Annotated in this window: 53 protein-coding genes (2 of these 53 cut by a window edge); 21 read left to right on the top strand and 32 right to left on the bottom strand. The window is 69.4% G+C overall.

The genetic code is table 11. The features are described 5' to 3' along the window. Nucleotides 1-778: the 3' portion of a LysR family transcriptional regulator gene (locus ACH413_RS19270; protein ID WP_360034262.1), read on the top strand. It extends 122 nt beyond the left edge of the window; the window shows 778 of its 900 coding nt (coding positions 123-900); the start codon falls outside the window, past its left edge; the stop codon is at nucleotides 776-778. 49 nt (nucleotides 779-827) lie between these two features. Here ACH413_RS19270 and ACH413_RS19265 read toward each other — a convergent pair whose 3' ends face one another. Continuing rightward, nucleotides 828-1562: a carbonic anhydrase family protein gene (locus ACH413_RS19265; protein WP_360034265.1), complete on the bottom strand. Its 735-nt coding sequence runs from the start codon at nucleotides 1560-1562 to the stop codon at nucleotides 828-830. A 325-nt stretch (nucleotides 1563-1887) separates the two neighbouring features. On the opposite strand from ACH413_RS19265, the gene ACH413_RS19260 reads away from it, so the two are divergent. Next, nucleotides 1888-2238, top strand: coding sequence for an MmcQ/YjbR family DNA-binding protein (locus ACH413_RS19260; RefSeq protein WP_360034267.1), 351 nt, complete (start codon nucleotides 1888-1890; stop codon nucleotides 2236-2238). On the opposite strand, the gene ACH413_RS19255 is transcribed toward ACH413_RS19260, so the two are convergent. After that, nucleotides 2235-3395 carry a hypothetical protein gene (locus ACH413_RS19255; RefSeq protein WP_360034270.1) on the bottom strand — a complete coding sequence of 387 codons (1161 nt, stop codon included), beginning with the start codon at nucleotides 3393-3395 and terminating at the stop codon, nucleotides 2235-2237. The genes ACH413_RS19260 and ACH413_RS19255 overlap by 4 nt on opposite strands. A 10-nt stretch (nucleotides 3396-3405) precedes the next feature. Beyond that, on the bottom strand, nucleotides 3406-4275 hold the full coding sequence (locus ACH413_RS19250) for an MBL fold metallo-hydrolase (RefSeq protein WP_360034273.1): 870 nt from the start codon (nucleotides 4273-4275) through the stop codon (nucleotides 3406-3408). A gap of 82 nt (nucleotides 4276-4357) precedes the next feature. Here ACH413_RS19250 and ACH413_RS19245 point away from each other — a divergent pair, with 82 nt between their 5' ends. Then, nucleotides 4358-5182, top strand: coding sequence for a LysR family transcriptional regulator (locus tag ACH413_RS19245; RefSeq protein WP_360034276.1), 825 nt, complete (start codon nucleotides 4358-4360; stop codon nucleotides 5180-5182). On the opposite strand, the gene ACH413_RS19240 is transcribed toward ACH413_RS19245, so the two are convergent. Both ACH413_RS19240 and ACH413_RS19235 read right to left on the bottom strand, forming a co-directional pair. Beyond that, a complete protein-coding gene (locus tag ACH413_RS19240) occupies nucleotides 5167-6864 on the bottom strand; it encodes a hypothetical protein (RefSeq protein ID WP_360034279.1) in 1698 nt (565 codons plus the stop codon). The two genes, ACH413_RS19245 and ACH413_RS19240, sit on opposite strands and share 16 nt — an antisense overlap. Nucleotides 6865-6934: 70 nt before the next feature. Continuing rightward, nucleotides 6935-7465 (bottom strand): class I SAM-dependent methyltransferase, encoded by a 531-nt coding sequence (locus tag ACH413_RS19235; RefSeq protein WP_360035120.1) that lies wholly within the window; start codon nucleotides 7463-7465, stop codon nucleotides 6935-6937. Nucleotides 7466-7503: 38 nt separating this feature from the next. Here ACH413_RS19235 and ACH413_RS19230 point away from each other — a divergent pair, with 38 nt between their 5' ends. Further along, nucleotides 7504-8709, top strand: coding sequence for an SGNH/GDSL hydrolase family protein (locus ACH413_RS19230; protein WP_396425021.1), 1206 nt, complete (start codon nucleotides 7504-7506; stop codon nucleotides 8707-8709). 6 nt (nucleotides 8710-8715) lie between these two features. On the opposite strand, the gene ACH413_RS19225 is transcribed toward ACH413_RS19230, so the two are convergent. Continuing rightward, a complete protein-coding gene (locus tag ACH413_RS19225; protein WP_360034282.1) occupies nucleotides 8716-10848 on the bottom strand; it encodes a TOMM precursor leader peptide-binding protein in 2133 nt (710 codons plus the stop codon). Continuing rightward, complete coding sequence (locus ACH413_RS19220) at nucleotides 10845-11033, bottom strand: hypothetical protein (protein ID WP_360034285.1); 189 nt, start codon at nucleotides 11031-11033, stop codon at nucleotides 10845-10847. The genes ACH413_RS19225 and ACH413_RS19220 overlap by 4 nt, the downstream gene beginning before the upstream one ends. 112 nt (nucleotides 11034-11145) lie before the next feature. Between ACH413_RS19220 and ACH413_RS19215 the strand changes: the two genes are divergently transcribed. Continuing rightward, nucleotides 11146-11715 (top strand): DUF4232 domain-containing protein, encoded by a 570-nt coding sequence (locus ACH413_RS19215; protein WP_360034288.1) that lies wholly within the window; start codon nucleotides 11146-11148, stop codon nucleotides 11713-11715. A gap of 157 nt (nucleotides 11716-11872) precedes the next feature. Here ACH413_RS19215 and ACH413_RS19210 read toward each other — a convergent pair whose 3' ends face one another. From ACH413_RS19210 to ACH413_RS19160, 11 genes are all read right to left on the bottom strand, one after another. Beyond that, nucleotides 11873-12802, bottom strand: coding sequence for a hypothetical protein (locus tag ACH413_RS19210; protein ID WP_360034291.1), 930 nt, complete (start codon nucleotides 12800-12802; stop codon nucleotides 11873-11875). Next, nucleotides 12799-14835 (bottom strand): PQQ-dependent sugar dehydrogenase, encoded by a 2037-nt coding sequence (locus ACH413_RS19205; RefSeq protein WP_360034294.1) that lies wholly within the window; start codon nucleotides 14833-14835, stop codon nucleotides 12799-12801. Before ACH413_RS19205 ends, ACH413_RS19210 begins: the two co-directional genes overlap by 4 nt. 126 nt (nucleotides 14836-14961) lie before the next feature. Further along, nucleotides 14962-17868 carry a PQQ-dependent sugar dehydrogenase gene (locus ACH413_RS19200; RefSeq protein ID WP_360034297.1) on the bottom strand — a complete coding sequence of 969 codons (2907 nt, stop codon included), beginning with the start codon at nucleotides 17866-17868 and terminating at the stop codon, nucleotides 14962-14964. A gap of 69 nt (nucleotides 17869-17937) precedes the next feature. Continuing rightward, on the bottom strand, nucleotides 17938-18729 hold the full coding sequence (locus ACH413_RS19195) for an ABC transporter ATP-binding protein (protein WP_360034300.1): 792 nt from the start codon (nucleotides 18727-18729) through the stop codon (nucleotides 17938-17940). After that, complete coding sequence (locus tag ACH413_RS19190) at nucleotides 18726-19733, bottom strand: ABC transporter substrate-binding protein (RefSeq protein WP_360034303.1); 1008 nt, start codon at nucleotides 19731-19733, stop codon at nucleotides 18726-18728. The genes ACH413_RS19195 and ACH413_RS19190 overlap by 4 nt, the downstream gene beginning before the upstream one ends. Continuing rightward, nucleotides 19730-20551: an ABC transporter permease gene (locus tag ACH413_RS19185; RefSeq protein ID WP_360034306.1), complete on the bottom strand. Its 822-nt coding sequence runs from the start codon at nucleotides 20549-20551 to the stop codon at nucleotides 19730-19732. Before ACH413_RS19185 ends, ACH413_RS19190 begins: the two co-directional genes overlap by 4 nt. A gap of 123 nt (nucleotides 20552-20674) precedes the next feature. Then, on the bottom strand, nucleotides 20675-21352 hold the full coding sequence (locus ACH413_RS19180) for a phytanoyl-CoA dioxygenase family protein (protein WP_360034309.1): 678 nt from the start codon (nucleotides 21350-21352) through the stop codon (nucleotides 20675-20677). A 2-nt stretch (nucleotides 21353-21354) separates the two neighbouring features. After that, on the bottom strand, nucleotides 21355-22338 hold the full coding sequence (locus ACH413_RS19175; protein ID WP_360034312.1) for an ABC transporter ATP-binding protein: 984 nt from the start codon (nucleotides 22336-22338) through the stop codon (nucleotides 21355-21357). Further along, complete coding sequence (locus tag ACH413_RS19170; RefSeq protein WP_360034315.1) at nucleotides 22338-23159, bottom strand: carbohydrate ABC transporter permease; 822 nt, start codon at nucleotides 23157-23159, stop codon at nucleotides 22338-22340. The genes ACH413_RS19175 and ACH413_RS19170 overlap by 1 nt, the downstream gene beginning before the upstream one ends. Continuing rightward, a complete protein-coding gene (locus tag ACH413_RS19165) occupies nucleotides 23156-24022 on the bottom strand; it encodes a sugar ABC transporter permease (RefSeq protein ID WP_360034318.1) in 867 nt (288 codons plus the stop codon). The genes ACH413_RS19170 and ACH413_RS19165 overlap by 4 nt, the downstream gene beginning before the upstream one ends. Continuing rightward, on the bottom strand, nucleotides 24015-25394 hold the full coding sequence (locus ACH413_RS19160; protein WP_360034320.1) for an extracellular solute-binding protein: 1380 nt from the start codon (nucleotides 25392-25394) through the stop codon (nucleotides 24015-24017). Before ACH413_RS19160 ends, ACH413_RS19165 begins: the two co-directional genes overlap by 8 nt. Before the next feature lie 108 nt (nucleotides 25395-25502). On the opposite strand from ACH413_RS19160, the gene ACH413_RS19155 reads away from it, so the two are divergent. Genes ACH413_RS19155 through bla form a run of 5 tightly spaced genes read left to right on the top strand, consistent with a single transcriptional unit; the run spans nucleotide 25503 to nucleotide 35609 of the window. Further along, nucleotides 25503-26606, top strand: coding sequence for a prolyl oligopeptidase family serine peptidase (locus ACH413_RS19155; protein ID WP_360034322.1), 1104 nt, complete (start codon nucleotides 25503-25505; stop codon nucleotides 26604-26606). 21 nt (nucleotides 26607-26627) lie between these two features. After that, nucleotides 26628-30092 (top strand): BTAD domain-containing putative transcriptional regulator, encoded by a 3465-nt coding sequence (locus ACH413_RS19150; RefSeq protein ID WP_360034324.1) that lies wholly within the window; start codon nucleotides 26628-26630, stop codon nucleotides 30090-30092. A gap of 10 nt (nucleotides 30093-30102) precedes the next feature. Next, on the top strand, nucleotides 30103-30750 hold the full coding sequence (locus ACH413_RS19145; protein WP_360034326.1) for a GntR family transcriptional regulator: 648 nt from the start codon (nucleotides 30103-30105) through the stop codon (nucleotides 30748-30750). A 31-nt stretch (nucleotides 30751-30781) separates the two neighbouring features. Beyond that, entirely contained in the window at nucleotides 30782-34705 is a 3924-nt protein-coding gene (locus ACH413_RS19140) for an amino acid adenylation domain-containing protein (RefSeq protein WP_360034328.1), read from the top strand. A gap of 4 nt (nucleotides 34706-34709) precedes the next feature. Continuing rightward, nucleotides 34710-35609, top strand: coding sequence for a class A beta-lactamase (gene bla / locus ACH413_RS19135; RefSeq protein WP_360034330.1), 900 nt, complete (start codon nucleotides 34710-34712; stop codon nucleotides 35607-35609). Here the strand turns inward: bla and ACH413_RS19130 are convergent. Together ACH413_RS19130 and ACH413_RS19125 are read right to left on the bottom strand one after the other, a co-directional pair. After that, nucleotides 35602-36003 carry an ATP-binding protein gene (locus ACH413_RS19130; protein WP_360034332.1) on the bottom strand — a complete coding sequence of 134 codons (402 nt, stop codon included), beginning with the start codon at nucleotides 36001-36003 and terminating at the stop codon, nucleotides 35602-35604. The genes bla and ACH413_RS19130 overlap by 8 nt on opposite strands. Before the next feature lie 82 nt (nucleotides 36004-36085). Continuing rightward, nucleotides 36086-36481 carry an ATP-binding protein gene (locus tag ACH413_RS19125; RefSeq protein WP_360034334.1) on the bottom strand — a complete coding sequence of 132 codons (396 nt, stop codon included), beginning with the start codon at nucleotides 36479-36481 and terminating at the stop codon, nucleotides 36086-36088. 121 nt (nucleotides 36482-36602) lie between these two features. Between ACH413_RS19125 and ACH413_RS19120 the strand changes: the two genes are divergently transcribed. Both ACH413_RS19120 and ACH413_RS19115 read left to right on the top strand, forming a co-directional pair. Next, entirely contained in the window at nucleotides 36603-37760 is a 1158-nt protein-coding gene (locus ACH413_RS19120) for an MFS transporter (protein WP_360034335.1), read from the top strand. Between the two features lie 25 nt (nucleotides 37761-37785). Beyond that, complete coding sequence (locus tag ACH413_RS19115) at nucleotides 37786-38337, top strand: copper resistance CopC family protein (protein WP_360034337.1); 552 nt, start codon at nucleotides 37786-37788, stop codon at nucleotides 38335-38337. On the opposite strand, the gene ACH413_RS19110 is transcribed toward ACH413_RS19115, so the two are convergent. Both ACH413_RS19110 and ACH413_RS19105 read right to left on the bottom strand, forming a co-directional pair. Beyond that, nucleotides 38287-39474, bottom strand: coding sequence for a sigma-70 family RNA polymerase sigma factor (locus tag ACH413_RS19110; RefSeq protein ID WP_360034339.1), 1188 nt, complete (start codon nucleotides 39472-39474; stop codon nucleotides 38287-38289). The two genes, ACH413_RS19115 and ACH413_RS19110, sit on opposite strands and share 51 nt — an antisense overlap. Beyond that, on the bottom strand, nucleotides 39474-39821 hold the full coding sequence (locus ACH413_RS19105; RefSeq protein ID WP_360034341.1) for a YciI family protein: 348 nt from the start codon (nucleotides 39819-39821) through the stop codon (nucleotides 39474-39476). The genes ACH413_RS19110 and ACH413_RS19105 overlap by 1 nt, the downstream gene beginning before the upstream one ends. Before the next feature lie 60 nt (nucleotides 39822-39881). On the opposite strand from ACH413_RS19105, the gene ACH413_RS19100 reads away from it, so the two are divergent. Beyond that, entirely contained in the window at nucleotides 39882-42110 is a 2229-nt protein-coding gene (locus ACH413_RS19100; protein WP_360034343.1) for a PEP/pyruvate-binding domain-containing protein, read from the top strand. A 46-nt stretch (nucleotides 42111-42156) separates the two neighbouring features. On the opposite strand, the gene ACH413_RS19095 is transcribed toward ACH413_RS19100, so the two are convergent. The 3 genes from ACH413_RS19095 to ACH413_RS19085 form a co-directional block, all read right to left on the bottom strand. Next, the gene (locus ACH413_RS19095; RefSeq protein ID WP_360034345.1) at nucleotides 42157-42447 is read right to left on the bottom strand and encodes an HPF/RaiA family ribosome-associated protein; all 291 of its coding nucleotides are present in this window, start codon (nucleotides 42445-42447) and stop codon (nucleotides 42157-42159) included. Between the two features lie 155 nt (nucleotides 42448-42602). Beyond that, nucleotides 42603-43076 carry a redoxin domain-containing protein gene (locus ACH413_RS19090; RefSeq protein ID WP_360034347.1) on the bottom strand — a complete coding sequence of 158 codons (474 nt, stop codon included), beginning with the start codon at nucleotides 43074-43076 and terminating at the stop codon, nucleotides 42603-42605. A gap of 8 nt (nucleotides 43077-43084) precedes the next feature. Then, a complete protein-coding gene (locus tag ACH413_RS19085) occupies nucleotides 43085-43876 on the bottom strand; it encodes a cytochrome c biogenesis protein CcdA (RefSeq protein WP_360034350.1) in 792 nt (263 codons plus the stop codon). A 23-nt stretch (nucleotides 43877-43899) separates the two neighbouring features. Here ACH413_RS19085 and ACH413_RS19080 point away from each other — a divergent pair, with 23 nt between their 5' ends. After that, complete coding sequence (locus ACH413_RS19080) at nucleotides 43900-44535, top strand: DedA family protein (protein WP_360034353.1); 636 nt, start codon at nucleotides 43900-43902, stop codon at nucleotides 44533-44535. On the opposite strand, the gene ACH413_RS19075 is transcribed toward ACH413_RS19080, so the two are convergent. Further along, complete coding sequence (locus ACH413_RS19075) at nucleotides 44522-45649, bottom strand: LuxR C-terminal-related transcriptional regulator (RefSeq protein ID WP_360034355.1); 1128 nt, start codon at nucleotides 45647-45649, stop codon at nucleotides 44522-44524. The two genes, ACH413_RS19080 and ACH413_RS19075, sit on opposite strands and share 14 nt — an antisense overlap. Next, nucleotides 45646-47670, bottom strand: coding sequence for a LuxR C-terminal-related transcriptional regulator (locus ACH413_RS19070; protein WP_360034358.1), 2025 nt, complete (start codon nucleotides 47668-47670; stop codon nucleotides 45646-45648). The genes ACH413_RS19075 and ACH413_RS19070 overlap by 4 nt, the downstream gene beginning before the upstream one ends. Before the next feature lie 447 nt (nucleotides 47671-48117). Between ACH413_RS19070 and ACH413_RS19065 the strand changes: the two genes are divergently transcribed. Beyond that, complete coding sequence (locus ACH413_RS19065; protein ID WP_360034360.1) at nucleotides 48118-48636, top strand: lytic polysaccharide monooxygenase auxiliary activity family 9 protein; 519 nt, start codon at nucleotides 48118-48120, stop codon at nucleotides 48634-48636. Here the strand turns inward: ACH413_RS19065 and ACH413_RS19060 are convergent, their stop codons facing one another. The 5 genes from ACH413_RS19060 to ACH413_RS19040 are packed head-to-tail and all read right to left on the bottom strand — an operon-like array spanning nucleotide 48637 to nucleotide 53193. Then, on the bottom strand, nucleotides 48637-49044 hold the full coding sequence (locus ACH413_RS19060) for a DUF1992 domain-containing protein (protein WP_360034362.1): 408 nt from the start codon (nucleotides 49042-49044) through the stop codon (nucleotides 48637-48639). Next, entirely contained in the window at nucleotides 49041-49958 is a 918-nt protein-coding gene (gene pip / locus ACH413_RS19055; RefSeq protein ID WP_360034365.1) for a prolyl aminopeptidase, read from the bottom strand. Before pip ends, ACH413_RS19060 begins: the two co-directional genes overlap by 4 nt. Before the next feature lie 18 nt (nucleotides 49959-49976). Next, entirely contained in the window at nucleotides 49977-50984 is a 1008-nt protein-coding gene (locus tag ACH413_RS19050) for a hypothetical protein (protein ID WP_360034368.1), read from the bottom strand. 12 nt (nucleotides 50985-50996) lie between these two features. Continuing rightward, on the bottom strand, nucleotides 50997-52196 hold the full coding sequence (locus tag ACH413_RS19045) for an MFS transporter (protein WP_360034373.1): 1200 nt from the start codon (nucleotides 52194-52196) through the stop codon (nucleotides 50997-50999). A gap of 4 nt (nucleotides 52197-52200) precedes the next feature. Next, nucleotides 52201-53193, bottom strand: coding sequence for an ABC transporter substrate-binding protein (locus ACH413_RS19040; RefSeq protein WP_360034376.1), 993 nt, complete (start codon nucleotides 53191-53193; stop codon nucleotides 52201-52203). A gap of 78 nt (nucleotides 53194-53271) precedes the next feature. On the opposite strand from ACH413_RS19040, the gene ACH413_RS19035 reads away from it, so the two are divergent. The 6 genes from ACH413_RS19035 to ACH413_RS19010 all read left to right on the top strand — a co-directional run. Beyond that, nucleotides 53272-53619 carry a hypothetical protein gene (locus ACH413_RS19035; RefSeq protein ID WP_360034379.1) on the top strand — a complete coding sequence of 116 codons (348 nt, stop codon included), beginning with the start codon at nucleotides 53272-53274 and terminating at the stop codon, nucleotides 53617-53619. Nucleotides 53620-53673: 54 nt separating this feature from the next. After that, the gene (locus ACH413_RS19030) at nucleotides 53674-54741 is read left to right on the top strand and encodes a PLP-dependent cysteine synthase family protein (RefSeq protein WP_360034382.1); all 1068 of its coding nucleotides are present in this window, start codon (nucleotides 53674-53676) and stop codon (nucleotides 54739-54741) included. Then, nucleotides 54738-55922, top strand: a complete 1185-nt coding sequence (locus ACH413_RS19025) for an MFS transporter (protein WP_360034385.1) — start codon at nucleotides 54738-54740, stop codon at nucleotides 55920-55922. Before ACH413_RS19030 ends, ACH413_RS19025 begins: the two co-directional genes overlap by 4 nt. Nucleotides 55923-55953: 31 nt before the next feature. After that, entirely contained in the window at nucleotides 55954-56271 is a 318-nt protein-coding gene (locus ACH413_RS19020) for a hypothetical protein (RefSeq protein ID WP_319981111.1), read from the top strand. 49 nt (nucleotides 56272-56320) lie between these two features. Next, a complete protein-coding gene (locus ACH413_RS19015) occupies nucleotides 56321-56473 on the top strand; it encodes a hypothetical protein (RefSeq protein WP_360034388.1) in 153 nt (50 codons plus the stop codon). A gap of 64 nt (nucleotides 56474-56537) precedes the next feature. Further along, nucleotides 56538-57038, top strand: the 5' portion of a protein-coding gene (locus tag ACH413_RS19010) for a C40 family peptidase (protein ID WP_360034390.1). 468 nt of this gene lie beyond the right edge of the window; only the first 501 of its 969 coding nucleotides appear in the window; it begins with the start codon at nucleotides 56538-56540; its stop codon lies off the right edge, out of view.

Genomic DNA, 57038 nt, shown 5'->3' with positions numbered 1-57038 from the left:
CGAACGCGGCGTCGGCGCCACCCTGTTCGAGCGGCGGACCGACGGGGTCCGGCTCACCCGGCCAGGACTGACGCTGCTGCGCCACGCCCGGACGATCCTGGAGTCGGTCGACGCGGCCCAGCGCGACCTGACCGACGAGGCACCCACCACGGAACTGGTGCGGCTCGGACTGGTCCTGAGTGCCGGACCGGTGATCCTGCCCTCCGCACTCCCCCTGCTCGCCAGGACCGCGCCCTGGGTCCAGGTGTCCACCCGCGAGGGCACCACGCCCGCCCTGGCCAGGGCGTTGCGCACCGGTTCGATCGACGTCGCCGTGCTCACCTCTCGCCCGCCGCACCGGCCACCGGACGGCGAGTCACCACGCCTGCACATCACAGCCGTCCAGGACACCGAGCTCCTCGTGGCGGCGTCGGCCACCGGCACGTTCGCGGGCCGCACGTCCGTGCACGTCGACGAACTGGTCGACGCACCCTGGATCGCCAGCCCCTCGTCGAGCGCGGAGCCGCTGCTCGGCGTCTGGCCCGGCCTGCCGGGGCGGGCGCGCGTCGTCCACAGTGGACGGGACTGGTTGACGAAGCTGCACCTGGTCGCCGGAGGTGCCGGAGTCACCACGATTCCGGAGGGCCTGACGACGGTCCTCCCGCCCGGCGTGATCTTCCTGCGGGTCCAGGGCGCGCCACCCGAGATCCGCCGGGTCCTCGTGGCCCGGCTCCCCGGCACCGCCACGCCGGCGATCACCGCCGTCACCGAGGCGATCATCTCGGCGACCCGCCGGTAGACACGACGAAGGCCGGCCCCAGCGGGACCGGCCTTCTCTCGGAACGGACTCAGATGCGCGGGACGTCCACGAACGTCCGGCCGTTGAGCGGCTGCGTCGCACGGGCGTTGCCCGCGGTGAACAGACCCTTGAAGCGCGCGATGGTCGCGGCCGTCACGTGCTGCTCACCGGTCAGGTACCACTCGACGCCCTCGGTGAACGGCGCCGTGGTGAGCGAGCCGGTGTAGTGCAGCGTGTGGTGACCCGAGGGCAGCAACCGGTTGAGGTTGATCGGCTCGATGTCGACCGGCGCACCGCACTCGGGCGAGAGCCTGGCCAGCACGTCGTCCACGACGGAGTGCGAACCGACGACCAGCGGCACACCGACGACCAGCAGCTTGCCGGCGGCACTGCGGTGCACGAGGTGCATCTCGAGCGGGGTGTGGCGGCCACCGAACGCGTGCTCCGACGGCGTGTGGAAGTGGAACTGGACCAGGTCGTATCTGGTGCCGGCGACGGTGACGTGGCCTGCTCCCGGCTCGACCTCCGCCTCCTCTGTCTCTTCGTGATTGCGGGTCGTGCAGCCGTTGGCCTGGTCCGTGTCCTTGCGGATGTACTTCAGCTCGAGCGCTGAATGCCCGTACGAGACGTCGAGCTTGGCCGCGTTCGGATCGAACCGGATCGCGTTGGGCGTGACGTTGACGGGGCTTTGCGTCGGTGTCGCCGACTCGGCCGCGCCACTCGCGAAGAAGGTCGCGGTGAGCACGAGCGGAAGAAGAGCCGGAAGGGACCGCTTGAAGTTCATAACGTTACTTTTCACCCGATCGGGTGAAATGCGGAAGTGGAGTGTGTTCGCGCTCTCATCGGCCGGAAATATTCCCGCGAGCCAAACGGGACAACACTGAAGTGCTTCAGCTTCCGGAAGTGTGTCGATGCAGGTCACGGCACCCGCAAATACCTTGCAACAAGGCCTTCCGACGTGAGTTCGTTGTGCCTGCAAATTCGAATTGAGACAGCCGCAACAATTGAAGAACGCAACCGTTCTTGATCACTATTGTCCGATTGGCACTGGTTTGCCGAATTTGCCTGAAGTGACTCCGTTCACGGAGCGTGTCCGGCAGAATGGACCGATGGTCACCGTCGCCGACATTCGCGCCGTGGCACTGACGCTGCCGCACACCACCGAACACCTCATCCGCGACCGCGTGAAGTTCCGCGTGGGCCAGATCGTCTACGCGGCGCTCTCGCGCGACGAGACGGTGCTGGGCTTCGGCTATCCCCGCGAGGAACGGGAGGCGCTCGTCGCGAGCGACCCCGTGAAGTTCGCGTTCCCGAGCGAGTCGGACTTGCGCTTCCAGTGGGTGCACGCCTCGATGGCCGAGCTGGACGTCGAGGAGATGACGGAGCTCGTCATCGGCGCCTGGACGATGTGCGTGCCGAAGAAGGTCATCCGCGCGCGCCTCGGCGAGGACTTCATTTAGTCAACACTGAAGCTATCGAGTACACCGTCGTTGAGGGAGACGAACGTGCCGTCGCGGTGCGCGGTGGGCCGGAACCCCGGCACCAGGCCGATTCGCGCGCCGCGGTCGGGGTCCCAGACCTCCAGCCCGTCCGCGCCGGCGACGTACAGCAGCCCTTCGTGACCCCACATCGTGCCGACGGGTCCCGCGAACGGCTCCATCCGGCGGCCACTGGGCACGGCGTACAGCTCGACGCCGTCGATCATCTCCTCGTCGTCCTCGCCGATCCGCTGGACGGCGACGACGTGCGGGGTGACCCAGGTGATGGGCTGGTTCCACGCGTAGTACCGGTCAGCCAGGTCCTGGTAGGGCGGGTCGCCCCCGTCCCGCAGCCACGCGTCGACGTCGAAGACCCGCGGAATGCCGACCGGGTGCCACACCCAGCCGTCGGCGACGAGCCAGCGGCCGGACGGGCTCGGGACCAGCCGGCCCTGGAAGTAGTCCAGGTCCGGTTCCCGCTCGGTCAGCAGTTCCCCGGAGGGCAGGGCGAAGACGTCGAGCCGGTTCCAGGCCGTCGCCGCGACGACCCGGTCCCCCGGCAGGAACGCGAGCGGGTACGGCGTCTGCTCGACGTGGTACGTGCCGCGGTCGAGTCGCAGCACCACGTCCCCGGACCGCGTGTCGAGCACGACGGCCTTCCGCCCGCGGTCGTGGACGACGGCCGCGTACCGGCCGTCAGCCGAAGCGTGCAGCGCAGGCGACGGCCGCCCTGTCCCCGGCAGGAGCAGCGGCACGTCCCACCGCCCGCCACCCGAGCCGGCGAGTCCGTGCGCCGTCACCGCCAGCCAGCCGCCCTCCACCAGAACGAGGCAGCGGTCGTTGAGCGGCTGGACGTCGCAGGGCTCCGAGCCGCGGGTCCCCGCCACGGGCCGGTCCTCGTGGCGGACCTCGGGAGTTCCCTTCCAGCCGACGGTGCCGCTCTCGTCGACGGCCCGCTCGACGCATCCCTCGCAGGCGGTCAGCAGCGGCTTCTCGACGCACTCCACGCACGCCAGGTCGTACCGCATGCCGGAACCCGTGAGCACGCGGTAGAAGTCCGGCGGCTCTTCGACGAGGAGGTGTTCGCACACGCGCGATGAACCGGCGACGGCCGCGTGGCCGCACTCGAGCAGTCTCACAAGATCGAGGCTACTCAGCGCAGAGGCAGCCCACCCCGGGTTCGATCCATTCCTGGCCCACCCAGTCCGGGTGCCGCTCGATCAACACGGCCCGCACCTCCGCGACGATCTCGTCGAACGCCATCGCGGAGTCGCGGCGGCGCCACGTCTCGTCCCGCAACTCCCCCAGGTAGTCCCGAACTCCTCGCAGCACCTGGATGTCACCGACCGACCCGTGTCCCGGCACGACGACCCGAGGCCGGCCGGCGATCAGCCCGTCCATCACGTCGATCCACGCGAGGCCGGAGACGTCGGTGTCGTGCGGCGGGAACCACGGGAAGATCGCGAACTGCCCGGTCTCGGCCAGGTCGCCGGTGAACAGCACGCCCGCGTCCGGCACCTCAACGACCTGGTCTCCCAGCGTGTGGCCGCGGCCGGTCGGCCTGAGCAGCACCGTCCGGCCGCCGAGGTCGAGCGCGCGGGTGCCGTCGTACACCTCGTCGGGCACCGGGACCTCGACGCCGGCCAGCCGTTCGGCGATCGTCCCGCCGAACCCGCGGAACTGCTCCAGGTAGCCGGATCCCTTGCGCCGCAGGTCTTCCGCCTGAGCCCGGTTCACCAGGTAGGAGCTTTCGAAGACAGACGCGCCGAACGCGTGCTCCGGGTGGAAGTGGGTCGTCGTCAGGTGGATCCGCCGTCCGTTCGCGATCTTGTCCGCGAAGGTCAGCACCTCGGTGGCGTTGGTGAGGCCGAGTCCGGTGTCCACGACGAGGATCGCGTCGGTGCCACCGATGATCCCGATGTTGGGCACCAGTGCGACGTGCTCGTTGGGGATCACCAGCACGTCGGAGGCCACCTCTACGGCGCCGGAGACGTGGACGACGGGGTCAGGAAGGTTCATGCCCCCACTTCACCCGCGCAGTGCGGCGCGCGTCCAAGACCGTCTGCGCACACCCGATACCGCGCGAGTATCGTGCCTGATCATGGAGCTGCGGACCCTGCGGTACTTCGTCGCGGTCGCCGAGGAGTTGCACTTCGGCCGCGCCGCGCAGCGACTCCACCTGAGCCAGCCGCCGCTCAGCCGGGCGATCAAGCACCTGGAGCACGACCTCGGCGTCACCCTGCTGGACCGCTCCCCCGCCGGCGTGACGCTGACCGACGCGGGCCAGGTCCTGCTGGCCGAGGCGAAGGTCCTGCTCGACCACTCCGACCGCATCCGCGCCAAGCTCACGCGGACGACGATCACCGTCGGCATGATGGGCGACCACGGCGCCGCCAGGCTCGCCGCCGCGTTCCGGAGCAAGCACCCGCAGGTCGAGATCCGCGTCCGCGAGACCGACCTGACCGACCCGACCTGCGGCCTGCGCACCGGCCAGGTCGACGTCGCGCTGACGCGCGGCCCGTTCGACGAGAGCGGCCTGAAAACCCTTGTCCTGCGCGAGGATCCGGTCGGCGCGGTGCTGCGTGCCGATGATCCGCTCGCTGCTCGCGAGCGGATCACCACCGCGGACCTGGCCGATCGTGACTGGTTCCAGTTCCCGGACGGCACCGACGAGATCTGGCGGAACTACTGGAACGGCGGCGAACCGCGCAGCGGCCCGACGGTCCGCGCCGTCCAGGAGTGCGTGCAATCCGTGCTGTGGAACGGTTCTGTGGGTCTGGCGCCGCTCGGCCACGATCTGGGTGAGCTGGTCGTGGTGCCGCTGACCGACATGCCGCCCAGCCCCGTCGTGATCGCGTGGGTCAAGGACGACCCGCTCACGCTCGACTTCGTCCAGGCGGCGACGCAGGCCTATCCCCGGCTGTAGCCCCACTTCGTGCGCGTCGCCGCGTCCTCGACGCCGGTGAAGCCCTCGTTCGGCACGAACACGTCCTCGCCGAAGTCGATGTCCGTGTCGTCGGCGTTGCCCCCGATGGCGTCGGCGCCGACGGCGAACATCGCCTTCGGGTTGCCGCCCTGGTCCATGAGCGTGTCGTGCTCGTTGAACTGGTGCTGGTGCCACGAACCGGAGAGGTGTCCCAGCTCGTGCGCCGCGATGTTGCCCAGCGCGCGGCCGACGAACAGGACCTTGTCGCTGGCCGGTGTGATGTAGGTGTTGAGCGAGACGGACGAGCCCGCCGGAGCGCTCAGCAGGTCGAGCTGGACCATCGCGGTCTCCTCGTGCCCGAAGTTGCCGGGGTCGATGGACTGCGCGATCGCCACCGTCTCCACCCCGGACTCGGCGATCGTGCCGCCGATGACGAGCCTGCTGACGTTCTTCTGCCCCCACGGGTCGGCGTGGTCACGGCTGTTGAGCAGCTTCACGCCGAAGTTGCCGTGCAGCGCCAGGTTCTCGCGGATCGTGTCGACCGCGACCGACGCCACGCGCTTCTCGTCGGCCGCGGTCAGGCCCCAGTTCGCGAGGAACTTCGACAACGGCGACAGCTGCTTCTCCCCCGGCGGCCCCCACACCGTGGTGTCGACGAGGGCACCGTCGAAGTCCACGAACACGGTCTGCGTCCCGGCTTTCTCGCTGCCGGGCCGGAAGGCCTTGACCGTCAGCTGGTACTGACCGGTGCCGTCCTCGACGCCGACGAAGTAACGGCCATCGCGCGGTGCCAGGAAGTCGGCGGCCGCGTTTCCGCCGCCGGGCAACGGGTTCTCCTTCGGGTAGACGCCGGAGAAGTCCTGCCGGGAGCCCATCACCTCGCGGCCCCTGCTGTCGTGCACGGCGACCTTGCGCGCGGCACCCGCGACGGACGCGCCGATCACGTCACCCGCTTTGAGGTCGACGGCGAAGAAGTCCTTGTCCCCCTTGCCTTCGCCGGCCGCGATCGTCAGCTCGTAGGAGCCGGCGGTGTTCAGAGCACCGGTGACGCGGACGAAGAAGTCCGCGCCCGCGGCCAGGTCGACCTCCAGGCGGGCGTCGGTGCTGACGCCGACCGTGTCGTTGGCCGCGATCTCCGTACCCGCCGCGTCGAACACGGTCAGCACGGTGTCGAGGTCGCTGCCCTCGGTACGCGTGTCGAAGGTCGTGTGACCGTTGCCGCGCAACCGGTAGAAGTCCTGGTCCGCGCCGGTGATCCGGCCGGTCGTCCTGATCGCCCGGTGGGTCGTGCCGACGCCCGAGTCGCTCGCGGTCTGCGCGTTGTCGTTGGGTTCGGCGAACTCTCCCACTACCGGCATCGTCGGATCTGCAGCCAGCGAGCCCGTGAAGAGGGCGGCGCGATGCCGGCGGAAGTCCGTGGACTCGGCGGTCCACGGGCTGTCGTTGCGCCCACGCGCCGATGCCGGCTCACGTTCGGCGTAGGTGTAACCCGGCGCCGCGGCCGTGAGAATCCGGGCCCTCGTCTTCGCCTCACGCGCCTTGGCCGCCCTGGCCAGGTCGACCGCGCCCGGATCCGCCAGGAAGGCCAGCAACGGGTCCGGCTGCACCACCGCCGGCGCGGCCACCGCGGTCTGCCCGCTCAGCACCAGCGCGGTGACGGCGATCGCTCCCAGTAAACGCATGCATCCCCCTGGTAGTAGATCAACCAGACCTACACCGTGAGGCGGACGCAGGAGAAGAGTTCTGGCCCAATCAAGACAGGTGCACCGATACCGCGTAGTCGCCGCCGCGGAACTCCTCCCGGTCCCAGGTGGCGAACCGCTCGACGAGCGTCAGCCCGGCCTGGGCGCAGTGCTCGTCGTACTGCTCGACGGTGTAGCCGCGGTTCAGGCTGAACCCGGCGACCAGGAACCGCCCCACGTGCCGAGCCACCCCCGCGACGAGCGCGTCCTGAGTGCCCGGCGCGGTGAACAGCGGCACGTTGCCCGCCATGACGACCACGTCGAACGTGCGTCCGAGGTCGAGTTCGGCCAGGTCGGACCGCACCCACGTGATGCCCGGCGCCAGCTCGCGCGCGTGGGCGAGCATCGACTCGTCGAGGTCCGCGCCGACCACCTCGATGCCGTGCCTGGCGAGCTCGATCGCGACCCGTCCGGTGCCGCATCCGGCGTCGAGCACGGAGGCCGGGCCGAACGCGCGCACGAAGGTCGCTTCGCCGTGCACGTCCATCCCCGACTCGGCCAGTGCGTCGAATCTCTGCTGGTACTCCGCCCCGTTCCACACGAGACGCAAGCCTAGACCCGCAGATCGGCGGATACCGCATGCGTGAGAGCGCTGCCAAGGTCGAGGACATGACGCGCTTTCTGCTGGCAGTGGCGTTGCTCGTGGCCGCGGCCTCGCCCGCACAGGCCGCACCGCTCCGATGGGTCGGCACGTGGGCGACCGCGCCGTCCTCGGCGGTCTCCGGCACCGAGAACGGCTATCCGAACTTTTCGTTGCGCAACATCGTGCACGTCAGCGCTGGAGGCAAGGAGGTCCGCGTCCGGCTCTCCAACGCCTACGGGCGCACCCCGATCCTGTTCGGCCAGGTCACGGTCGCTCGCGCGGCGGGTCCGGACACACCCCTGGCGCTGGCAGGGACCATGCGCACGCTGACGTTCGGCGGCGCGCAGTCCATCACCGCGCCGCCCGGTGCCGACGTGATCAGCGACGGCGTGGCACTCACCGTGCCCGCCGACTCGGACCTGCTGGTGAGCGTCTACACGCCCGAGCCCGGTGGCCCGGTCACGCACCACCAGCTCACGATGCAGAACTCGTACTTCACCCGCGACGGCAACCACACGGCCGACGAGTCCGCCGCCGCCTACCGCGAACGCACGACGAACTGGCACTACGTCTCCGGTGTCGACGTGCGCACCTCCACGTTGCAGGGCAGCGTCGTGGCGCTCGGCGACTCGATCACCGACGGCGCGAACTCGACGTGGGGCGCGAACCTGCGCTGGCCCGACCAGCTCGCCGACCGCGTGAACACCCGCCTGGGCGTGCTGAACGCGGGCATCAGCGGCAACCGCCTCCTGCTCGACGGCGGTTCGGCCGGCCCCAACGCCCTGGCCAGGCTGAACCGCGACGTGCTCACCCAGTCCGGCGTCCGGTCGGTGATCGTGTTCGAGGGCATCAACGACATCCAGCAGACCCCGCACGAGACCGACCCCGCCAAGATCATCGCCGCGCTGAAGCAGATCGCCCAGCGCTCGCACGACCGCGGCCTGCGGGTCATCGGCGCGACGATCACGCCGTTCAAGGGCTGGAACAGCTACACCGAGGAGCTGGAGCAGGTCCGCCAGACCGTGAACGCGTTCATCCGCACCAGCACCGACTTCGACGCGGTCGTGGACTTCGACCGGGTGATCCGCGATCCTGCCGACCCGCAGCGGATCAAGCCCGACTACGACCAGGGCGACCACCTGCACCCCGGTGACAAGGGGTTCGAGGCGATGGCGAAGGCGGTGAAGATCGCCACGCTCTGACGCGGCCTACAGGAACATCGGGATCGGGTTCAGCTCCGCGTACAGGGTGGGTGCGGTGAGCCTGCCGAGCCGGACGGGCACGTCGAACAGCCGTCCGGGGGCATACCGCGCCCAGAAGCCGCGCAGCCCGGGCACGATCACCTTCACCACGGGCAAGCCGATGTCCGGGCGGGTCTGGTCGAGCACGAACACCTCCAGGCCCGCCTTCTCCAGCCGTGCCTGGACGTCCAGCACGTCGGTCAGCAGATCGCCGGAGGCGGTGTGCGGGTGGCGCACCGGCGAACCCGACGGGAGCAGGTAGGGCTGGTTCGCCACGGTGGCCGTGGTGAGCCAGTGCAGCAGGTCGTGGTCGTCGCCGGTGTGGCCCGCCAGCACGGCGGGCATCATCTGGTTCATCTCGGTCAGCGCGCGACGCGTCGCCAGCGCCGGGTCGAGGTGGGCGCCGAAGCCCATCACGACCTCCTCGTGTTCACCGGAGACCAGTCGCGACAACGCGACCACGACGGGCACGCCGAGGTCGGAGGTCAGGTCCAGGGCCCACAGCTCACGACCGAGTCCGGCGTGCACAGACCTGAGCTCGTCGATCCACGGGTCCCCGTCCAGGAGGACGGGCGGCTGTGAAGTCCGGTTGTACCACCACAAAGCGACGGCATCGCGCTCGACGAGCTCCAGCATTCCCTGCAGGACGGCGTCTTCGAGCGAGGACCCGGCCGCGTTGCCGTTCGAGTCGGCGATGAGCCGTTCGTCCACGCCGGTGCCGAAGTAGAGCAGACCTGTTGGCAGCAAACGGTGTTCGCCGCGCGTGAGGGACCACACCGGGGACCAGTCGATCTCCGCGTCGTCGTCGAACGGAGCGCAGACGTGCTGGAAGCCCGAGTGCGCGGCGTTCCAGGTCGCACGACCGTCGAACTGGCGCGGGTCGTACAGCTGGACCTGATCCGGGTGGATCGCCCGCAGACCGAGCGAACGGAAGCTGCCGCGCACGCGCGCCTCGTCGCCGTCGATCTGGGCGCTGTGCCGTTCCAGCGCCTCGCACAACGCGCCCACCTCGGCGTCCAGGGCGGTGACGCCCTTGCCGCCGTTCTCCGAGCGCAGGGCGGAACGGAGGTGGGCCGCGCCGCGGTGGCCGAGGGCGACGTTCGGGCCGGAGCGGAAGGCGTTGAAGAACGCCGGGCCGCGGTCGTCGCGCACGACGTCCTTCACCACCCCGGTGACCGGGCTGATCAGGTGGCGGTAGGCCGACAGCACCTCCTCCGGCGTCGAGGAACGGTATCCGCCTCCCGACGTGTGCACCGCCGGGCGTGAGGACAGTTCCACCGGACGCCAGGCACGTTCCCGCACCAGGGACGAATCGCCGCAGGAAGGGCACTGGGGCCGGGCGGAGACGGCGTGCCGCCTGCCGGTGAGGTCGCGGCTGTCGAACGTCCACAGGTCGCGCTGGCCGGCGTAGCGGTGACCGGCGACCCACTTCGCCGCCTCCAGGGCCACCAGGTTCAGCGCGACGGCCCGCAGCGGCTCGAAGTCGACACGGGACCGCGGCACCGCACCCGGCAGGCCGAGGGCGGAGCGGACGTGGGCCTCGGCGGCGCGGTTCGCCCACAGCCGATGGGAAAGGCAGTGGTAGCAGGGACCCGAGCCCGGCGTGAAGAACGGGCCGATGGACACCTTGGCACCCACCGGTTTGGCGAGCAGCCACGACCGGCCGGCGGCACGCAGCTTCGCGTCCACTTCGGACAGACCGTCGACGAGGTGGTCGGACACCAGAACGACGGTCAGCGCGCCGTCGCCCTCGGCGATCGGCGGCAGTTCGGCCTCGACACCGAGGCAGATCACGTCGACATCGGGCGTCCCCGCGGGTTCGACGCCCAGCGCGTCCCAGTAGGCGGAGCCGGACGTGCTCATGCCGACGAGTCCCGCCTGCGCGAGCTGGGTCAGCAGACCGGCGGCGTGCTCGGGAGACGCGTCGAACTCACGGCGCACCGCGGCGAGGTCCCGGCTGCCGTCGAGCAGCGGGGCGAGCGCCTCGACTCCGGCGCCGCGCAATGCGGTGGTGTCCTCCTCGGAGAACACGTACACCGCGTCGCCCGGAACGACCTCGGCACGCAGGTGCCGCTTGAAGCCGATGTGCCGTGACGTCACTCCGCGGCGGCGACGCGAGTGGCGCCACAGGCACGACACGGACTGACGGACTGCGTGCAGAAGCAGAGGGCGGCCCCTGCTCCGGTGCCCAGTCCGGCGCCGTCGAACGTGTCCAGAACCAGTCCGGTCTCCAGGCTCGGCGCGACACCGAACACCTGCTCGACCCCAGCCGTGAACTCCTCCATACCAGCCTCCCCAAACGAGATGTGGGCCACACTATCGGGCGATCCGGGTTTGCGAACCCCGATCGCCCGGCTATTCGTCGGAGATCAAAACGAACCGGTAAGGGGTCCACGCATGCGTCTCACGATCCTCGCCGCCGTGCTCGCGGTCGGCGCCACGGCCTGCGGGTCGCCGACCCCGGCGTCCCAGGGTCAGGCGGCCTCCACGACCTCGACCGCGCCCACGTCGGCATCGGCGCCGGCCTCGGGGAGCGACAAGCAGAAGCCCGCGGTGAAGGCCGAGCTGACCATGCAGGGCAAGCCGGGCCTGGGCCTGCTGACCGCCACGAACCAGGGCACCGCGCCGATCACGTTCCAGGGCTGGCCGAAGCTCGCCTTCACCAACCCCGCGAACCAGCCCGCCGCGATCCCCGTGGAGCAGAAGCTGGTGCCCGGCGAGGGACCGTCGATCACGCTGCAGCCGGGGCAGACCGCGTTCGCCGGAGTGCTGCTCGACGTGGACGACGACGCCAACTCGTTCGCCATCAACGAGATGACGGCCGAGCTGCCGGGCATGGTGCCGGTGAAGGTGACGTTCATCGGGACGGACGGCCAGCCGATCGCCGACCTGACCAAGCTGAAGGTCAGCGAGGCCAAGGTCGGGACGATGCAGCCGGCCGCCCAGGGCGTCACGGTCTTTGACTAGGTCGTGTCCTGCAAGTTTGTTCGGAGAGGCGCGGGCGAGAGACCCGGAGGCGGTGCCGCCGCAATGCCCTCATACCGGGCGTATTCGGGCCTTGCGGCGGTGCCGTCTCCGGGTCCCTCGACTGCCACTGTCGCCCAATGAACTTGCAGGACACGGCCTAGCCCTTCATCCAGCGGTACTGCAGGTACACCTCCCACGGACGGGCAGCCCGGTCCAGGAACATGAGGCTGTCCATCCGGCAGTTGCAGGCGTTGCCCTCGCGGGTGTTCTGCGGGTAGCTGCCGCCGATCTTGTACCCGCGCGGGTCGGTCGCCGTCGCCAGGTCGGGTTCCGGTTCGCCTTCGAGCTTCCACGGGTCACCGGCGGCGACGTACTTGCCCGCCAGCGGATTTCCGTCGCGGTACAACGCCATCGTGCCGGTGTCGAAGTCGAACGTGGCCGCGAGGAACACCCATTCGTTCTGCGGCAACAGCTTCTGCCACGGCTCGGCGGCGGCGAACGTCTGCGACTCGCCGCCGTCGATCCTGCGGGCCAGGGCGACCAGCTTCAGTTCGCCGTCGACCTGGATCAGTTCCAGCAACGCCCGCACCGCGTGGCCGTTCGAGTCGCCGGTCAGGACGCCGGCCAGACCGATCGCGCCGTAGAGGTCGTCCGGGTTGGCGGAGTTCGAGTTCGGGGCCGGGTTCTGGCCCGTCATCTTCACCCAGCCCATGATCGACGCCTGACGCGCGCCGTTGAACGCCTTCAGCGTCGGGACGCCGGTGTCGCTGTAGAGACCTGCCTTCCAGTCGTCGTTGCCGGCGGTCGCCGGGTTGATCTGCTTGAGCTGCAGCGAGTTGCGGCTGCGCCGGAACGCTCCGTCGCGCACGCGCATGTCGGCGCCGCCGTTGATCAGCTGCAACGACGTGCCTGAACGGCCGCTGTCCTGCTCCAGCGCCTTGTTGCCGCGTGCCGGGTGTTCGAAGTCGTAGTACGACACCAGGTTGCGCGACAACGTGGGCAGGACCGTGCCGAACGTGGCCTGGGCCGGGGCGGCCAGGCCGACGCTGAACGCCGCGGCCAGGCCGAGAACCAGAAGCCGCTTCACCGGACTCCCCTTCCCTGCACGCGGAGATCGCGGAGCCTGCCGATGTTGTCGAACGAGCCGAAGCCGACGCGGCCCGAGGAGAACGTCTTGTCCACGGCGGTCATCAGCGGATACGGCGAACCGTCCACGTACACTGCGATCTCCCCCGAGTCGGCGCAATGCTTGACCCGCACGCGATGCCACGCCGTGTCGGTGACCGCCGGCGCGGCGCCAACGGAACGCACGGCGTCCCATTGGTGGTCGAGGCGCAGGCGGTCGGCGTTGTTCACGACGAAGATGCCGTTGTGCGGGTAGATCTTGTTGTCCGACGAGAGATGCGCGTAGTAGAACTCGGTGTCGGAGCGGTAGCCGAACACGATGATCACGTCCCGGTTGGACTCGGCGACCGGCGTGTCCAGCCGCACCGAGGCGTCGACCTGCACCGAGCCGAACGCGGGTCCCTTCTGCAGCACCGCGTACTCGAACGGGCGGCGCGGACCCGGCCGGGCGACACCGGGTTCGGCCAGCACGACCTCACGGCCGGGGAACTGCCACAGGCCGGGCGTCACCGGCTGCCACGATCGCGCTGACGTGGCCCCGGAAACGAAGTCGTGGCCCGAGCGGCAGGAGGCGAAGGTGCGCGCACCCGTCACCTTCCAGATCTTGCCGTTCGCCTTGGCCAGCACGTAGAGCTCACCGGCCGCGTCCTGGCCGAACCGCAGGTCGACGCGGTTCGGGTCGTTGACGAGGGCCTTCATCGTCGTCAGCGCGCCGTTGACGTAGACCATCAGCTCGCGCGAGGTGGCCATCGACTTGCCGGCGCGCATCTCGCGTTCGTCGGCGTAGTAGAGCAGGCCCTTCACGCCTTCGCCGTAGATGTACTTGCCGCGCAACGAGGAGATCTTCGAACCGCGGTAGACGAAACCGCCCATCAACGCGTTGCCGCTGTCGGCGCACGGACGTTGGGTGGAGAGGCGGTTGTGGTCGAACGCCGTGACCGGGTAGGTGTAGCCGTACTTGGCGTCGTCGGCGGGCAGCGGGAACACTCCGCACGACGGGTCGCCGCGCCGGTACTCCCAGATGCCCTCGCGTTCGCTCCAGCCCAGGTTGGCGCCCTTGCGCACCTCGTAGACGGAGTCGACGGCCTTCTCCCCGATGTGCCCCAGGTACATCCGATGCGTGCTGGGGTCCCAGCTGAAGCGGTACGGGTCGCGCATGCCGTACGCGTAGATCTCGCCCAGCGCGCCTGCCTTGCGCACGAACGGGTTCGCGCGCGGGATGCCGTACTGGCCGTTCACGCCGTTGTGCCCGGCCGGGTCGATGCGCAGGATCTTGCCCTGGGGCAGCGCCAGGTCCTGCGGCACGGTCGTCGAGACGCCGATGCCGCCGTCCCCGGAGGCGATGTAGAGCAGCTCGTGGTCCTCGTCCCACCAGTGGGCCGTCGGGTTGAAGCCGATCTCCTGGAAGCCGTGGATGAACGACGCGAAGCCGACCCGCAGCAGTTCGCGGTGCGTGCCCGAGAAGATGTCGGCGCGGGGATCGGAGGCCGTCCACTCGGTGACCACGCCGTGCACCTGGGTGTCCGCCGGCGACGGCAGGTCAGGCTTCTTGGTGGTGAGCGCGGAACCGGTTTCGGTGTGCACGGTGTAGAACTTGCCGTTGCGCCTGAAGTCGGGGTGGAACGCGGCGAACCCGAAGCCGCTGCCCAGGCCGCGGTGGGTGTGGAAGTCGGGACCGACCGCCGTGCCCAGGTCGAGGAACGCGTGCTGGACACCCTTGTCCAGCAGGTAGAGCTTGCCGTTCATGTCGGGCACGAACATCCGGCCGGAGCCGTCAGGCACCTCGCCCAGGTAGTTGATCCTGTTGTAGCGCACCAGTCTGGTGTCGGTCGGCGGCGGCACTGGCTGCGACTTCGGCAGCTGCGCGACCTCGGTGAGCTCCAGGCCGACACCGGACGCACCCGGTGTCGGCAACGGGTCGGCGATCGGCGCGTCCGACTGCGCCGACGCGATGGGCACGAACAACGCCGAGAGCACGAATGTTGTGACAGCCAAACGGGACAAGCGTCTGTACATCCCCCACCACCCTGTGGGCCAGGCCGTGCCAGCACGGCAGCGGAAAGCGCTTTCCAATGCAGCGGCACCCGGAATCTACCCAGCTAATAAGGTGGTTACAACCCCTCAGCGACGGCCTGCGGTCACCCACTCGTACTGTCCGCGCACCTCGTCCGCGCTCACGGCGCGGTCCAGGAACATCAGTCCGTCGAGACGGCAGTTGCAGGCGTTGGCCTCGCGGTTGTTCTGCGGGTGACTGCCGCCGATCTTGATTCCACGCGGGTTGGTCGCCGAGGTGACGTCCGGTTCGGGCGCCCCGTTGATCTTCCACGGATCACCCTTGACCGCGTAGCTCCCTTCCACGGCCTTGCCGTCGACGTAGAGGCCGATCGTGCCGTTGTCGAAGTCGAACGTCCCGGCGAGGAACACCCACTTGTTCACCGGCAGCAGCGTCTTCCAGTCGGCCTTGGCCACGAAGAACTGCTTGTCACCGCCGTCGACACGCCTGCCCAGCGCGATCAGCCGCATCGCGCCGTCGTGGTTCTCCGTCTCCAGCAACGCCCGCGCGGCGTGGCCGTCGGAGTCGCCCGAGAGCACGCCCGCTATGCCGATCGCGCCGTAGAGGTCCGAACTTCCGGACGAGTTGGAGTTCCGCGCGGGCGCCTCCCCGGTGATCTTCACCCAGGTCATGATCGACATGCCGCGCGTTTTGCTGAACGCCTTCATAGACGCGACCCCGGACGAGCCGTAGACGCCCGCCTTCCAGTCGTCGTTGGTCTTGTCGTTCGGCCGCACCTGTTTGAGCTGCAGCGACGTCCTGGAGGCCGGGAAAGCACCGTCCTGGACCCGCATGGCCGCGCCGCCGTTGATCAGCGAGATCGGCGTCCGCGCATCGGCACGCCCGATGTCGTCCTCCTTCTTCGCATCAGTGGCGGGATGCTCGAAGTCGTAGTGGTGCACGACCGCGGACGCGATGCCGGGAGACACCTCCGGCGACGCCTCTGCCTGCACGGACGCGGCTTTGCCCGTGATCCGCAGGTCGGCGACGCGGCCGACGTTGTCGAACGAGCCGAACCCGACCCTGCCGGACTTCAGCACGGTGTTCGTCGCCGTCATCAGCGGCTGCGACGAACCGTCCACGTACACCGCGATCGACCCGGTGTCCGCGCAGTGCGAGATGCGGACGCGGTGCCACTTCATGTCCGTCACGGCGGGTGCGGCGCCCACTGAGCCGTTCCACTGGTCGTCGATGCGCACGCGATCCGCGTTGTCCACCAGGAAGATCCCGTTGTGCGGGTAGATCTTGTTGTCCGACGACAGATGGGCGTAGTAGAAGCGCGTGTCGGACTGGTACCCGAACACGATCACGACGTCGCGGTCCTTCTGCGAGACCGGCGTGTCCAGCCGGACCTGCGCGTCCACCGTCACGTTGCCGAACTCGGGGCCCTTGGTGACGACCGCGTACTCGTTGGGACGCTTCGGACCAGGCCGCACCGCACCGGCCTTGGACAGCACGACCTCGTTGCCGGGGAACCGCCAGCGCGACGGCGAGATGGTCTTCCAGTCGCCGGCGCCGGTGACTCCGCTGACCACGTCGTTGCCGGAGTCGCAGGCCTGCTGGGTCTGAACGGTGCCGGTGACCTTCCAGATCTTGCCGTTCGCCTTGGCCAGCACGTAGAGCTCACCGGATGCGTCCGTGCCGAACCGCAGGTCGACGCGGCTCTTGCCGGCCAGTGACTGCATGGTCGTGCGCTTGCCCGCCGAGTCGTACACCGCCAGCTCGAACGTCTTCGCGATCGGCGCGCCGGCCCGCATGTCCTTCTCGTCGGCGTAGTACAGGAGGCCCTTCACGCCCTCGCCGTAGACGTACTTGCCCTGCAACGACGGAATCGCCGTGCCGCGGTAGACGAAACCGCCGATCAACGCGGTGCCGCTGTCCCCGCAGCCACCGCCCGGCCGGTTGTGGTCGAAGCCCGCGACCGGATAGGTGTAGCCGAACTTCGCGTCGTCGGCGGGCAACGGGTAGAGCTGGCACTTGGGGTCGTCGCGGCGGTAGGTCAGGTGACCTTCCCGTTGCCCCCAGCCGAGATTGGCGCCGGGTTTGACCTCGTAGACCGACTCCACGACCTTCTCGCCGATGTGGCCGAGGAGCATCTTGCGCGTGCCACCGGAGTCCCAGCTGAACCGGTACGGGTCGCGCATGCCGATCGCGTACAGCTCGGCCAGCGCGCCCGGCTTGCCCAGGAACGGGTTCGAAGGCGGGATGCCGTACTTCTTGTTGCCGCTGTTGGTTCCCGCCGGGTCGATGCGCAGGATCTTCCCCTGTGGCACCTTCACGTCCTGCGGCACGTCGGAGCGGTAGCCGATGCCGCCGTCGCCGACTGCCAGGTACAGCAGGTTGTCCGGACCGAAGCCGATCTCCTGGAAACCGTGCAGGTACATGGCGAACCCGATGCGCAGAAGCTCCCGGTGCGTACCGGAGAACGTCGTCGCGCGAGGATTGGACGCCGTCCACTCGGTGATCACGCCGTGCACCACCGAGTTCGGCGAGGGCAGGTCGGGCGTGCGGTTCTTCAGCGCGTCCTTGGCCTCGGTGTGCGCGGTGTAGAACTTGCCGTTCGTGGCGAACTGCGGGTGGAACGCGACGAACCCGAACCCGCTGCCGAGTCCCTGGTGGTTGTGGAAGTTCGCGCCGATGGCCGAGCGGACGTCCAGGTACGTCCGCTGCCCGCTGCCGTCGCGGTTCAGCGTGTACATCTTGCCGTTCATGTCCGGTACGAATAACCTGCCGGAGCCGTCCGGAATTTCGCCGAGGTAGTTGATCCGGTTGTACTGCTTGAGCCTGCTGTCCCCGGCGGCGGGCGTGGTCGACGACTGCGGCAGTCTCGCGATCTCCTGCAGTCGCACGCCCACGCCCGACGGCGCCGGTGCGGGGAGCGGGTCCGCGACCGGACCTGCCTGGGCGGCCGCCTGTGGCACCAGGGTGGCCGCCGCGACAGCCAGCGCGGCAACGATTGAGAGCGATCTGAACATCGCGCACCACCTCGTGGAATCAGCTTGGGAAAGCGCTTACCACGCGGCGGCGAGCCAGACTCTACGCGCTCAGTCGTGCCCTGTCACGGCTCCCAGCAGGTCGCGGATGTGCGCCGTCGCCGACGCGAACTCCGGACGGGCCATCGTCGCCGAGTAGTCCCTGTCCCCCGGCAGGTCGACCTCGATGATCTCGTTGACCACCGCGGGACGTCGCGTCAGCACGATCACCCGGTTCGCCAGGTACACCGACTCCGCGATCGAGTGCGTCACGAGCAGCACCGTCGTGCCGGTCTCCCGCCACACCCGGTGCAGTTCGACGTTCATCTGCTCCCGGGTCAACGCGTCCAGCGCGCCGAACGGCTCGTCCATCAGCAACACGCGCGGCTGGTGCAACAACGCACGGCACAACGCCACCCGTTGCTGCATGCCACCGGACAGCTCGTGCGGCAGCGCGTTCTCGAACCCGGACAGCCCGGTCATCTCGATGAGCTCGTCCGCCCGCCTGCCCGCCTCGGCCGAGTTCATCCCGCGCATCTCGGCCTGCAGCAGGATGTTCCTGCGCGCCGACCGCCACTCCAGCAACGCGGCCCGCTGGAACACGAACCCGATGTCGTGCCGCGGCCCGCGCACCTGCTCGCCGAGCAACGTCACCGTGCCCGACGACGGCGTCAGCAGGCCGGACACCAGCTTCAGCAACGTCGACTTGCCGCAGCCGGACGGCCCGACGATGGACACGAACTCGCCGGGCGCGACGTCGAGCGAGACCTGCTGGATCGCGGTCACCTCCGCGCGCTTCGACTGGAAGCGCACGGAGACGTCGTTGATCGACACGGACGAGGCGGTTTCCAAAGTTGTGCTCATCCCTTGGGAGCCACGCTTTCTTCCCAGTAGGCGGACGGCTCGGACGCTTCCTTGATGATGCCGGTCTTCTGGAACGTCTCGATGGTCTTCTTCCAGTCGTCCACGGTGTTGACCCCCGGCGCCTTGCCCTTCGTGGCATCGGTGTGCAGCAGGGTCAGCGTCGTCTTGAACTGCTCCAGCACCACCGTCGGCGACGGCAGCTGCTCGGCGGCGCCCTTCATCGACTCGGCCGCCGCCTCCGGCGCCTTCTCGGACGCCGCCCACGCCTCCTGCGTCGCCGCGACCATCTTCTTCACCAGCTCGGGATCCTTCTGCAGCATGGTCTTCGACGTCAGCAGCCCGTTGCTGAAGTAGTTCAGCCCGAACTCGGAGAACCGCAGGTAACCGATGTCCTTGCCGGACTTCTCCTTGATCGTCGGCCCCTGGTCGGACGCGAACCCGAGCAGCACGTCCGTCCGGTTGGAGATGACCGCGGCCATCTTGCCCGCCGGGTCGATGTTCTGGATCGAGACGTCGGACTCCTGCATGCCGTTCTGCTTCAGGAAGGCCGGGAACGTCTTCGTCAGCGCGTCCCCCGCTGTCGTGGCGACGGACTTGCCCTTCAGGTCCTCGGGCTTCTTGATGTTCTTGTCGGTGAAGAACTGCACGGACGCCGGCGTGGTCTGCAGGAACACCCCGATGCTCTTGGCCGGCACGCCCTGCTCGACGGCCGTGGCGAGCGCGGACGTGTCGGCCCAGCCGAAGTCCGTCTGGCCGGCGCCGGTCGCCGTGACGGTCTTGCCGGACCCCTGGCCCGCCTGGATCTTCAGCTTGATGCCGTGCTTCTCGTAGATGCCCTGCTTGACCCCGTAGTAGAACGGCGCGTGCTCGCCGTACGGGTACCAGTTGAGGGTCAGCGTGACGTCTTTGACCTCACCGCCGGACTCGGACGTCGTACCGCCGCCACCACCGCAGGCGGCAACCACCAGCAACGCGGGAAGAAGACCTGCGAGCAGTTTCTTCATGACCCACCTTTCGCGAGAAGGGTTGTGACGGCGGCGCCGCGCCGGCTGGCGTGCCACGGCAGCATCAGCTTTTCGGCGAGGTCGAGCAGGAGGAAGAGCAGGACACCGACCAGCGAGATGACGATCAGGCCCGCGAACAGCATCGGGGTGTCCATGTTGCCGTTGGCCTGCAGGATCACGTACCCGAGGCCTTCGTTGGAACCGACGAACTCGCCGACCACGGCACCGGTCACGGCGAGCGTGACCGCGACCTTCAGGCCCGCGAACAGGTGCGGCAGCGCGGCCGGAAAGCGGATCTTCACGAACGTCTTGACCGGGCCGCCGCCCATCGTGGCCGCGAGTTCGAGCATCTCGGTGTCGACCGATTTGAGGCCGGTGACCGTGGAGATCACGACGGGGAAGAACGCCATCAGCACGGCCACGATCACCTTGGGCTCGAAGCCGAAGCCGAGCCACACCACGAACAGCGGCGCGATGGCGATCTTCGGGATGACCTGCGCGAACAGCAGGATCGGGTAGGCGGTGCTCTCGACGGTCCTCGAGTAGACCATCGCGACGGCCATGAGCACGCCGAGGACGCCCGCGATGAGGAAGCCGAGGACGGTCTCGTAGGTGGTCACCCAGGTGTGACCCCAGAGGTAGGACCACTTGTCGACCAGCAGGCCGAAGGTCTTGGCCGGTGACGGCACGAGGTAGGCCTCGACCAGGCCGGTGACGGTGACGAGGTGCCAGATCGCGAGGCAGGCGGCGAGCAACGCGACCGGACGCCAGGTCCGCTCCACGACGCCGCGCCAGCGGTCCGCCTGAACCGTGTTCACAAAGCTCCCTCGGGTCGGAAAGCGCTTTCCCGTACGCTATGTCCGACCCACTGACCGGTCAAGGAGGAGCACGGATGAAGCCGCCGCTCTGACGACTGAATCGATTTTCCGGGCTATTGGCGATTAGCTGTAGGTGTTGCCCGCGTGGTCACGGCCCCGCGCGAGGTAGATCCGATGACTGTCCGGCTTCAGGAACTGGACGGTCGTCGGCATGTATCTCATGGTGTAGCCGCAACGGCGCAACGTGCTGCGGTTCGGCGGACTGCCGTGCACCAGCATGGCCGAGTGCACGCTGCACGCCCCGCGCTCCAGTTCGACGTCGACGGCGCGTGACTCGTCCACCGCCGTTTCCTGGTTGAAGAACGAGTCGGCGGTGCCCGTGTGTTCGGCGGCGGCGAGATGACTGCCCGGAATGACGCGCAGGCAGCCGTTCTCGACGGTCGACGGGTCGATCGCCAGCCACACCGTGATCGCGTCGCCCGCGGGTGAGATGCTGTCGCGCCAGAAGTGCGCGTCCTGGTGCCACGGCACGGGTTTGCCGTCGCCCGCCGGCTTGCAGATGAAGTGCGACGAGAACAACGCGATGTCCGGGCCGATCAGCGACTCGACGAGGTCCAGCACGTCCGGGTCCAGCAGCCACTCGAACAGCGCCGGGTCGGTCAGGTGCGGCACGTCCATGTGCTCGGGACGCTGCCCCTCCGGCAGGGCCGCCAGCTTGGCCTCGAAGTGCGCGGCCAGCGCCTCGAACTTCGCCGGAGCCAGCACGCTCGCGTGCGTCTCGTAGCCATCCTTCTCGAACATCGTCACCTCACGAGTAGGCCGGTCTCCTTGTCATAGCGCAGAACGCGTGCGGGCGGGGCGTCCACGGTCACCGTCGCGCCGATGGCGGGCTCGTCGTCCTCGGGCACGACGTAGCCGATCTGCTCCTCACCGCAGTCCAGTGTCACCAGCGACGTCACGCCGAGGTTCTCCACAATGGACACCTCACCGCTGAACAGTCCGGAAGCAGCGGGCGACAGGTACTCCGGCCGCACGCCGACGATCTCCGAGCCGCGCGGCACGAGGTTCATGGGTGTCGACCCGATGAAGTTGGCGACGAACGTGTCCGCGGGCCGTTGGAACACCTCGCGCGGCGTGCCGAGCTGCCGGATCCGGCCCGCGTCCATCACCGCGATCCGGTCGGCCAGCGCCAGTGCCTCGGCCTGGTCGTGCGTGACGAACACCGTCGTCAACGCCAGCTCCCGTTGCAGCTTCTTGAGGAACGTCCGCGCTTCCAGCCGCAGCCGGGCGTCCAGATTGGACAGAGGCTCGTCCAGCAGCAGCACCTCGGCCGACGCGGCGACCGCGCGGGCGAGCGCCGCCCGTTGCTGCTGGCCACCTGAGAGCTGACCGGGACGGCGTTCGAGCAACTCCCCCAGGCTCAGCCCGGCGGCGGTCCGCACGGCCGTCTCCTTCTGCACGGACTTCGCGGCGCCCCGCACCCGCAGCGGGTAGGCGATGTTCTCCGCCACCGTCATGTGCGGGAACAGCGCGTAGTCCTGGAACACCATCGCGACGCGGCGCTCGCCGGGCTGCAACCGGGTGACGTCTCTCGAGCCGATCGCCACGGCCCCGTCGGTGGCGCCTTCCAGGCCCGCGATCGTGCGCAGCAACGTGGTCTTGCCGCACCCGGACGGGCCGAGCAGGGCGAACAGCTCGCCGTCGGCGATCTCGAGGTCCAGCTCGTCCACCGCTCGCACCCCGTTGGGGTACACGGTGGACAGACCCTCGACAGTGATACCCGCCATCAGCTCTTGATGCCTCCGTGGAATCGGAACCCGTACCGCTTGTTCACGAACAGGTACAGCACGACCACCGGGATCGAGTACAGCAGCGAGAACACCGGGATCACCGTCAGGTTGGCGCTGCCACCCTCGTCGTACAGAGTGCGCAGCAGCACCGCCGCCGGCTGCTGGCCGACGTCGCGCAGCAGCAGGAACGGCAGCAGGAAGTTGCCCCAGGCGTTGACGAACGCCCACACGAAGATCGTCGCGACGCCGGGCCGCGCGACCGGCAGCACGACGTGGGCGAGCACCTGCCGGGGCGAGGCGCCGAACACCCGTGCCGACTCCTCGTACGAGCGCGGCACGGCGTCCATGAAGTCCTTGAGGATGAAGATGGCCGCGGGCAGCATGCCGCCCGCGATCACCAGCGCTGTGCCGAACTGCGAGTTGATCAGGCCGAGTTGCAGCATCATCACGAAGATCGGCACCATCGCGGCCGTGCCCGTGACCACTGAGGACAACAGCAACAGCAGGTACAGCAGCAGATCCCGCCCGGGAATCCGCACGCGCGACAACGCGTAGGCCGCCAGCGCCGCGAGCACGGTCGTCACCACGGTCGCGACCACGCACAGCACCAACGAGTTGAGCAACGACGTCAGCGCGTACGGGTGGTCGAAGGTCGCCACGACGTTGCGCAACGTCCAATCTGGCCACCGCAGCCCCAGCCCGGGCTTGGCGTCGAACGGCGCGGACGCCAGCCACAGCATCGGCACCGCGAAGAACGCCAGCACCACCGTGACCAGCACGTAGAAGCCGATCCGCCGCACGATCCACAGAGGACTCATGCCCGCCTCCGCAGCAACCGCAGGTACACCAGTGCGATGACGAGGTTGCCCACCAGCAGCAGCATCGACATCGCGGACGCGTACCCGAGCCGGCCACCCTCCAGCGCCTGCCGGTAGATCAGCACCGGCAGCACCTCGGACTGGTGGTTCGGCCCGCCTGCGGTCAGCAGGAACGGCGTGAAGTCGTTGGCCGTCCACAGGCTGATCAGCAGCGTGTTCGTCAGCACGTGCCCGCGGATGTGCGGGAACACCACGTCCCGCACGGTCTGCCAGCCGGACGCGCCCATCAGCCGCGCGGTCTCCAGCTGCGACGGCGGCACCGCGGCCAGCGCCGAGGTGTAGAGCAGCATCGAGAACGCCGTCCCGCGCCAGATGTTGAAGATGATCAGGCTGGTCATCGGGTACTGCACCAGCCACGCCGTCTGCGGCGAGCCGAGCAGCAGACCCAGCGTGCCCGTGTCGCGGCTCAGCACCGCGAACCACAGGTACGCCACCACCGTGCTCGGCAGGATCCACGAGAGCAACACCAGCCCCTCGACGGTCCACCGCAACCCCGGCCGCACCGTGCGCAGCAGCCACGCCAGCCCGAACCCCAGCACGTTCTGCCCGATCACCGCCGACCCGAGCACGAACAACGCCGTGAGCCACAACGAGTTCGTGAACAACGGGTCCCGCACGGCCTCGACGACGTTGTCCAGGCCAACCACCTGCGGGTTGGCCGCCGCCGGCCCGGTGAGCTGGTAGTTCGTGACGCCGATGTAGAGCGTCCACAGCGCCGGGAAGACCAGGAAGAGCCCGATCAGCACCAGCGCGGGCGTGACGAACCCCAGTGCGCGCCGAACGCCCAGCCCGGAGCTATCCAACGCCGGCCTCTCCGACGGCCTTCACAAGCGCGGCGCGGTAGGCCGCGGCCACCTCGTCCGGACTCTTGCCCGCCACGACGTCCGCCGTCGCCTGCTGCAGCGCCGCCGACACCTTCGGGTAGTCGGCGAGCCCCGGCCGGTACCGGGTGATCGGCAGGACCTTCTCCGCGATGAACGTCAGCATCGGGTCACCCTTGAGCACCTCGTCGTTGACGTCCTGCCGCTGCGTGAGCTGTGCCGTGCCCGCCAGCGACTCCTTCACGGCCTCGGCGGAGTTGAGGAACTGCATGAACTCCCACGCCTGCCTGGGGTACTGGGTGTTCGGGTTGATCACCCGCACACCGCCGCCCGACATGCTGACGAAGTCCTGCCCGCCCACCCCCGCTTTCGCCTGCTTGGCGGGCACCAGCGCCCAGCCGACAGCCGTGTCGCGGTCGGCCATCTTCGCGACGCCGTTCTTCGGTTCGACGACCGAACGCCAGAAGTAGTCGCTCTCCAGCAGGATGCCGATCTTGTTCTCGCTGAACAGCTGGAACGACCGGTCGCGTCCCTTGGCCTCCTGTTGCAGCACGGGATCGCCGAGCCCGCCGCCGTAGACCTTTTGGTACAGCCCCAGAACGTCCTTCAGCTGAGCCGAATCCCCTTGCCACTTCCCGTTCTCGTAGACGGGCTTGCCGGTGCCGACGAGCGCGGGCAGCACGCCCTGCATGGTCGTGGCCTCGCCCATCGCGCTGCCGGCGTTGAGCTGGATCGGCGTCACGCCGGGCAGCGCCTTGAGCTTCGCCCCCGCGTCAAGCACGTCCTGCCACGACTTCGGCTGCCAGTCCGCGGGCAGCCCGGCCTGCGCGAAGAGGTTCTTGTTGAAGAACAGCACGCGTCCGTCCGTGCCCATCGGCACGCCGTACCGCTTGCCGTCGAACTCGCCGAGCCCCTGCACGGCCTTGGGAATCTGGTCCCAGCCGTCCCAGTCGGTGTTGCCGGCGACGTCGGCGAGGGGCTTGATCTGCCCGGCCTGCGCGAACTCGCCGAGCCAGATGCCGTCGATCTCGATGATGTCGCCGCCACCGCCGGTCTTCAGGTCCAGCGCGACCTTGGTCTTGAAGTCCTCATCGCCCGCGCCGTTCTGCTCGAACTTGATCGTCGCGGTGACGCCCTTGGCCTTCTGCTGCTCGGTGAACCTGGGGATGACCCAGTTCTGGATCCAGTTGGCCCCGCGGGCGTTCTTCCCGCCGACCGCCGAGTTGGCGACGATCGTCAGCGTGATCTCCTTGGCGTCGGCGTTGCGCGCCTGATCACCGCTCTGCGTCTGTCCCAGGCAGCCCGCCAGCAGCCCGCACACCGCGACCAGTCCGAACATCTTTGTTCGCCCCATCGGTCCAACATGGCACTGGATCACGGTGGCCACAAGCTCTCAGCACCCTCTCAGTGCGTGGCTGCGAGGCTGGCGCGCGAAGGGGGTAGATCAACAATGCAGCTACTGATGGCGGCCGTCCTGGCGGCGTCGACACTCGTAACGCCGCAGCTCACCGGCCCGTTCGCGGTCGGCACGGTCGACGCTCACCTCACCGATTCCACCCGCGCGGACCCGTGGCAACCGACGAAGAACCGAGAGCTGATGTTGACCGTCAGCTACCCGGCGAGGCGCGGCGGGCAGCAGGCGCCGTGGCTCGGCGCTACCCTCGCGACCGCGCTGGACCCGATCATCTCCAGCCCGGCCTACCTCGGCATCCCCGCCGGAACCGTCGACTGGTCAGGCACCAGGCGACAGGCTCGCGACGCCCGGCCGCTGCCGGGCAAGTGGCCGGTCGTGCTGTTCTCGCCAGGACTGCAGTCGCCGCGCGAGTTCTACGCCGGAGCAGCGGACGACCTGGCCAGCCGCGGATACGTCGTGGTCACGGTGTCGCACACGCACGAGACGGTGGCCGTGGAGTTCCCCGGCGATCGCATCGAGTGGGGCCTGATGCAGGACGCGAGTCAGGCGACGATGAAGAAGGCCATCGACGCGCGGATCGCCGACATGCGGTTCGTGCTGAACGAGCTTCCGAAACTGCACAACGGGGCGGACGTCACGAGGGTCGGCGTCGCCGGGCACTCGTACGGCGGCTACACGGCGGCCGAGACGATGGCGAACGACAGCAGGTTCGACGCGGGCATAAACATCGACGGCGCCATGGAGCACACCGGCGACGACGGCCCCTACGCGCCGGGCAAGGCGGTCACCCAGGGGCTCGACCGGCCGTTCCTGCTGTTCGGCGGGGACCTGGGCGAGCGCGAGCTGACCCACGTCGACACAAGTCTGACCAGGACGTGGGCCGACTTCTGGCCGCACCAGCGCGGGTGGAAGCGGGACGTGCACCTGGACGACGGCGCGCATCTCGGGTTCAGCGACATTCAGTGGTCGGTGCCGCAGATCGATACTGTGCCAACGGAACGCCGCGAGAGTCTCATTGGGACGATCGACCCCACAGCCTCGCTGAAGGCCCAGCACGACTACGTGGCCGCGTTCTTCGACCTCCACCTCAAGCACCGGGGCACCAGGCTGTTCGAACGGGCACGGCACGAAGGGATCCGTTTGGTGCCCTGATCGGCGGTATGGTCCCGGGCGATGTCTGTCGAGTTCGCCGTTCTCGGTCCCCTGCAGGTCCGCGTGGACGGCAGGGAGCACCGGGTCGGCGGGTTCACCCGCCGGGCGACACTGGGATTCCTGCTGCTCAACGCGGGCCGGGTGGTGTCGATCAGCGAGCTCACCGAGGCGTTGTGGCCGGAGGGGCCTCCGCCGACGGCGCGCGGGATCCTCCTCAACGTCGTGTCGGCGTTGCGCAAGGCCGGGCTCGACATCGTCACCCGCAGGCCCGGCTACCTGCTGCGCGTGGAACCGGATCGCGTTGACCTGCACCGGTTCCGCGCCGCTCTGGCCAGGGCTTCCACGGCACCAGGTCCCGAACGGGCGGCGAGCGTGCTGCGGGACGCGCTGGCGTTGTGGCGCGGGCCGGTGCTCGCGGACCTGGTGGCGGACGGCGTCACGTGGCCGGCGCTGGTGGAGATCACGCACCTGCGCGACGCGGCGGTGGAGGACAGGTTCGACGCCGAACTGGCGTGCGGGCGTCATCGCGAGGTGATCGCGGAGCTCGAGGCCCACGCCCAGGATCAGCCGTTGCGCGAACGGCTGCAGGGCCAGCTGATGCTCGCGCTCTACCGGTCCGGCAGGCAGGCCGACGCGCTCGCGGTGTTCCGCACGGCACGCGCGCGGTTCGCCGCCGAACTCGGCATCGATCCCGGGCCCGAGCTGGTCCGGCTGGAGCAGGCGATCCTCACGCAGGACCCGGCGCTCGCGACGAGCCCGGCACAGGCGCCGACCATGCTGGAACGCAAGAAGGTCAGCGTGCTCGTCGTCCGGCTGGAGCTGCAGGGCGCGGACGAGGCCGCCGACGAACGGCTCGAAACCTCGGTGACACAAGTACTCCGGCACGTCGAGGACCTCGGTGGCGTCACGGTGACGACGCTCGGTTCGACGGTCTGCGCGGCCTTCGGCGCTCCGGTCAACCGCGAGGACGACGCCGAACGGGCGGTGCGCGCCGCGTTCGAGATCACCGGCGATCATCCAGCCGCGGCCGCGGTGTCCACCGGGCCCGCGCTCGTCACGTCCGGCGATCGCGTCGAGGTCAGCGGCACGCTGCTCGACGCCTGTCTGCGGTTGCTCGCCGAGACCGCGCGGGGCGAGGTCAGGACGTGCCCGGTGACCGACAGGACGCTCGCGCCGGCCGGGGACGACGCGCCGTTCGTGGGGCGCTCGGCCGAGATGGCGCTGCTCGCCGACACCTACGAGCAGGTCAAGGCGACGAACAGGCCGAGGGTGCTCACCGTGGTCGGCGAGCCCGGCGCGGGCAAGAGCAGGCTCGTGCGGGAGTTCGCCAGGGGCCGCCGGACGCTCACCGGACGCACGCCGCCGTTCGCGCGCGACGACGTCTTCGCCCCGCTGGCGGAGATGGTGCGGCGCCACGCGGGCATCTTCGACACCGACGACGCCGCCGCGGTCACCGCCAAGATCCAGGCGCTCGGCGACGACCCGTGGCTCGTCACGCAACTCTCCGCGCTCGTGGGGGTCAGCCCGCAGGGCAGCGACGTGCTGATGGCGTGGCGGAGGCTGATCGAGCACCTCGCGGAGGAACCGCTGGTGGTGATCGTCGAGGACGTGCACTGGGCCGACGACCTGCTGCTCGGCTTCCTGCACGGACTCGCCGACACCGCGGACGACGTGCCGCTGCTGGTCCTCCTCACCTCAAGGCAGGAGCCACGGGGTGAGGCGGTCACGCTGGGCGCACTGTCCGAACAGGACACGAGGCTGCTGCTCGAAGCGCTGATGGCCCGCCACGACGTGACCGCCGACCTGCCGGCGCTGCTGCACCGCTCGGCCGGCAACCCGCTCTTCGCCGGTGAGTACGTCCGCATGCTCCGCGACGGCGCCCCGGACGCCCTCCCCGAGACGGTGCGGAACGTCATCGGCGCACGGCTCGATTCGTTGCCGCCGAACGAAAGAGCGGTGCTGCAGGACGCGGCGGTCATCGGGCCGACGGTCTGGCCCGGCGCGGTCGCGGTGGTCGCGGAACGCGATGTCGCCGAGATCGCGCGCAGCCTGGAGGTGTTGCGGCAGCGGGACTTCCTGAAGCGCCACAGCACCAGCGACGTCGTGGGCGAGATCGAGTACGCCTTCAGCCACGTGCTGGTCCGCGACGCCGCCTACGACCGGGTCCCGCGCGGCACCAAGGCGATGAAGCACTACCACGCGGCCGAGTGGGTGCAGGCGCTGCCGCTCGAGCACGTCCCGCTGCTGGCGTACCACTTCCAGGAAGCGGTGTGGATCGCGGAAGCCTCCGGACGGCCGTGCGACATCATGGGCCGCAAGGCGAGGGCGGCTCTCACGGACGCGGGCCGCCGAGCGACCGCGCTGGCCGCCAGGGACACCGCGATCCGTTGCTACCGCGCCGCTCTGGCGGTCTGCCCGCCGGGCCACCCCGACCGGGCCGAGTTGCTGACGTTGCTGGGATCGAGCCTCGCCCTGAGCGGTGAAGGGCTCGAGGAACTGGCCGAGGCGACGGAACTGCACTGCGACGCCGGGAACTTCGCGGGTGCGGCGGCGGCCACCAGAGCCTCCTGGCGCGCCGCCTGGCACCAGGACGACCACGCGGCCGCCGGACGACACCTCGACCGCACGATCGAGTTCCTCGCGCTGACCGAGCACGCGCACGGCGTGCAGGCGTACCTCGCGCACTCGCTGACGCTCGCGGACAGGCTGACCGAGGCGATGAGCGCGGCGAAGACGGCACTGGCGGGCGCCACCGGCCTCGAACGAGCCATCGCGCTCGAAGCCCTGGGCCTCGCGAGGGTCAAGCAGGGCGACCCCGACGGCATCGCCGACATGCGCCAGGCCGTGACCGAGCGGAAGACCGCCGGGATCTCGCCCGGACTGTGCCTGGTCAACCTGAGCACAGCCCAAACCGTGCTCGGCGACCTCAAGGCACGTCTCGCGGTGCGCGCGGAAGCACGGGCGGCCGCCCGGCGGCACGGCGACAACGACACGATCGCCTGGCTCGACGCGTCCAGGTACCTGGAGTTGTTCTGGGACGGCAGGTACGCCGAGGCGCTGGCCGCCCTGGACGAGCCGAGCCAGTCCCACGTCCTCGCTCTGCGCGGCCGCGTCCTGCTGCTGACCGGTGATCTGGACGGCGCGGGTGACTGCGCGGACCGGGCACTCGAACTCGCCAGGAGCAAAGGCCAGCACGGCGACCTGCAACACCCGCTGGTCCTCCAGGCCCACCTCGCACTGCTGCGCGGCGAACCGGTGGAGATCGACCTGCTGCCCTGCCAGGTCACCGGCATGGTCGGCGTCAGCCTGCCGATCGTCCTGGCCGCCGCCGGTCACGGCCCCGAGTGCCTCGCCGAGGCGCCCTGGTCGCGCTGGAAGGACGCCGCCGTCGCCTTCCTCGGCGGTGATCGGCAGGAGGCTCGCCGGATCTACCGGGAGATCGGGTCGAGGCCGGACGATGAGTCGCTGGTTATCGGCGGCGAATAACGTCCGGACGGTGCCCGCGATCCCCCGCTACTACCAGGCCAAGGCCCGGCTGCTCGACCTGCTGGGCGACCTGCCCGGCAACACCCCGTTCCCACCGGAACGCGAGCTCTCGGACGTGTTCGGCATGTCCCGCACCACGATCCGCAAGGCGATGAACGAGCTCGTGCTGGAGGGCAGGCTCATCCGCGGCACGGGCCGCCAGGGCACGACCGTCGCCCCGCCCGCACAGGTGCACCGCCTCAGCCTCGACGCGCTGGTCCAGGACCTCGCCACTCGTGAGCAGGCGGCCGTGCGGATCACCAGGGACGTGCTCAGCGTCGAGTCGGTCCTCGTCCGCGGCGACGAACCGATCGGGGTGCGCTCGACCTGCCTGTCCGCCTCCCGGTTCCCCGGCTTCGCCGAGCGCTACGACGACACGCCGTTGCGCAGGTTCCTCGCGAGCACCTACCGGGTCCGGTTCGGCGACCTGCGCGCCTGGTGCACCACCACCCTCGTCACGCCCCGCCTCGCCAGGCTCCTCGACGTCCGCCCCGCCACGCCGGTGCTGTCGATCTCGTGGCTGGACCTGGTCGAACGGTCGTGGGTCGTGCTGAGAGGCGATCGCGCCCACCTCACGATGGCCCAAGTCCAGGGATCCGCCCAGTTCCGCGCGGGTTAGCGTCGAAGCCCGACTCGCAGCGGGAGGCACCGTGAACGACCACACCCGGCGCCGCATGTGGTTCCTCGACCAGCTCGACCCCGGCAACCCCAGCCACCACGTCACGCTGATCACCACCCCCGCTGCCGTCCGCGTGCCGGACACCCTCCTGGTCCGGTTCGACGACGACGGGCGGCCCGTTCCCGGCGGGCCGCCCGTCGTCGTGAGGTCGGCGCAGGTCCCCGACGTGCGGGCGGCGGTGCGCGCCGAGCTCACGCAGCCGTTCGACCTGCGCGAAGGCCCGCTGGTGCGCGCGCTGGAGCTCAACTCGTCGTTGCTCGTCCTGACGATGCACGGGATTCTCGGCGACATCCGCGTGCTGGAGACGGTGCTCGGCGGGCCGACTCCCCCGGCCGCCCAGGGTTCTCCCGACTCCTGGCTCGATCAGCTGCGCGACCTGCCGGTGCTGGAACTGCCGGCTGATCGGCCGCGGCCGCCGCTGCACCGGCCGGAAGCCGGTGTGGTGCCGTGGTCGGCCGACGTCGACTCCGACGCGTTGCTCGCGGCGTTGCAGGTGGTGCTCGGTCGCTACACGCGGTCCGTCGACGTGCCCATCGGGGTCGTCGTCGCGGACGAACTCGTGGTGCTGCGCGGAGATCTGTCCGGCGATCCGGCGTTCGGCGAGCTGTGCGGGCTGACGGCCGAGCAGCTGACCACGGCCGCGACGCAGCTCGTCGGGTTCGACCAGGTCGTGGATCTGCTGGCGCCGGAACGGGATCTGTCACGGCATCCGCTCGTGCAGGTGCAGGTCGACCTGCGGCCGCGCCGGGACCTCTACGACCCCGAGGTCGCGTACACCAGCTTCGACCTCGAGATCCAGAACGGCCGCGTGCTCTACAACCGGGCGCTGTTCGACCGGCCGCGGATCACCCGGCTGCTGGCCCACCTCGCGAAGGTGCTGAAAGCGCCGACCGACGAACGCCTCTCGCGGATCTCGATGATCGACCGGGACGAGGCCGCGCTGCTGGAGAAGTGGAACTCCACCACCGAGTACCTGCCGGACGTGAGCATCCCCGAACTGTTCGCCGAGCAGGTGCTGACCACGCCGGACGCCGTCGCCGTCGAGCACGGGTCCGAGTCGATGACTTACGCCGAGCTGGACCGCCGCTCCAACCGGATGGCGAACCTGTTGCGGTCCAAGGGGATCGGGACCGGCGACCTGGTCGGGCTGTGCCTGGACCGGGGCGCCGAGATGATCGTCACGATCCTGGGCGTGCTGAAGGCCGGCGCGGCGTACGTGCCGATCGACCCCGAACACCCGCTGGACCGCATCCAGTTCCTGGTCGACGACGCGCGGCTGTCCGTGGTGGTGAGCCGGAACCGCGTGCTGTTCCACCGGCCGCTGCCACCCTCCGAAATGGACTCCCACCCGGATTCCGCGCCACCGCGGACGAATCCGGACGCGCCGGCCTACATGATCTACACCTCCGGCTCGACCGGACGGCCCAAGGGCGTGCTCATGCCCAGCCGCTGCGTGGTGAACCTCGTGCGCTGGCAGGAGAAAGCCCTCGAACGCGAAGAGGACAGCCGCACCGCGCAGTTCACCACCGCCACCTTCGATGTCTCGGTTCAGGAGATCTTCTCCGCCCTGTTGTTCGGCGGCACGCTGGTCGTCCCGTCCGACGAGGTCCGCCGCGACCCCGCCGCGTTCGCCGCCTGGCTGGACGCCGAACGGATCACCCGGCTGTTCGTGCCGGACTCGGTGCTGCGGGCGGTGCTGGACGAGGAACCGTCGTTCGCCTCGATGCGGCACGTCTCGCAGGCCGGCGAACCGCTGACGCTCGACGTGAAACTGCGCAACTTCTGCGCGCTGAGGCCCTGGCTGCGCGTGCACAACCACTACGGCCCGGCCGAGTCGCACGTGATCACGTCGTGCTCGTTGCCCGCCGGCGTGGTGGACTGGCCCGCCGTCGCCCCGATCGGCCGGCCGATCGACAACACCCAGATCCACCTGCTCGACGCGAACCTGCTGCCTGTCGGAGCCGGCGTCGCGGGCCAGTTGTGCGTGTCGGGTGCCGGACTCGCCTCGGGCTACCACGACCGTCCTGAGCTGAGCGAACGGAAGTTCGTCACGAAGGACGGCGAGCTGATGTACCTGACGGGCGACCTGGCGTCGTGGAACGACGACGGCCAGCTGGAGTTCCACGGCCGCGTCGACGACCAGGTGAAGATCCGCGGCGTGCGGGTCGAGCCGGGCGAGATCGAGGCCGTCCTCAACGCCCATCCGAACGTGACGCGGGCCGTCGTCGTGTTGCGGGACAAGCACCTCATCGCCTACTACACCGGCGAGGCCGACGACCTGCTGGAGCACTGCGCCGCACTGCTGCCGGTCCAGCTGGTGCCGTCCGTCTTCCTGCCGCTGAGCACCTTCCCGCTGCTCGCGAACGGCAAGATCGACCGCCGCGCGCTGCCCGTGCCGTCCCCGCGCTCGCCGCACGTCCGGCCGGGCACCACCGAGGAAGCCGCGCTGTGCCAGGTCTTCGCGGACGTCCTCGGCATCGAGGACGTCGGCGCGACCGACGACTTCTTCGCACTGGGCGGCCATTCCCTGCTCGCCACCCGCGTGATCACCCGCGTCCGCGCGGAACTGGGCGTCGAACTCCCGTTGCCCGCGTTGTTCCACCACCGCACACCCCGGCGGCTCGCGCGGATCCTGTCCGGCGAACGGTCCTGGACCAAGCCGGTGACACCACGTGCGCACGGCCCGGTGCCGCTGTCGATCGCGCAGAACCAGGGCAACCGGTGGTTCGGCTCGGTGCTGGCCGCGGGCTTCTGGACCGTGCCACTGGCGTTGCGCCTGCACGGGCCGCTCGACTTCGGAAGCCTCCAGTCCAGACTGGACCGGGTGGTCCGCAGGCACGAGGCGTTGCGCACGGCGTTCGTCGAACGCGATGGCGTGGTGCTGCAAGAGGTCCGGCCGACTCAGCCCGTTCCGCTCAAGGTCGTCGACGTGTCCTCCGTGGAGGAAGCCGCGTTCATCGCCGGCGACGAGATGACCGTGCCGTTCGACCTGGCGAGCGGAATGTTGTTGCGGGCAAGGATCCTGAGGCTCGCGGACGAGGACCACGTGCTGCTGCTGACCATGCACCACCTGGTCAGCGACGGCTGGTCGCAGGCCCTGCTGGTCGAGGAACTGAACGGCACGGCGGCCGCGCCGTGCGTGCAGTACGCCGACTTCACGTTGTGGGAACAGGAAACCCTGTCCCCCGAGCACGCGAAGTACTGGCAGCGACAGCTGGAAGGCATGCGTCCGATCGAGCTGCCCACGAAGGGCGACCGGGACGTCAACCCGCTCGGCCCCGGCGAACTGCTGCCGTGGTCACCGTCGAAGGACCTGCTCGCCTCGATCTCCACACTGGCCGGTCAGGAGCAGGCGACGCCGTTCGAGGTGCTGCTGGCCGCGTTCAAAGTCCTGCTGTCACGAACGACGAAGGCCACGGACGTCGTGGTCGGCACGCCGATGGCGAACCGCGTCCGGCCGGAGCTGGAGCAGGTGATCGGTCTGTTCGCGAAGGTCGTGGCGCTGCGCACGGATCTGTCCGGTGATCCGGACTTCCGCGAGGTGCTGCGGCGGGTCAGGGAGACCACGGCGGCGGCCCACGAACACCAGGAGGTGCCGTTTCACGAGGTGGTGGAAGGAATTCCGCTGCGGATCACGTTCGCGCTCGTCCCTCCCGTGCCCGAACTGCGCCTGCCGGGAGTGACCGCCACCGTGTTCGAGGCACGGCAACGTGGACCGGTCATCGTGAAGTCCGAGGTGACGTTCCACCTGCACGACTCGGGCGGGCACGTCGTCTACAACTCGCTGCTGTTCACGCAACGGCAGGCGGTCGAGCTCCTCGCCCGGTTCGCGGACGTCCTGCGGGCCGTCACGAAGGACCCGTCGCTGCGCCTCTCGGAGATCGAAATAGTGTGACCGGGTGATCGATCGACGCACTGCCCTGAAGTCCTTCGCCCTGCTCCCGCTCGCCGGCTGCGCCGCCACCCAGGCCGTTCAGACCACGGGCACAACGCCACCGACGACGACCACGAGCGCGGCACCCGTGCGGCACGACGCGTTGTTCGAGCTGGAGAAGAAGTTCGACGCACGACTGGGCGTCTACGCGATGAGCGACAACGGCAGCACGATCGAGCACCGGGCGGACGAGCGGTTCGCGTTCTGCTCGACGTTCAAGGGCCTGGCCGCGGCGGCGATCCTGCACCGCAACCCGCTGTCCCATCTGGACACCGTCGTCACCTACACCGAAGCCGAGCTGATGAAGAGCTCGACCATCACGAGGCAGAACGTCCAAACAGGCATGAAGCTGCGCGACCTGTGCGACGCCGCGGTCCGCTACAGCGACGGCACAGCGGGCAACCTGCTGCTGCGCGACGTCGGCGGCCCCGCGGAACTCACGAAGTACCTGCGGGAACTCGGCGACACCGAGACCAGAATGGACCGCATCGAGCCCGACCTCACCTCGGCCACGCCCGGCGACCCGCGCGACACCGCCACCCCGCGCTCGCTCGGCACGGACTACCAGCGGATCGTCCTGGGCGACGCCCTCGAACCCGAGAAGCGCGGCTTCCTGAAGGACCTGCTGGAAAGGTCGACCACCGGGGCGAAGCGCGTCCGGGCGGGAGTGCCGCAGGGTTCCGAGGTCGCGAACAAGACCGGCACCGGCGAGTACGGCACCGTCAACGACATCGCCGTCGTGTGGCCACCCGACCGGAAGCCGGTCCTGATCGCGATCATGTCGAGCAAGTCCACAGCGGACGCCGACTACGACGAGGCCCTCGTCGCCGAAGCCGCCGCCTACGTGATGAAGACCCTCACCTGACGGTCGACACGTCCGCCCACACGGTCTTGAAATCGGGGAACCGGTTGTGCCCCCACACCTGAGCCAAGCCGTTGACCAGCAACAAACCCCGCTGCCGGCGCCCGATGAACCCCATCCGCCCGAGCTGCGGGAAACGGCCGGGCGTGCCGTCCTCGACCTCGACCCGCACCACCTCCCGCTCCGGCAGGCGAAGAATGCGGGCACGACGCTGCGGAGCGGCGTGGTGATAAGCGTTGCTCACGAGTTCGGTGGCCACGACCATCACGTCGACCACGACGTTCTCGTGCATTCCCTTCAGGAGGCGACGCACCTCCGCCCGCACGTCCGCGAGCGGCAGAACACCTTCCGGTAGGACGAGGTCCAGTCGTTCGCTGGACCGTCCTGCGATACCCATCAGCATCCCCTCGCGCCCTGTTCGTTCAAGGCAGGGGGTTCCATACCCCGGAGCGCGTACATCGAAACCCATCGAACTCGACTCATGACGTCCTCGGGAGATCGGCCCAGACCACGGTGCCGCCGAGGGCCCTGTCCACGCCCCAGCGATCGGACAGCCGGGCCACCAGGACCAGGCCGTAGCCCCGCTGCGGACGGGACACCTTGCGCAACGGCGGATGGGCGTTGGCGTTGTGCTCGATCTCGACTCGGATCCTCTGCTCTTCCACGACGACGCGCAGGAAAGACGGCTCGGACGTGTACCGGTACGCGTTGCTGACCAGTTCGTTCACCACCAGCAACACGTCGGCGACGGCGTCGGTGTCCTCGCCCATCAGTTCCAGCCGCACCCAGCGCCGGACGGCCGCGAGTGACGGCCGCTGTCTGCCCAGGGGCAGGTTCGCCGTCTCGCCCGTGCTCGCTGCCTGGTCGCGCGACAAACCGCTCCTCGGTCAGATGATCAGTTAGAGCGCCGGATACCCGACTGCATCAGCGGCCAAACCAACCGTTCATGTGCTTGAACTACTCTCACGGCGCCGCCGCAACTCCAGGGGGAACCGCGTGCCCAGATCCTTGCCGCCCTTGCTGGTCGCAGTGCTGGTCATCTACTCGTTGCACCAACTGCTCACCTCGGTCGTCGCTCCGCTGGCCCAGGAGCTCTCGCTCACCGTGACCCAGCTGAGCCTGGTGTTCACGGTCGCGTCCGTGGTGACCACGCTGGCGAGTCCGCTCTGGGGACTGCTGCTCGACGCCGCCGGAGTGCGTCCCGTGCTGGTCGCCGGGCTCGCCCTGTGCGTGGCCGGACCGGCCGGTTTCGCCGCCGCGGTGGCGTTCGCCCTCGACGAGACGCTGACGCCCGACCTCGCGTTCGTGCTGGTGCTGGTGTTCCGCGGCCTGCTGTTCGGCGCTGGACTCGCCTCCGTGCTCGTCGCCGCGCTCGCCGTCGCGGGCCTCTCGACCCACGACGTTGACGATCGCACCCGAGCCATCGGATTCGTCGGTGCCGCACAGGGATTGGGCATCGTGCTCGGCCCGGTGGCCGTGGGTGTGCTCGCGGTGGGTTCCCTGTGGCTGCCGCTGTACGTGGCGCCCGTGATCGCCCTGCTGGTCGCGGTTCTGGTACTGGTCACCGTCAAGCCGGTCGAACGCTCCGCGGAGCCGGTCGAGGTCCGGCCGCTGGAACTGGTGCCGGCCTTCGGCGCCGGGTTCCTGCTGTACCTGGCACTCTCGATCCTGCAGACCGTCGTCGTGTACCTCGCCGCGGACCGTGCGGGCGCCATCGAAGGGCTGCTGCTCGCGTCCGGCATCGGACTTCTGCTGGCGCAGGGTCTGCTCGTGCCGTTGCTGAAGTGGTCCCCCGCCCGGCTGCTGCGGATCGGGTCGCCGGTCGCGGTGGCCGGCTGCGCGCTGCTCGCGGTCGCGCCGTCGTCCGCGCTGATGTCGCTCGCGTTCCTGGTGGTGTCGCTGGGAATCGGTCTCGCGATCACCGGGTTCGGCGCGACGGCCTCGCTCGGCGTCGGGTCCGGCCGCCAGGGTCTGATGGCCGGACTGGTCACCGCGACGGGCGGGCTGACGTTCATCGTCGGACCGGTGCTGAGCTCGCTGCTCTACGACGTGGAGCCGCTCGCGCCGGTGATCGCCGCCGGACTGGCCGCGGTGCTCGCCGCCGGGTTGTCACTCGTGCCGGCCGCACCACGGGATTCGAGCCTGCCGCACTGATCGACAGAGCCATTACGCTGCGCACGTGACGCGTTACTTCAGCGCTCTCGTGCTGGCACTGCTCGCCGCGACGGCCATGGTCGTCCCCGCACAGGCCCACGCCGAGCTCAAGAGCAGCACCCCGGCGTCCGGCGCGGCCCTCGACGCCCCGCCGAAACAGGTCGAGCTGGTGTTCAGCGAGGCCATCGCGCTGCCGGACGGGGACGCGATCACCGTCACGGGACCGGACGGTGCCAAGGTGCCGGTCACCGAGGTGCACGCCGTCGACAAGACCATCACGGCGAAGATCGGCGAGTCCGCGGCCAGGGCCGGCGTGCACACGATCGCCTGGTCGGCCAAGTCCGACGACGGCGACACCGTGTCCGGCACGTTCACCTTCACGCTGGCGCTCACGGCGCAGCCCTCCTCGTCCGCCGCCCCGCCGTCGTCGGTGACGGCGAGCGCGACGGTGTCGAACGCTCCCCCGTCGACCTCGACCGCGCAGGACTCCGGTGGCGTGCCGATCTGGGTGTGGCTCCTGGTCGGGCTAGTGGGCGTCGTCGGCGTGGTCCTGCTGGTCAGCCGCCGCAAGCCGTAGCCGCTCGCGCAGGAGGTCGCGTTCGGCCGGATGTTCGGCCCGGTCCAGCGCGGCCTCCAGCGCCGCGGTCGGGTCCTCGCCGAGCCGTTGCAACAGATCCGCGCGCACGGCGTGGAACAGGTGGTAGCGGTCGAGGTCGAGCACCTCGACTTCGAGCAACGCCGCCGCCGGACCGTGCGTTTCGGCGATCGCCACGGCTCGATGCAGTGCCACGACAGGGCTTGGCGCGATGGCCATCAGCTGGTCGTAGAGCGCGACGACCTGGTGCCAGTCGGTCGGCGGGTCGCTGTGCACGGCGTTGATCGCGGCCTGGACCTGGTACGGGCCCGGCCGGTTCCAGCGCAGGCAGCGGCGCACGACGTCCTGCCCCTCCGCAACGAGATCCGCGTTCCACAGCGCCCTGTCCTGGTCCTCGAGCAGGACGATCCCGCCGTCGCGCAGCCGTGCCTCGCGGCGTGACGCGACGAGCAGCATCAACGCGAGCAGCCCCCACACCTCGGGTTCGTCCGGCATCAACTGGGCGAGCACGCGACCGAGCCGGATCGCCTCGTCCGCGAGTTCCGGCTTGTCCAGCCAGCCCTCGTTGAAGATCAGGTAGACGACGGCGAGCACGGCCTTGAGCCGTTCGGGCAGGTCGGCGTCGCGCGGCACCCGGTACGGGATGCGGGCCACGCGGATCTTGCCCTTCGCGCGCACGATCCGTTGCGCCATCGTGGGTTCGGGCACCAGGAACGCCCTGGCGATCTCCGCCGTCGTCAGCCCGCCGAGCAGTTTCAGCGTCAGCGCGACCTGGGACTGCAACGCCAGCGACGGGTGGCAGCAGGTGAAGATCAGCCGCAACTGGTCGTCGGCCACGTCCCCCACCTCCCGCACTTCCGATTCGTGGTTCAGCAGTTCCGCCTGCGCGTGCTTCTCCTGGCCCTTGGCCTCACGGCGCAACCGGTCGATCGCGCGGTTGCGGGCCGTCGTGATGATCCAGCCCGCGGGAACCGGTGGAACGCCGTCCACCGGCCACCGCTGCACGGCCGTGGCGAAGGCGTCCTGCACCGCCTCCTCGGCGAGGTCGATGTCGCCGAGAACGCGGGTCAGGACAGACACCGCACGGCCGTACTCGGCCCGGAAGATCTCCTCGATCATCAGAACGCGATCGGCCTGACCTCGATCGACAACGGGCTCAGCACGCCCGCGAGCCGCCGGCCCCAGTCGAGCGCCTCGTCGAGGTCGGCGGCCTGGATGATCGTGAAGCCGCCGATGTGCTCCTTGCCCTCGGTGAACGGGCCGTCCGTCAGGAGAACGTCGTCGTCCTTCGCCCTGAGCACGGTCGCGGTCGTCGGCGGGTGCAGGCCGACGGCGAACACCCACGCGCCCTTCGCCTGCATCTCCTCGTTGAGCGCGTTCAGGTTCGCCATGATCGGGTCGAGCACCTCGGGTGGAGGGGTCTCACCGTCGGGCTGGTAGATGCTGAGCAGGTACTTCTGCGTCATGGTGGTCTCCTTTCACCCTTTGTACGAACGAGGGCGACCCGTTTCGACAACTATGGCGACATGATCCCGTTGATCCTCCCGCTCGACGACTCGCGAGCGGTTCTGGCGGCGGCCGGGGGCAAGGGCGCGTCGCTGGCGAGGCTCGTCCGGGCGGGCCTGCCGGTGCCGGCCGGGTTCCACCTCACGACCCGCGCCTACCGCGAGCGGTCGATGGAGGGCGTGCTGGAGGCGTTCCGGGACCTGGGCGGGCCGGTGGCGGTGCGGTCGTCGGCCACCGCGGAGGACCTGCCGGGACTGTCGTTCGCCGGACAGCACGACACCGTGCTGAACGTGTCCGAGGACGGGCTGTTCGACGCGGTCCTGCGGTGCTGGGACTCGCTGCGGGCCGAACGGGCCGTCGCCTACCGCGAGCGCAACGGGATCGCCTCGGCCGAGATGGCGGTCGTCGTGCAGCGGATGGTGCCGGCGGAGGTGTCCGGTGTGCTGTTCACGGCGGACCCGGTGACCGGGCGGGCCGAGCCGGTCGTCAACGCCGTCCGCGGGCTCGGTGAGGCGCTGGTCAGCGGTGAGGAGAACCCGGCGGACCTGTTGTCCGACGACCAGATGGCCGCGCTCGTCGCGCTGGGCAGGCGGATCGAGGCGTTGTACGGAACGCCGATGGACGTCGAGTGGGCGCTGACCGGCGACGGGTTCCAGATCCTGCAGGCGCGGCCGATCACGGCGTTGCGGGTCGAGTGGAACGACACCCTCGACGGCGACTACCTGTGGTCCAACGGCAACGTCGGCGAGGCCGTCCCCGAGGTGATGACGCCGGTGACGTGGTCGCTGGTGAAGGTGCTGTCGAGCGTGGCGATCGGGCCGCACCGGATCTCCGGGAACATCGGCGGCCGCTTCTACCTCAACATCAGCACCTACACCGCGGTCGGCACGGCCATCGGCAGGGCGGAGGAGATGCGGCGCTCGGGTGAGGAGACGTTCGGGCGCATCCCGGCCGGTGTGACCGTGCCGCCGCTGCCGATGTCACGGGCGGCGATCCTGGGCGCGGTGCTGCGGGGTGCGGGCGGGCCTCTCAAACAGCAGTTCCTCTACCGGACGAGGCTGCCGCGGCTGGTCCGCGACAACCCCGCGCGTTGTACCGCCGCGCGCCAGGCGATCGCCGCCTGTGCCACGCCGGAGGCGTTGCTCGCCTTGTGGCGCAAGGATCTCGACCGGCTGTTGCGGTTCGTGTGCCCGATCCTCGACGCCGGCGCGCGGATGATCGGCGGCGGGCCGGTGGCGTTCCGGCGCGAGCTCGTGGCGCTGGTCGGCGAGGAGGACGCGGCCACGTTGCTGACCGGGTTCCACGCGGGTGCCGGGCTGTCGAGCGTGGGGCCGTTGCTCGGGCTGGCGCGGGTGCGTTCGGGAGAACTGGACTGGGAGGCGTACGCGCAGGAGTGGGGGCATCGATCCCACAACGAGTTCGAGGTCTTCCTGCCGCGTCCCGCCGAGGCGCCGACGTGGATCGCGACGCAGCTGGACGCGCTGGCGGATCCGGTCGCGTTGCTGCGACGGCAGGCGGCGGCGCGGGCAGCCGCCTGGGAACGGCTGGTGGCGGCACATCCGCGGCAGGCGGACCGGGTCGAACGGCGGTTGGCGAAGATCGGCGCCGGGGCACGGGCCCGTGAGCAGGCCCGGTCGGAGATGGTGCGCGCGTTCTGGGTGATGCGGGCGTTCGTGCTGCGGGCCGGGGAGCTGACGTCGTCCGGTGACGACCTGTTCTTCCTGCCGATCGACGACGTGCTGCGCGTGCTGGGTGGCGAAACCTCGTTGCTGGCACGGGTTCCCGCGCAACGGCAGGCCTACGAGCGTTATCGCGCGCTGCCGCCCTATCCCGCCGTGATCCGCGGCCGGTTCGACCCGGAGTCCTGGGCCGCCTCTCCGGATCGGCGGGCCGACCTCTACGACGCGACCGCGGACGTGCCCGTGCCGTCGGACGTCACCGGGTTCCCCGGCTCGGCGGGCGTGGTCGAGGGAGTGGCGCGCGTGCTCACCCGGATCGAGGAGGGCAGGGCGCTGGAACCGGGCGAGATCCTCGTGACCGCGGTGACGAACGTCGGCTGGACGCCGCTCTTCACCCGTGCCGCCGCCGTGGTGACCGACGTGGGCGCGCCCTTGTCGCACGCGGCGATCGTGGCGCGGGAGCTGGGAATTCCGGCGGTGGTGGGCTGCGGCAACGCGACGACCCGGATCGCCACCGGGGACGTCGTCCAGGTCGACGGCGCGCGGGGAACCGTGAAGAAGGTGCGGTGAACCCACCACCCGTCCGCTGCCGAGTGGTGGGTTCTGTTCGACGAGGTCAGTTGTGCGCGGGGACGCCGTGCATCGAGACGAGCTGACGCCGCATGCGTTCCCGCACCAGGTCGATCACCTCGGTGACCGTGTGGCCCTCCGCGTACGCCTGCACCTCGACCCACTTGAGGTCGAGCCGGGCGTGCGCGTGGATCACCGACTTGTCCGAGGTCAGGTTGACCCACGCGAAGTCGACCCGGTCCGGTGCGTACTCCTCCAGCGAGCCGATCCGCGCGGACGCGTAGTCCCTGGCCTGCTCGGGAATGGCCTCCGCGAGCGAGACCTGGATGTAGTCCATCGACACCTGCCTCCTCAAGGCCGCGCGGCACCGCCACGAGGCCAGTTCGACGATACGAATCCGATCGCAACGCCGAACCGGGCGTTGGTCCCGACAGCGCAGGGTCTTTCTACTGAGAGAATGGTGCGGCTGCCGGACCTAGTTGTGTCACCAGATCAAACCTTTGGCATCAAAGCAGAAACTCGCTGGTCGAGCTGCTCCTCGGTGGGCGATCCGGTGAGCAGTTCCACGGAGCCGTCGGTGCCCACGAACGCGAACGTCGGCTGCGCGGTGACGCCGAACCGCTTCCACACCGCGCCGTCCAGATCGGCCAGGTGCGGGAACCCGGTCATCTTGTGGTCGCCCACGAACTTCTTCATGGCGTCGAGCTGGTCCTCCGCGGCCACGCCGACGAACTGGACCTTGTTGTGCCGCTTGGCCATCGCGTCGACCGTCTCCGCCTCGGCGTTGCAGGACGGGCACCACGGCGTCCAGAACCACAGCACGGCGGGCTGCCCGACGAGCTTGTCGCCGCGGAACTCCGCGCCGTCCAGCGTCTGGGCGGTGAACTGGAACTTCTCCGGCGGCGGCGCCTTCTCCGCGCAGCCGGTGAGCAGAAGGATCCCTAGCAGCAGTCCGAGGATGCGCATTCGGCTCCTCACCTCCTGTCTGTGCGTACGGCCTTGCGCCTCCTCCGGTTCAGCCACCACGCACCGATGATCGCCAGCACGACCACGAACGGCCACGGCCCGAGCGCCGCCACGATCTGCACGAGCGTGTTCTGGAACCGTCCCGCACCGCGCACGACCGGGTCGATCGCGCTGCCGCCTGCCAGGAACAACCGCAGTTCGTAGACGCCGTAGTAGGTCACGTACGCACCGACCGCCACCAGCACCGCGCCACCGATGCGACCGACGTGGGGCAGCAGCTTCCTGATGTGCGGCGCGAGCGCCGAACCCGCGACCGCCAGCACGGTGACGATGAGCCCCATGCCGAGCGCGTAGGCGAGGAACGCCGCGATACCTGTCTGCAGCGATGCGCCCACCAGCGCGAGGAACGGGCCGATCGCGCACGAGAGAGAGGCGATGGCGAACGCGATGCCGTAGCCGTACATCGACCAAAGGCTCTTGGGAGCTGCTTGGAGTTTCGGCAGCCGGACGTAGAGGTCCTTGCCGAGCAGCAGAAGCACGCCAACGACGACCATCACGAGCCCGATCACGACCGTCACGAACGGCAGGTAGCGCTTGAGGGTCGCGGCCACCGGACTGACCAGAACACCGAACGCGCCGAAGAACGTGACAAATCCGGCTGTCATCACCAAACCGGACATAAAGGCTCGTGCGGGGCTGTCCCGTGCCACCAACGCCAAATAGGCGGGCAGCATCGCGAATCCGCACGGGTTGACCGTGGCCACCATTCCCGCGACGACCGCTAACGCAAGCTCGTTCACGGGCGTGAGGTTAGAGTTGCCAGGTGCCGATCGAACAGTGGCTCGAAGCCATCCCACCTCTGCTCGTGTACGTGATCGTCGGCCTGGTGATCGGCTTCGAATCGCTCGGCATCCCGTTGCCAGGCGAGATCGTGCTGGTCACGGCCTCGCTGATGGCGTCGCAGCACGACCACCTGAGCCCGTTGTGGATCGGTGTGTGGGCGAGCGCGGGCGCCATCATCGGCGACAACTTCGGCTACCTCATCGGGCGGCGCGGCGGACCGCGGTTGTTCGCGTGGATGGGCCGGAAATTCCCCAAGCACTTCGGGGAAACGCAGCTCGACCATGCCAGGAAGGTGTTCCAGAAACGCGGTGCGTGGGCCGTGTTCTTCGGCCGGTTCGTGGCACTGCTGCGCATTCTCGCCGGGCCGCTGGCCGGGTCGATGCACATGAGCTACGGCAAGTTCCTGGTGGCGAACGCCCTGGGCGGCATCGTGTGGGCGGGCGGTACGGCGGCGGCCGTCTACTACCTCGGCGTGGTGGCCGAGAAGTGGTTGAAGGGTTTCTCCTACGCAGGTCTCGCGATCGCCGTGGTCTTCGGCGTCGCGGGCGTTTTCATCGTGAAGCGCCGGCTCGCGAAGGCTGCTGAAAAGTCGGAAGAAGAAGTCACGCCTGTGTAGTCCAGGCCGCGATCTGGGCGCGCGATCGCACGCCCAGCACGGACTTGAGGTCGCGCACGTCGGCCTCCACGGTCCGCAGCGACACGTGCAGTCCGTCCGCGATCTGCTTGTTCGTCAGTCCTTCCGCGACCATCGCCGCGACGCGCAGCAGCCGTTCGTCGCGCCACGACGGCGCGGCCTGCTCCGGTTCGGCCTGCGGGCGTGGCGTGGTGATCCGCACTCCCGGCAGGGCGAACTGCCGCACCGACTCGAGCATGGTGAAGTCGGCTTCGAGCAGTGACCGCGCCTGAAGTCGTTGCGCCATCACGGGATCGACGGTGCCGGGGCTCAGCGCGAACGTGTGCAGCGCGATCTTCTCGGCCGAGGTCAGCAACTCGTAACTGCGGTCGATCGCCGCGTGCAACGACCGGTGGTGCGCCGGGGCGTCGCGCGGCCCGGTGGTGAGGACGGCGAACCGGTCGTCCAGGCGTGCCACGATCTCGTCCAGCGTCAGCACGCGCACCAGCCGTGCCGCGAGTTCGAGCGCCAGCGGCAACCGGTCCAGCCGCTCGCACACGGTCTCCAGCAGTGCGGCGCTCTCGTCGAACTCGCTGTCGAGCGCCGTCGCGCGGTCGCTGAACAGCCGCTTCGCGTCGTGCTGCCCGAGCGGCTTGAGCCGGTACTCCTGCTCTCCCGGCACGTTCAGCGGCTCCCGGCTCGTCGCGAGGACGCGGAGCGCGGGATGCCTGGCGATGAGGCGCACGCAGTCGGCCAGCACGGGCTCGCAGCCGTCCAGCACCAGCAGACCGGGTTCAGGGGCGTCCGCGAGCAGGTCCGGGACCCTGGTGACGTCCGCGAGCTCGATCACCAGGACGTGCCGCCGGTTCGCGACCGCCTCGTGCACCAGCCGGGACTTGCCGACGCCGGGAGGCCCGGTGACGGTGACGATCCTGTTGCGTGCCAGCAGTTTGGTGAGCTCGGTCAGTTCCGTGGCGCGGCCGACGAACGTGTCCAGGCGCGGCGAGGCCGGGACGACGTCGCGGGCGGCGCGGCGGCGGTAGGCGCGCTGCCGGCAGGCGCTGGAGCAGTACTTGGCGGAGGTGGTGAGCGCGGCCCCGCAGACCTCGCACGTCACCGTGCCCGCGCCGTTCGTGCCGCGAGCTGCGTCCGCGAGCTCAGTCCCAGCCGCGACAACATCTGCGTCACGTGCGACCGCACGGTCCCGGTCGAGATCCCCAGCCGCACCGCGATCTCCGGGTTGGTCAGCCCCTCCACCACGAGGTCGGCGATCTGCTGCTGCCGCACGGTCAGCGGTTCGTCCCGGCGGCCCGAGTTCACGTACGCCGTCAGCCCCGCCTGGTCGAGCCGCTCCCCCAGCCGCCAGGCCTGGGACACCCGCCGCGGCCCCGCCGACGACAGCGCGAGCTCGCGGGCGTCCGACACCATGTGGTTCCACGGCTCCTCCTGCCGGGAACCACCGGACCTGCGGGTGGCGGCCGCGGCGGCCATCAGCACCACGGCGCGGTCGGCGTCTCCCCTGCGGGCCGCCACGACGCCCAGTCCTTCCAGCACACCGGCCTGCGCCAGCGACTCGGGCGCGCCCACCCGCAGAGCGATCGCGAAGTGGTGCTCGGCCTGGTCGACGTCGCCAGCCGCCAACGCGATCACGCCGGCGGTGTGCCGGGAGGCCATCAGGCGGAAACCGTCCAGGACGCCCAGTGAGAGCGACTCCAGTGCGGCGGCGAGCGCACCGGGCAGATCACCCAGGCGCATCAGGAGCCAGGCGTGGTTGTTGAGGAACGTCATCAGCAGGCTCGGATCACCGAGGCTCCGCGCCACCGCCACCGACCGTTCGTTGGCCGCGCGCGCACCCGCGAGATCGAAGTTGGCACCACGCGCGTACCCCAGCGTGTTCCACCCCCGCGCCTCCCACACCGGCCGGCTCATCGCCGGGTGCGCCACCAGCGCCTCCGCGAACCGCAGCGCCGCCACCTCGTCACCCGTGAAGCCCGCGAGCCACGCCGCGCGGAAGAGCAGCATCTCCGAGTGCGACGTCAACGGGCCGTGCGTCAGGGCGGCGCAGGCCATCCGCATCGCCTCGCTGAACGAGCCGCGCAGGTACCAGACGTGCACGACGCCCGCGACGAGCCACGTGTGCCGCGGGTCGGTGCGCGGAACGCGTTCCACGGCGTGCAGCAACTGGTGTTCCTGGCTCGCCAGCCACGTGTCCGTGTTGTTCTCGATCATCGGTGCCGCCGCGATCTCACCGATGGCCCGGATCAGGTGGTCGACCAGCCGCTCGAACGTCACCGCGTCCTCGCCGCTCTCCCGCAACCGCGCCAGTCCGAACAGGCGGATCGACTCGAGCATCCGGAACCGCGCGCCGGAGGACGACGGCGTGCGCACCACCAAGGACTTGGCGCGCAAAGAAGCCATCAGCTGCACGACCTCCGCCGGGTCGCCGCACACCGCGGCGGCCAGGTCGAGGTCGAAGTCGCCGATCAGCGAGGAGAGCTTGCGCAGCGCGGCCTGTTCGGCCGGTGCCAGCAGGTCGTAGCTCCACCTGATCACGGCGTCGAGCGTGCGGTGCCGCGCGGGTACATCGGTCCGGGCGGCCGCCAGTTCGATCGCCAGCGGCAGGTGGTCGTGCACCGCGTCGGCGAGTTCCGGAGCGCCGCCGCACTCCACGAACATCTGCCGGGCGTCCGAGGGAGACAGCGGGCCGACCTCGACGCACATCTCGCCGGCCAGGTCGAGAGGTTCCCGGCTCGTCACGAGCACACGAAGGCGCGGACATCCGGCCAGCAGCTCGGCCACCGCCGAGGCGGCCTCGTGGATCAGGTGCTCGCAGTTGTCCAGCACCAGCAACCGGTGCTCGGCCAGCGCGCGGACGACGGTCGCGTGCAGTGGCGAACCCGGCTCCTCCCACACGTTCAGCGAGAACGCGATCACGTGCCACAGCAGGTCGGGCCGGTGCACGGACTCCAGTTCGACGACGGGGCCGGACGGGCACAGTTCGGCCGCCAGCCGCGACTTCCCCGCACCGCCGGGCCCGGCGAGCGTCACCAGCCGGTGCCGCCGCAGCAGCCGTCGCACGGTGGTCAGCTCGCGTTCCCGTCCCACCAGACGAGTGCGCGAGTTCATCGACCACGACATGCGCGCGATTCTAAGTGCGAATGCAATCTGAAGAAATGACGGCCGACAATTGCAGTTCAGCTCACAGACCGGCGTGAACTGCGCAAACACCGGCCGTGGCGGGGACGGACCCGGCCGCGTGCTGAGACGGCGACTTCACGCTCCGTCGAGCTGCCACCGAGATTCCGGTCCGCGTCCCGGTCCGCGCCGCGCGAACCGGGAACCCGCACAAGCCCACGACCACACGCGCGAAGCCCCCAGACCGAGCGTGAAGTCGCACAAAACCCAACGACTTCGCTCACCTTTGACCGATATTTAGCGCTTGTACGAAGTTGAGCGGTAATCACTTACCTGACTGATCTATCGGACACACCTTGTGGCACCGCGATTACGCGCGGTATGGTCTAGACCTTCAATCGCCGCCGCGATGTAACGGGAGTACGCACACATCAAGGCAAAGGAAGACACATGAAGATTGGACGCAAGGTTACGGCCGCCATGGCCGGCGTTCTCGCTGCACCGTTGATCGTCGTGGCACTCCCCTCTGGCACGGCGTTCGCGCACGGCTACATCAACTCGCCTGCCAGCCGTCAGGCGCAGTGCGCCAGCGGCGCCGTGAAGGACTGCGGAGCCATCCAGTGGGAGCCGCAGTCGGTCGAGGGTCCGAAGGGCCTGCAGAGCTGCCACGCCAACCTGTCGCAGTTCTCGGTGCTGAGCAACGACAACAAGGGCTGGAAGGTCGCCAACACCGGCCGTTCGGTGACGTTCAACTGGACGTTCACCGCCCGCCACCGCACGCGTGACTACGACTACTTCGTCGACGGCCGCAAGGTCGCGAACTTCAGCGGCAACAACCAGCAGCCGCCGGCGACCGTGTCGCACACCGTCAACGTGGGCTCCGCCGGCCGGCACAAGGTCCTGGCGGTGTGGAACATCGGCGACACCTCCAACGCCTTCTACTCCTGCATCGACATCAACGCGAGCTGATCACTGACCGCGTGAGGTCCCCTTCCTCTCACGCAGCAGCACGTCGACGTCGAACGGCATCAGGTTCAACGGCGGACCGGACAACGGTTTCCGCAGCGCGTCGAGGATCTCCGCGTTCATCCGCTCGATGATCGAGCGCGCTTCCTCGTCGGTCGTGGCCGCCAGGGCGCGGGCCCTGGCGGTCTCGGCCCGCTTGCGCAGCACGAGGGAAGGGGGCAACCCTGCACTGCCCTCTTCCTCCCGGACCTTCCTCTTGATCCACCAGTCCTCTTCGAGCGCCTCTCCCGCGCCGGGCAACGGCTTGCCCGCGCTCGGCAGATCGTCGAACTCACCGCGTTCCTGGGCCTCGCGGATCTGCCTGTCGATCCACGACTCGAAGCCCATTCCTGGCGGTTTCCGTTGTGTCATGGGGAGAACCTCCTGACCGCGGCCCCGATCGCCTCTCGGAAGGCGGGGCTGCCCTTGTGGCCACTGTCGTCCACGAGGGTCAGCTCGGCGTCCGGCCACCCCCGCGCCAGCTCGTAGGCCGTGTCCGCCGGACAACTCATGTCACGGCGTCCGTGGATCAACGCCGCCGGGATGCCGGCGAGCTTGCCCACGTTGCCCAGCAGGTCGTCCACAAACCCGTGGTTCGCGTAGTAGTGCGCGCAGATCCGCACGAACGCGATCATGTCGTCGGAAGCCTTGTCCATGAACAGGTTCGGAGTGCCGAAGCTCTCGAACGAGAGCACGGTGTCCTCCCATTCCGACCACGCGATCGCCGCCTTCTCCCGCACCTCGCGGTCGGGGCTCTCCATCAGTTCGGCGTACGCCCGGACAACGTCCTCAGGATCGCCGACGTACGCGCTGTACCGAGCCCACGCCTCCGGGAAGAACCGGGAAACGCCCTTGTACAGCCATTCCAGCTCACGTTCGGACGACATCGTCACGGCGATCAGGATCATCTCGGAGACGCGCTCAGGATGCCGTTGCGCGTAGGCGACCGCGAGCGTCGTGCCCCAGGAACCGCCGTACAGCAACCACTTCTCGATGCCGAGGTGCTCGCGGAGCTTCTCCATGTCCGCGATCAGGTGCTCGGTGGTGTTGACGCTCATGTCCGCCGCCGGGTCACCGGCGTGTGGTGTGCTCTGACCACACCCTCGCTGGTGGAAGATCACGATGCGGAACTTCTCGGCGTCGAGCGACTTCCTGGCGCCCTTCGACGGCGCGCCCGGTCCGCCGTGGAGGAACACGGCAGGCTTGCCGCCGGGATCGCCGACGATCTCCCAGTAGACCTGGTTGCCGTCACCGACGTCGAGCATGCCGTGTTCGCAGGGCTCCATGAAAACGAGCGTACCGAGCTACACCGACAGTGCCTTCCAGGTCAGCCCGGCGTCATCCGACCGGTAGACCTCGGCGAACTCGTGGCCGGGACCGCCGCGCACCAGCGTGGCGTGCCGCGAGTCCGAGAACGCCAGGTCCTCGAACGGCGATCCGCCGAGCGTGAGCGGCGTGTCCCACTTCGCACCGGGTCCGCGGTGCACGAACGACCAGTCGCGCCCGGTCGCGGCCACCAGCGCCGCCTCCGGGGACACCGCGAAGCCCGTCGTGATGCCCTCCCGCGGCGGCACGCTGACGGTCTTGAACGGCCCGCTGCCCGCGGCCTGACGCAGTTCCTTCGTCATGTTCCCGAAGCCGGGATCGAAGCTGCACAACGCATAGCGGTCGGCGCCGACCGTGCCGAGCCTGGTCGCCGAGAACTCGGTGCACGGCGCCGGCTGCTCCAGCCAGCCCGCCGGCGACCGGGTCCAGTACCGGTTCTCCACGCCGATGGTCGACAACGAGACCTGACCGGGAGCGATCTCCCCGCGCGACTGGCCCTTGATCTCGACGCCCGGCACCGGTTGCCACGAGCCGAACCACAGCTCGCGGTGGAACAGCCGCGACGACGTGCCGTCGTAGATCACCGCGAGGAACCCGGAGTCGTCGAAGCCCAGCGCGCCAACGGTTCCCTTGATGCCGGACGGTTCCCAGCGCGTGCCGCCGTTGCTCGTGACGAACAGCTGCTCGCCGTCGGTCACCATGCCCGCCGCGTCGTTCGCGAAGAGCACCCGCAGCCGGTCGGTCTCCGGCACGGACAGCGCCGGGGTCTTCACCCGCGTCCACGACGCCCCGCCGTCGAGCGTGCGGACGAGCTGCGGGCAGTTCGCGGTCTGGCACAGGGTGTCGAGGCCCAGCACCCAGCCGCGGTCAGCGGCGGGCCACGACGTCGACGCGGGCACGACCCCGGTGCCCGCCTGCGCGACGGAAGCGGTCAATCCGGTCAGCAGCAACGAAACAGCAAGAACAGCAATGCGTTTCCCCCACATCGCCTTCTCCCCTCAAGAGGCTGATTCCCACTCAACACCCCTTGCCCGTGAAGCGGCAACCACCCACAACGTCACCAAAACCCCCGCACCGCCCGCCAGCACGAGGATCAGCTGCGGGCCGAGAACGTCGATGAGCAGACCACCGACGATGTACGAAACCGCTGCCGCGACACCGATCCCGCCGTAGAAGTTGCCGAACACCCTGCCCGTTCGATCACCCGGTACGAGCCGCTGGATCAACGTGCTGTGCGCGACGTCCATCGCCGCGATTCCCAGTCCCCGCAAGGCTTGCAGCGCGAACGCCGACGCGACGCCCCACGCCAGGCCGGTGAACAGGTTGCCGGCGCTGCTGATCAGGAACCCGGTGACGAGCAAGGTGACCATGCTCCACCGCGCCGATCCCCTGGCCAGCAACGCGTAGCCGAGGAGCAGACCAATGCCGACCGCGCCGAGGACGACACCGGCCACGCTCTCCGACTCGCCGAACACGCCCATCGTCAGCTGCAGCACCGCGACGTCGTCGATGGCGGTGCACGCGACGACACCGCAGAAGCCCAGGAAGACGATCCGCAACGCCCGGTTGCGCCAGATCTCGCTCACACCGGCCTTCACGTCGGTGAACACCGTCTCCCCCGGCTCGGCCGGCACGACGAGTTTCGGCAGGCGCAGCAACAACAACGCCGACAGGCCGAACGAGACCGCGTCCACGAGAAGCACGCCGCGGGTGTCCATGAACTGCAGCAGCACGGCCGCGAGGAACGGCCCGATGACGTCGGCGCTGTTGGATCCGAGGCCCAGCGCGGTGTTCGCCTGCGCGAGGTCCTTCTCCGCGACCAGGCTCGGCACGGCCGCCCGCGAGGCGGGGATGAAGATCTGCCCGATCACGGCCCGCACCCCCACCAGCGCGAGCAGGATCGGCAACGGCGGCAGCGTGAACGCGATGACCGCCAGCAGCACGCCCTGCGCGACCTCGCAGACGATCATGACGGTGCGCCGGTCGAACCTGTCGCTGATGACCCCGGTCAGCGGGCTGAGCAACGACGGCGCGAAATCGCCCACGAGCAGCAGCGCCGCCACCGCGATCGCTTTCCCCAGCACGGACTGCACGTGCACCATCAGCGTGACGAGACTGAGCGCGTCCCCCACAACAGAAACGACCCGTGCGGTGCTGAGCACGCGCAACGGGCCGTTTTCCTTCAGAAGCGTCAGCACATGGCTACTTTGCCAACACCTGGTCGAGCTGGTCAGCCAATTTGTTCATGATCCCGGCGTAGGAGGAGTAGCTCAGCGGGGCGACCGCGTTCCACTCGACGAACCGGCCGGCCTGCACGGCGGGCAGGCCCTGGAAGACCGGGTGGCCCTCCTTCATCTTCTCCGGGCTGAGCACGTGCTGGCGGGTGTCCCACATGATCACGTGCTCTTTGTACGTGCCGGAGTTCTCCCACGACAGCGACTGGAAGTAGCCGCCGCCCTCGGTGTCGGGCTTGTCCGGCGTGAGCAGCGGCAGGCCCAGTTCCTTGACGTACCAGTCGAGGTCCGGGTTGCGGGCGGGCACGGCGACGTAGAAGAGCTTCGGGTCCGCGCCGATGACCTGGATCTTCTGCTTGGCGTCCGTCATCTTCTGACCGATCTCCTTGAGCCGCTCGGAGGCCTTGGTGAACGACTCCTCGTCCGCCTTCACCTTCGCCGAGTCGACGTCGGCGCCGAGCGACTTCGCAAGCTCCTTGAAGCGCTTCACGCCGTCCGGCAGCTGGATCTTCGACTGGCCGATGCCGACCGTCGGGGCGATCTTGGAGACCTTCTCCTCGAACTCGGCGGTGAGGTGCCAGAGCCCGGAGACCTCGGGGTAGTAGCCGGCGACGACCAGGTCGGCGTTCAGCGCGGCGAACTTCTCGAAGTCGATCTCGCCGTAGCCGGGGCCGGTGATGTCGGTGACCTGGCTCGGGTCGATGCTGCCCGCCTCCGGGTCGGTCGTGCCGTCCGCGCGCTTGAGCGGGCCGAACGTGCCGACGACGTTGATGCCGTAGTCCTTGAGAGCGCCCGCGGCGGACACCTGTGCGACGACGCGTTCCGGACGCTTGGGCGCGGTGACCTCCTTACCGCGATCGTCCTTGAAGGACCACTGGCCACTTCCCTGCTCCGTGGGAGCGTTTCCACCGCACCCGGCCACTAGGCCGAGCAGCAGAACCGCGGCGACTGTCCTGCGCACCTGTCCACCTCCTGATTTAGGCTTGCCTAACCTATCAAGAGAGTTCCGGGACCGGGAATGTGCGGTAGGTTGGTCACCGTGCGGAGCCAACTGACGACAGGGCGTCGTTTCGCCGTCGTCGTCGCACTGATGTTGATCGCGGCGTTCGTGCTCCACCCGGCCTGTCCGCCGGAGCCCGCCCACCACGGCGCGTTCACCCCCGGCATCTCCGGCGAGTTCTGCCACCACGGCGACACGCACCACCTGTCGGCCGCCGCTCCCGCGCAGGCCGCCGTCCAGGCGAGTCCCTTCGCCCCCGTCGTGCCGGTCGTGGCGGCCGAGCCCGTCGCGCGTCCCGCCGTCAGAACGCGGTCGTGTCCGTGGCGCTCCGAGCACGTGAGTTCGGGGCGCACCTTGTTGCTCGACCTCGGGATCTCTCGAACCTAGGCCGGCCCCCGCCCCCGACATCGGCCTGCCACCACACTCTTTCGAGGAATCCCCATGTCTGTTCCCGTGCTGCGCGAAAACACGCCCGCGGGCATCGTCGGCAACACTCCGGTGCTCTGGATCGACGAACTCTCCCGCACCTCCCCCACCGGTTTCTGGGCGAAGCTGGAGAGCGCCAACCCCGGCGGTGGCATGAAGGACCGCGCCGCCCTGCACATGATCGGCCGCGCGCTGAACCGCGGTGACCTCCTGCCCGGCGGTCACGTCGTGGAGTCGACCAGCGGCACGCTCGGTCTCGGCCTGGCGCTCGCCGGGGTCGTGCACGGCGTTCCCGTGACGCTCGTGACCGATCCCGGCCTGGAACCGATCATCCGGCGGATGCTGTGCGCCTACGGTGCGACCGTGGACCTCGTGGAGAGTCCACATCCGACCGGAGGCTGGCAGGAGGCACGGCGCGAACGCGTGTCGGCGTTGCTCTCGGAGCTGCCCGGCGCCTACTGCCCCGACCAGTACAACAACCCGGACAACGTGGCCGGGTACGCGCCGCTCGCGCACGAACTGGCCGCGCAGCTCGGTCATGTCGACGTGCTGGTGTGCGCGGTGGGCACCGGTGGCCACTCCGCCGGGGTCGCTTCGGTGCTGCGTCAGCACTTCCCGGCGTTACGACTGGTCGGCGTCGACACGATCGGGTCGACGATCTTCGGCCAGCCCGCGCGGACCCGGCTGATGCGCGGGCTCGGGTCGAGCATCTTCCCGCGCAACGTCGACTACCCGGCGTTCGACCAGGTGCACTGGGTGAACCCCGGCGAGGCGGTGTGGGCGTGCCGGGCCCTGGCCTCGCGGCACTACGCGAGCGGCGGCTGGAGCGTCGGCGCGGTCGCACTGGTGGCGTCCTGGCTGGCGAGGACCTCCCCGCCCGGCACGCGGATCGCCGCGGTGTTCCCGGACGGGCCGCAGCGCTACTTCGACACCGTGTTCAGCGACGAGTACTGCGCTGCCCACGGCCTGATGGGTGTGGTTCCCGCCGTGGATCCGGCCGAGATCTCCTCGGTGGGAGAACGCGAAGTGCTGTCGTGGAGCATGTGCCGGTCCGTTGTGGACCCTCTGGCGGTGACAGCGTGATCGCGCAGTTCCGCTCGTTCGACCGCAGCGTGCAGTTGTTGCTGCTCAACCAGTTCAGCATCAACGTGGGCTTCTACATGTTGATGCCGTACCTCGCCTCGCACCTGTCGGTGACGCTGGCGCTGGCCGGGTGGGCCGTCGGACTCGTCCTGGGGGTGCGGAACTTCGCGCAGCAGGGCATGTTCCTGATCGGCGGGACGCTGGCGGACCGCCTGGGGTACAAGCCTTTGATCGTGGCGGGCTGCGCGTTGCGGACCGGCGGGTTCGCGTTGCTCGGGCTCGTGGACGGGCTGCCGGCGCTGGTGATCGCCTCGGCGGCCACCGGGTTCGCCGGGGCGTTGTTCAACCCTGCCGTACGGGCGTACGTGGCCGCTGATGCCGGGCCACGGCGCGTGGAGGCGTTCGCGTTGTTCAACGTCTTCTACCAGACCGGAATCCTGGTGGGGCCGTTGGTCGGGCTGGCGTTGACGGCCGTGGACTTCCGGCTCACGTGCCTGGTCGCGGCCTTCGTGTTCCTCGTGCTGACGGTGCTGCAGTGGCGGTCGCTGCCCGCACGGGCCGGTTCGCCGTCCGGGGACTCGGTGCTCGCGGACTGGCGGCTGGTCTTCTCCAACCGGCGGTTCGTGCTGTTCGCGCTCGCGATGACCGGCTCGTACGTGCTGTCGTTCCAGGTCTACCTGGCGCTGCCGCTGGCCTCGGGGTCGGCGGTGCTGACCGCCGTGCTGTTCGCGGTGTCGGGCGTGCTGGCGGTGGCGGGCCAGCTCCGGGTGACGGCGTGGGCGCGCGCCCGGCTCGGACCCGACCGGTCGCTGGCCGCCGGGATGGCGGTGCTGGGCCTGGCGTTCCTGCCCGCGATCCACGGCGGCTGGACCGGACTGGTGCTGTGCGCGGCCCTGCTCGCGCTGGGCACGATGGTGGTGTTCCCGTTCGAGATGGACAAGATCGTCTCGTTGTCGGGCGACCGGCTCGTGGCGACGCACTACGGCCTCTACAACACGGTCGTGGGCGTCGGGATCCTGCTCGGCAACCTGCTCACCGGCGTCGGGTTCGACGCCGCCGCGCGTGCTGGTGTGCCGTGGGTGCCGTGGCTCGTTCTCACGGCGCTGGGGCTCGGGTGCGCGTGGGCGTTGAAGAAGTTGGCGGCCCGTGTCGATTCCGCGGTCGCCGGTTCGACGTCCTAGCAGGAGGAAGGTTCCGGATCGGAGGGTCGCCATGATCGCCACGCTCATCGCCACACTGGTCGAGGAGGACCACGCGGAGGACGACGGTGTCCTGGCGCCCGACGACCGGCTGACCTGCCACGTGCACGGGCGCTGGATCCACCAGTGCGTCTCCTCGCCCGTGCACGTCAACCCGGTCACGCGGCACCGCTGGTGCCGTGGCTGCGACTCGCCGCTGGGCGTCGTGGTCGACGAACTCGCCGGTGCCGTCGCGATGCGCTGCCCCCGTTGCGGGCACGGGGGCAGCGCCGCCACCGCCCGTCTGCTCGCCGCGTGCCGTGCCTCGATCGAGGCACACCGGGCCGCCTGATCGGGTGACGTCGACCGAATTGCCCCTTTGGTCCAATATATTGCTCTTCGTGTCCATTTCCTCACGCATCGCCGCTGTCCTGGCCGCCACTGCGGGAATCGCGCTGGTGACCGCGTCGCCCGCGCTCGCCGACGACCTCGTGGACGTCGAGTTCGACGGTCCCGTGCTCGTCGTCGGCGGACCGCTCGTCGACCTCGACTGAACCCCTGCCCCCGTTCGGCCGTACGCCTCCTCAGAAGCCGCATTCCGACTCCTGAGGAGGCCGCGTGCCCGGCCGTGCTGCAAGGACTACCGCTTTGGCCGCCGTGATCGCCGCGACGGTGGTGTCGATGCCTTCGGCGCACGCGCAACCCGCCGACGACGCGTTGAAGGTCTACAACGACCTGACGCGAGAGGCCGAGAAGCTCAGCCAGGACCACCTCAAGGCGCAGAGCGACCTGTCGAGGGCGAACGGGATCGTGGTCGCCGCCACTGAGGCGGAGAAGAAGGCGCTGGCCGAGTCGGAGCAGTTCCGCGGCCAGGTCGACACGCTGACCGAGGCGACGTTCGAGGGCGCCCGGCTCAACGACCTGTCGGCGTTCCTGACCTCGTCGTCCCAGCAGGACTTCCTGGAACGCATGCAGGCCATGAACATCATCGCCGCCGACCAGAACGAGGCGGTGTCGCGCATGAACGCCACGCTGGCCGCGGCCACGAAGGCGCGCACCGACGCCGCCACCGCCGCGTCCGCCGCGGAGAAGTTCGCCACCGACGTCTCCACGCGCAAG

The sequence above is a fragment of the Lentzea sp. NPDC020367 genome (genome assembly GCF_044387305.1).
Lineage (GTDB): Bacteria > Actinomycetota > Actinomycetes > Mycobacteriales > Pseudonocardiaceae > Lentzea.
The sequence above is the reverse complement of the archived record's forward strand: the minus strand, read 5'-3'. Positions and strand labels throughout refer to the sequence as shown.

Excerpts from the sequence above, each read along its gene's own strand:
- ACH413_RS19265 (WP_360034265.1), bottom strand. The coding sequence starts at position 1,562 with ATGAACTTCAAGCGGTCCCTTCCGGCTCTTCTTCCGCTCGTGCTCACC.
- ACH413_RS19260 (WP_360034267.1), top strand. The coding sequence starts at position 1,888 with ATGGTCACCGTCGCCGACATTCGCGCCGTGGCACTGACGCTGCCGCAC.
- ACH413_RS19250 (WP_360034273.1), bottom strand. The coding sequence starts at position 4,275 with ATGAACCTTCCTGACCCCGTCGTCCACGTCTCCGGCGCCGTAGAGGTG.
- ACH413_RS19245 (WP_360034276.1), top strand. The coding sequence starts at position 4,358 with ATGGAGCTGCGGACCCTGCGGTACTTCGTCGCGGTCGCCGAGGAGTTG.
- ACH413_RS19240 (WP_360034279.1), bottom strand. The coding sequence starts at position 6,864 with ATGCGTTTACTGGGAGCGATCGCCGTCACCGCGCTGGTGCTGAGCGGG.
- ACH413_RS19230 (WP_396425021.1), top strand. The coding sequence starts at position 7,504 with ATGCGTGAGAGCGCTGCCAAGGTCGAGGACATGACGCGCTTTCTGCTG.
- ACH413_RS19220 (WP_360034285.1), bottom strand. The coding sequence starts at position 11,033 with ATGGAGGAGTTCACGGCTGGGGTCGAGCAGGTGTTCGGTGTCGCGCCG.
- ACH413_RS19215 (WP_360034288.1), top strand. The coding sequence starts at position 11,146 with ATGCGTCTCACGATCCTCGCCGCCGTGCTCGCGGTCGGCGCCACGGCC.
- ACH413_RS19200 (WP_360034297.1), bottom strand. The coding sequence starts at position 17,868 with ATGTTCAGATCGCTCTCAATCGTTGCCGCGCTGGCTGTCGCGGCGGCC.
- ACH413_RS19195 (WP_360034300.1), bottom strand. The coding sequence starts at position 18,729 with ATGAGCACAACTTTGGAAACCGCCTCGTCCGTGTCGATCAACGACGTC.
- ACH413_RS19190 (WP_360034303.1), bottom strand. The coding sequence starts at position 19,733 with ATGAAGAAACTGCTCGCAGGTCTTCTTCCCGCGTTGCTGGTGGTTGCC.
- ACH413_RS19180 (WP_360034309.1), bottom strand. The coding sequence starts at position 21,352 with ATGTTCGAGAAGGATGGCTACGAGACGCACGCGAGCGTGCTGGCTCCG.
- ACH413_RS19175 (WP_360034312.1), bottom strand. The coding sequence starts at position 22,338 with ATGGCGGGTATCACTGTCGAGGGTCTGTCCACCGTGTACCCCAACGGG.
- ACH413_RS19170 (WP_360034315.1), bottom strand. The coding sequence starts at position 23,159 with ATGAGTCCTCTGTGGATCGTGCGGCGGATCGGCTTCTACGTGCTGGTC.
- ACH413_RS19160 (WP_360034320.1), bottom strand. The coding sequence starts at position 25,394 with ATGGGGCGAACAAAGATGTTCGGACTGGTCGCGGTGTGCGGGCTGCTG.
- ACH413_RS19155 (WP_360034322.1), top strand. The coding sequence starts at position 25,503 with ATGGCGGCCGTCCTGGCGGCGTCGACACTCGTAACGCCGCAGCTCACC.
- ACH413_RS19150 (WP_360034324.1), top strand. The coding sequence starts at position 26,628 with ATGTCTGTCGAGTTCGCCGTTCTCGGTCCCCTGCAGGTCCGCGTGGAC.
- ACH413_RS19130 (WP_360034332.1), bottom strand. The coding sequence starts at position 36,003 with ATGGGTATCGCAGGACGGTCCAGCGAACGACTGGACCTCGTCCTACCG.
- ACH413_RS19110 (WP_360034339.1), bottom strand. The coding sequence starts at position 39,474 with ATGATCGAGGAGATCTTCCGGGCCGAGTACGGCCGTGCGGTGTCTGTC.
- ACH413_RS19105 (WP_360034341.1), bottom strand. The coding sequence starts at position 39,821 with ATGACGCAGAAGTACCTGCTCAGCATCTACCAGCCCGACGGTGAGACC.
- ACH413_RS19100 (WP_360034343.1), top strand. The coding sequence starts at position 39,882 with ATGATCCCGTTGATCCTCCCGCTCGACGACTCGCGAGCGGTTCTGGCG.
- ACH413_RS19095 (WP_360034345.1), bottom strand. The coding sequence starts at position 42,447 with ATGGACTACATCCAGGTCTCGCTCGCGGAGGCCATTCCCGAGCAGGCC.
- ACH413_RS19090 (WP_360034347.1), bottom strand. The coding sequence starts at position 43,076 with ATGCGCATCCTCGGACTGCTGCTAGGGATCCTTCTGCTCACCGGCTGC.
- ACH413_RS19070 (WP_360034358.1), bottom strand. The coding sequence starts at position 47,670 with ATGTCGTGGTCGATGAACTCGCGCACTCGTCTGGTGGGACGGGAACGC.
- ACH413_RS19065 (WP_360034360.1), top strand. The coding sequence starts at position 48,118 with ATGAAGATTGGACGCAAGGTTACGGCCGCCATGGCCGGCGTTCTCGCT.
- ACH413_RS19060 (WP_360034362.1), bottom strand. The coding sequence starts at position 49,044 with ATGACACAACGGAAACCGCCAGGAATGGGCTTCGAGTCGTGGATCGAC.
- pip (WP_360034365.1), bottom strand. The coding sequence starts at position 49,958 with ATGGAGCCCTGCGAACACGGCATGCTCGACGTCGGTGACGGCAACCAG.
- ACH413_RS19050 (WP_360034368.1), bottom strand. The coding sequence starts at position 50,984 with ATGTGGGGGAAACGCATTGCTGTTCTTGCTGTTTCGTTGCTGCTGACC.
- ACH413_RS19030 (WP_360034382.1), top strand. The coding sequence starts at position 53,674 with ATGTCTGTTCCCGTGCTGCGCGAAAACACGCCCGCGGGCATCGTCGGC.
- ACH413_RS19020 (WP_319981111.1), top strand. The coding sequence starts at position 55,954 with ATGATCGCCACGCTCATCGCCACACTGGTCGAGGAGGACCACGCGGAG.